The following is a 47,974-nucleotide window of genomic DNA, read 5'->3' on the forward strand; positions in this document are numbered from 1 at the left end:
AGGTCATCCACCGTCGCGGCCCCTGGCGCAGCTTTGAGGCCGTCGAATACGCCATATTGGAATGGGTCGACTGGTTCAACAACCGCCGCCTGCTTGAACCCATCGGGAATATCCCGCCCACAGAAGCGAGGCCAATTTCCATGCAGCTCTGGAAATTGAAGCCATGGCCGCATAACTAACGTCAATCAGCCTCCGGCAAACTCGGCGCGGTTCATTTGGCTTAATTTTGCCATCTCACGTAGGCTTGATCCTGCGAAACGGTCGAATCGGCTAGCGTGCTCATGTCAAAGGGAGAAGCCAACATGCCCCATATCCTGTCTTTCGTGCTGATCGGCCTGTTTGGCCTGCTGTCGATGGCGCTTGATCCGTTGATGGCCGCTGGCACCGAAGAAAGCTCCGAGGCTGACCCGGCCCCCACCTATACAGAGGCGAAAGCCAAGATCGCTGCCGAGGATTACGCGGGCGCGTTGCCTCTGCTCGATCAACTCACCAAAGATCAACCCGAGAACGCCGATGCGTGGAACCTGCGCGGCTATGCCAACCGCAAGCTGGGCAATATGGACGTCGCTGCGGTGTCCTATACCACGGCGCTAAAACTCAACCCCGGCCATCTCGGCGCGCTGGAATATCAGGGTGAGCTGTATCTCGAACTCGGTCAAACAGATGCTGCGATGAGCAATCTCAAGACCTTGCAAGGTCTTTGCGGTGATTGCGAGGAGGCCAATGAGCTGGCCGAAGCGATTGGTGTGAAAAGTTAACCTGTATGCGTCCGCTGGACTGCCGTTAAAAACTCGGCGGACTGATCGCCCATAGCACCACCGCCTCATCCGGGCCCGGATTGCGATAGCGGTGCGGCTCGCTTGAGGAATAGCTACAGGTATCGCCCGCCTGCAACAGAAAATGCCGCGCGCCGATCCAGAACTCCAATTGGCCTTGCAGCACGAACCCCACCTCGTCACCCTCATGCGTGTAAAATTGCTCGCTTTCGGTCCCCGCTGGCATCCGCGTGTAGATCATCTCCACCTGCAAACTCAGCTTTGGCGTCAGCAATTCATCGACGATGCCGCCCGCGTAGCGCAGGCTCAGCCGATTGTTGCGCCTAATCACATAGCCGCGCTCATCATCCGGCACCGGCACTTCGCCAGCAAAAAACCACTGGACAGTCACCCCTAAACCTTTGGCAATATTCACCAATGCCGGAATCGACGGTGACGCCAGATTGCGTTCCAACTGACTAATATAGCCAATCGACAGCCCTGCAGCCTCGGCCAGTTGCGCCAAAGTCAGACCGCGACGCTTACGCAAACCGCGCATCCGCTCACCTAGAAAACCCGCAGGGTCGTTCACTTCTTCCATCGCCAAACCATGCACAACCTGCACAATAATCGCAAGATTATTTGCCCATAGTAAAAATATCTTCCACTTTTTTACTACTATGTTACCAAGGCCAATCAAGCCCGGGGGCCACCATGACCATGTTTCCGCATCTGTTCGCGCCGCTCATGCTGCGCCGCACCCAAATCAAAAACCGCATCATGTCCACCGGCCATGACACCACGATGCCGACAGATGGCACGGTTAATCCGGCGCTGATCGCCTACCATCGCGCCCGCGCTAAAGGCGGCGTTGGCCTGATCATCACGCAGGTTGCCGGAGTGCATGAGACCGCCCGCTACACCTCGCATCTGCTGATGGCGACGACGGACGATTGCATCCCCGGCTACACCGCGCTGGCCGAAGCGGTTCATGCCGAAGGCACGGTGATCCTAAGCCAACTGTTCCATCCGGGGCGTGAGATTATGGAAAGCGCCGATGGCCTGCTCGCCGTCGCCTACGCGCCTTCCGCCGTGCCGAATGAGCGTTTCCATGTGATGCCACGCCCGTTAAGCCTTGCGATGATTGAGGAAATTATCGCAGGCTATGCCTCTGCCGCCAAACGTCTGCACACTGCGGGGTTTGATGGCGTAGAGGTTGTCGCCTCGCATGGCTATCTGCCCGCGCAGTTTCTTAACCCTCGGGTCAACCTGCGGAACGATGATTTCGGCGGCACCGATGCCAAGCGCCAGCACTTCTTAACCCGCGTTCTCGCCGCTGTTCGTGCGGCCACCGATGATGATTTCATCATTGGCCTGCGCATCTCAGCAGGCGAGCGGGACGATGAGGGGCTCACTTTGCCAGAGGCCCTGAACGCTTGCAAAGCACTGGAACCCGCGCTCGATTTCGTCAACGTGACGACGGGCACTTCTGCTTCGGTCGGCGGTGCCGTGCATATCGCGGCACCGATGGCGTTTGCGGCGGGCTATTTCGCCGCTGATGCCAGCGTGTTTCGTAAGGCGCTGAAAATCCCGGTGTTTGTCGCGGGTCGCATCAACCAACCGCAAGAAGCCGAAGCGATTATCGCCTCGGGCAAGGCGGATGTCTGCGGCATGACTCGCGCGCTGATTTGCGACCCGAAAATGCCTGCAAAGGCCGAAATTGGAGCGGTCGAGGATATCCGCGCCTGCATCGCCTGCAATCAGGCGTGCATCGGGCATTTCCATCGCGGCCTGCCGATTTCCTGCATCCAGCATCCCGAAACCGGGCGCGAATTGACCTATGGCAACCTGACACTGGCGCCAAAGCGCAAGAAGGTCATGGTGATCGGCGGCGGTCCGGCCGGGATGAAGGCCGCGATTACGGCTGCCAAACGGGGCCATGATGTGACGGTGTATGAGGCCGCAAGCCAGCTCGGCGGGCAGGCATTGCTGGCGCAACTGCTGCCGAAACGCGCCGAGTTTGGCGGTATTATCACCAACCTGTCGCGCGAGATGGAACTGGCGCAAGTAAAGGTGCGGCGCGGGGTGACGGTCACGGCGGCGTTGGTGCAGGCCGAAGCACCCGACAGCGTGATCCTCGCCACGGGTGCGCGCCCGCATGTGCCAGACCTGCCGACCGATGGCCAAATCCAGATCGTCACCGCATGGCAAGTCCTGCGGCGAGAGGTGAAACTCGGTGCGAAGGTGGTGGTCGCCGATTGGCGCTGCGATTGGATCGCGCCGGGGATCGCCGAGATGGCGGCGCGGGATGGCGCGCAGGTGACGTTGGCGGTGAACGGTCTGCATCCCGGCGAAAGCCTGCCGCTGTATGTGCGCGATACCATGGCCGCCGATCTCCACCGTTTGCAAATTGACGTGCGCCCCTATGCGCGGCTGTTTGGCACCGCCGAGGATACGGTTTACCTGCAACACACCCCAAGCGGCGACGCGATGGAGGTTTCCGGGGTGGATACCTTGGTGCTCAGCCTCGGTCATATCCCGGTGGACGGCTTGGCGTCAGAGCTAGAAGCGTTGGGGATTGCCGTTACGCAGATCGGTGATTGCCTCGCCCCGCGCACGGCAGAGGAAGCGATTTACGATGGCTTGAAAGCAGGCGTGGCGGCTTGAAATCGTTAGGGTCTCGTTAACCAAAACGGCAACCGCTCAGATTTCGTCAATGAAAACAAAGCTCCCAAGTTGGGAGCCCAAAAAAGCCCTGCCAATCGGCAGGGCTTTTTCAATTCCAACTCGGACCAATCAGCCCTTTTTCAGATACTTACTACCGAGCAATTCCGCGATCTGAACCGCATTCAAAGCCGCCCCTTTGCGCAGATTGTCCGAGACGCACCACAGATTGATGCCGTTATCAATCGTGCTGTCCTGCCGGATGCGAGAGATATAGGTCGCGTAATCACCCACACACTCAATCGGAGTGATGTAGCCGCCATCTTCGCGTTTATCGATCACCATGATGCCGGGAGACTCGCGCAGAATATCGCGGGCTTCATGCTCGTCGAGGAAATCCTCAAACTCGATGTTGATCGATTCCGAGTGGCCGACGAAAACCGGAACCCGCACGCAAGTCGCGGTGATTTTGATGTTCTTGTCGAGGATCTTCTTGGTCTCGGCGACCATCTTCCATTCTTCTTTGGTGGAGCCGTCATCCAAGAACACATCAATATGCGGGATCACATTGAAGGCGATTTGCTTGGTGAACTTAGAAGGCCGCACTTCCTTACCGGGAACATAAAGCCCCTTGGTCTGATCCCAAAGCTCGTCAATGCCCTCTTTGCCCGCGCCCGACACCGACTGATAGGTAGAGACAACCACCCGCTTGATCCGCGCGCGATCATGCAGCGGCTTCAAAGCCACCACCATCTGCGCGGTAGAGCAGTTCGGGTTGGCGATGATCATCTTGTTCTTATAGCCAGCAATCGCGTCGGCATTCACTTCCGGCACGATCAAAGGCACCGCAGGATCGTAGCGATAGAGCGACGAATTGTCGATCACGACGCAACCCGCAGCCGCAGCTTTCGGCGCGTATATTTTGGTCGCATCCGACCCCACGGCGAACAAAGCGATGTCCCAGCCGGTGAAGTCGAAGGTGTCGAGATCCTTGGTCTTCAGGGTCTTGTCGCCAAAGCTGATTTCAGTGCCCAGCGACTTACGCGATGCCAAAGCGGCAATCTCGTCAATCGGGAACTCGCGCTCGGCGAGGATGTTCAGCATTTCGCGGCCCACGTTACCCGTGGCACCCGCGACGACGACCTTATAGCCCATCGGGGTCTCCTAGAATTCTGCCTTTGACCGTCAAAGACGAGGCCTGTTAGCGCATGGGGCGACGAGGGGGAAGCGCAAAACGTGAAGCGATCAGTTGGCGCGGTCTTTGGAGAACAGATATACCAGCAAACCGGCGGTGAGCAGGACGGCGTATAGCGCGAATAGCGCGGCGTAGGGTGTGCTGGGTGGGGCACTGTTTAGGCCCGCGCCGGTGGGGGTCAGCGCATGATGCAGCCGACCGGTGATAATTTGCATTATCCCGGCCACGCTGATGCCGAAGAAATTGATCAGCGTCACACCGCGCCCGACAAGATGCGGCGGCAGAAAAGCCCGGCCATGCGCCATTACCATGGGAAAGGATGCGCCGAAGAACCCAACGCCTGCGAGCAGCACAATCGGCGTGATGCCGGGGGCGGCAGGATAAGCGTAAAGCCCGAGCAAGCAGGCCACGGCCAGCACATTGCCACCAAAGATCAGCCATTTGAGGCTGCCGAGCAGGCGATCCAGCGGGCCGTAAGCGAAATTGCCCGCTACCATCGCCAGCCCCATGACCAGCGTCACCAGACCAATCCGCTCGGCATCGGCATGAAATACGTCGGTCATATACGGGCCGACCCAAAGGCCGCGCAAACCGGCAGCGGGGGCATAACACGCGGCCATCATGATCAGGATCGGCCACAGCACCGGCATCCGCAAAAGATCAAGCAGCGAGCCTTTGCTGGTGTGCACCACCTGCTCGGGGTCACGCACCAATGTCCAAATCGCGGCGGCGGTGATGAATGTGAGCCCGCTAAGCCCCCACATCGCGCCACGCCAACCGATTGCTTCAACTGCCAAGGATAGCGGAAGCGAGGCCGCGATATTGCCGAGCGAGCCTATGCCAATCGCGACGCCCGCCAAGGTGCTGAACATGGCTGGAGAAAAGCTGCGGGCGAAGATGTAGTAGGCCGCCATCAGCACGGGCGCGCAGCCGATGCCGATTAGCACCATTGCAACGTTGATCGCAGCTGGGCCGGTTGCCAGCGCAAATATCGCAGCGCCGACTCCGCCGATGCTGAGCAACCCGGCGGCGGTCAGCCTTGGTCCGACCCGATCCAAAGCCACCCCTACCGGAATTTGCATCAGCGCGAAGGCTAAAAACCACAGCCCTGAAGCCGAGGCCAGGTTTTCGGCAGTTGCGCCAATATCTACCGCCAACACCGGCGACAGAACGGCCAGAAAGGCGCGATAGAACTGGCTCAGCACATATGCCACCACGAGCGCGGCTATCCCGGGACGCATGAAATCTCCTTAATATCTGGCAGTGATCGGTTCGAAGCCGTCAAGCGGGCTGCGCCATCAGAGGTTTCTCGCGGATCGGCAAATGTACGATGGCCGAGAACGCGCCGACGCCAACTCCGATCCACCAAACCAAGGTGTAATCACCTGTGATGTCATACATTTTTCCGCCAAGCCAAACGCCCAAGAAGCTGCCGATTTGGTGGCTTAGGAATACCACGCCATACAGCGTGCCCATATAGCGCAGCCCGTAGATATGCGCGACAAGGCCGGAGGTGAGCGGCACGGTAGCCAGCCACAAGCTACCCATCACCAGCGAGAATACCAGCACGCTGGCAGGGGTCATTGGCAGCATGATGAAGAGCGCAGAAGCCACGGTGCGGGCGACGTAGATGCCCGACAGCAGGTATTTTTTGGTATAACGCTTGCCCAGCCAGCCCGACAAAACGCTGCCGACAATGTTCGCCAAGCCGATCACCGAAATCGCAATCGCGCCGAGGATGGACGTTGTGGTGATGCCGATGCCTGCTAGCAGGCCAGAAGGGTCGATTGCGCCGCATTTCTCGGTGATAAAGGCGGGGAAGTGGGCGGTGATGAAGCCGAGTTGATAGCCACACGAGAAGAAGCCGACAAAAATCATGGTGAACGACGGGTCTTTGAAGGCGCGTTTCAGGACTGTGCCGAGCGATTCATCCAGCTCATGTTTGGTGGCGATGGTCGGGGAGCGTAGGAAGGGTAACGCGAACAGGGCGCATAGGATGACCACGGCGAAGATCATGAATACCGTTTGCCAGTGGTAATGTTGCAGTAGGATTTGTGCGGCTGGTGCGCCGAAGACTTGGCCTGCCGAACCTGCGGCGGTGGCGATGCCCAAAGCCAACGAGCGGTTTTCGGGTTTGGCCGCGCGACCGACTATGGCAAGGATCACGCCAAAGCCTGTGCCTGCGATGCCAAAACCCACTAAAACTTCAAGCAGTTGCATCTGGCCGGGTGTGACGGCGTAGCTCGATAGCACCAAACCCAGCGCGTATAGAATTGCACCTGCGATGATCGCGCGGCGGTCGCCAAAGCGTTCGGCCAACGCGCCAAATATCGGCTGACCGAAGCCCCATGCGAGGTTCTGGATGGCGATGGCCATTGAGAATTCAGAGCGCGCCCAGCCAAATTCGGCGGCAATCGGGATTTGGAACACACCGAAGCTGGCCCGAATAGCGAAGCCGAGCATCAAGATTATGCTGCCAGCAATCAAAATTGGGCTGAAGATGGAGGATTTCGAGGTCTGGATCATGGCGCTGCTCCTGCTGCACGCAACCGTTAGCGCAAGGCCAAGCAGCGTCAACGGCAGAATTGTGCGGACACAAGGGCCGGCAGCCTGTCCAACCGATTCAAAGCGGTTTAGGCTTCGCACAAGTGCATCTATTGGAGGCGTGATATGGCGGAATGGTGGCGTGGTTCGGTGACCTATCAGGTCTATCCCCGGTCGTTTCAGGATGACAACGGCGACGGGGTCGGCGATCTAAAAGGTATCACCCGGCGCTTGGATCATATTGCCAATCTGGGCTGCGATGCGGTGTGGCTGTCGCCGTTTTTCACCTCACCCATGCTCGATATGGGATATGACGTGGCCGATTACACCAATGTCGATCCGGTGTTCGGCACGCTTGCGGATTTTGACGCGTTGGTGACGCGGGCGCATGATCTGGGTCTGAAAGTGATCATTGATCAGGTGATGAACCATTGCTCGGATAAGCACGCGTTCTTTGCGGAAAGCCGTAAGAGTCGCGATAATGACAAGTCGGACTGGTATATCTGGGTCGATCCGCGCCCCGATGGCACGCCGCCGTGCAACTGGCTTTCGGTATTCGGAGGTCCTGCGTTTACTTGGGATGCACGGCGCAAACAATATTACATGCACTCGTTTTTGCCGCAGCAGCCCGACTTCAATTATCGCAATCCGGCCGTCGCAGAATATATGGAGAGCGTCCTGCGATTTTGGTTAGACCGGGGCGTTGATGGCTTCCGCTTTGACACGGTGAACTACTTCTACAAAGACGCGCTGTTCCGCAACGATGCTGCGGACTTTCGGATCAAGACCAAGCCCGACGGCAACCCCTATGAAATGCAATATCATTTGTTTTCAAAGGGCCAGCCGGAAAACTTGGCTTGGATGGAGCGGATCAGGCGGGTGATCGACGAATACACCGATCGCTCCACCGTTGGCGAAATGGGTGAGGCGCATCACGCCATCCGCATGATGGGGGATTACACTGCTCCGGGTCGACTGCATCAGTGCTATTCGTTTGAGATGATGGGCTATGATTACTCGGCGGCGTTTTTCCGGGGCAAGATCGAGGAGTTTTTCACTGGCGCGCCGAATGGTTGGCCAATGTGGGCGTTTTCCAACCATGACGTCGTGCGGCAGGCGACGCGTTGGGCCGAGCATGGCGTCTCACAAGATGCCTTGGCGCGACAGGCGGGGGCGTTGTTGCTGTCTTTTCAGGGCTCGATCTGTTTGTGGCAGGGTGAGGAACTTGGTCAAACTGATACCGAACTGATGTTCGATGAATTGACCGATCCGCAGGGGATTAATTTTTGGCCGGAGCCGGTGGGGCGGGATAATACTCGGACGCCAATGGTTTGGGATGCCTCATTGAACGGTGGGTTCTCGGCGGGGACGCCGTGGTTGCCAGTAAAAGCGCCGCAGCTGGCGCGGAATGTGGCGTCGCAGGTTGGGGTGGCCGGGTCGGTGCTGGAAACCTATCGCGCGATGCTGGCCTATCGGCGAGGGTCGGCGGCGCTGATTGAAGGGGCTACGCATTTCTTCCATGTGCCCGAGCCGATTTTAGCGTTTACCCGTGGGGACACGTTGCTGTGTGTGTTCAATCTGTCGCGCGATGCGGTGTCGGTTGTGGTAGAGGGCGCTGCCGGGCTGGAGGGGCCATCTCAGGACGCGGCTTTAGACGGCGTACAGTTGGCTTTGGGCCCTAATGGCTTTGCTTTTTTGACTGTAGAGGGGCGGCTTTCTGTGCGGGCGTGATTGCGAGGCTTCATCATAACCGGCAACGCTGAGAGATTAGCCTATTATGACCTGATGTTCATATTGGCCTCTTGATGCACCCTCGATCACGAAAGTCGCGCCCGAAAGCGGTGCGGCTTGCAGCGCTGCGGCATCCAGATTTTTGCGGGCTGAGGTGACAACAAGTGCCGAAAGTTGCGGGCCCGCGAAGGCAGGACAAGTGGTTTGTGGCGCATCGACGCCAATCGCACGCAGGAAATTTCCTTGAGTATCATAGGCGGCAACACGAGACGCGCCCCATTGGGCAAGCCACATCACGCCATTGGCATCGATCACGGCACCGTCGGGGTAATGTCCTTCAGACGCGAGGTCTAGGAAAACTTCTGGGGTGCCATTGGGCCAGCCTTCTGCATCGAGCCTGACCTTCATCACCTTTTGCGTGACCGTATCAGCGTAATGCGCGAAGCCACCACCGGGAGGAAAGCAGATGGCATTGGGAATAGATATGCCGCTGAAAAGCTTTCGCAATTCGCCGCGATAGTAGCGGTAAATTGCGCCTGCGCCAATCGCCTCATCCTTCGCCATCGTGCCGATCCAGAAACCGCCATTAGGGTCAGCACGACCATCATTGGGACGATTTTTCGGCTTGTCTTGTTCCAGCAAACAGAGGGTTTCCACCTCCTCGGTCTCTAAATCGAACAGGAACAGATCACGTTCGCCCGCGATCAGCAGCACATCATCGCTGACCCAACCTGCCGCCGAGACAATTTCGGGGAAGCGCCATTCGCGTGGGCCGTCACGGTCCTGCGAAAGCAGTTTCTGATTGTTGATATCAAACCAGAACATTTGTTCACGAATGGGATGCCAGAGCGGCCCTTCACCCAGTTCACACAGGCGTGGATCGAAAATCATGCGCTGGCCGCGTCGTAGGCAGCGACAATCACGCGGGCTTTTTCTGCGACTTCTCCAGCCGATAGCCCGGGGGTGTAAAGCGCCGTGCCGATGCCGAAACCTGTAGCGCCTGCTTTGATCCATTCGCCGAAGTTGGATGCCCCGGCCCCGCCAACAGCATAAACCTCGCATGATTTTGGAAGTACAGCCCGCATGGCTTTCAGACCATCGGGGCCGACCAGATTGGCTGGGAATATCTTCAAGCCATCCGCACCGGCGGCTAGGGCGGCAAAGCATTCGGTGGGGGTCATTACGCCCGGCCAGCTCGCCATGCCTGCCGCTTTGGTAGCGCGGATTACATCGGGATTGCAGTTTGGTGAGACGATCAAGCGACCGCCAGCGGCTGCAACAGCAGCTACATCTGCAACGGTCAGCACGGTGCCTGCCCCGATTTCCGCCTGCAATCCCAGTGCTTTAACCATCGCGGCAATCGACTGCATTGGTTTTGGCGAGTTCAACGGCACCTCAATCCGAGTGATGCCTGCGGCAATCAGCGCCTCGGCCACCGGGATGGCTTCGGCCAAAGTGATTCCGCGCAATATCGCGATCAAAGGACGGGTCATGGCTTGGCTTTCTGCAAAACGCCGCGCGCTGCGGCAAGACCCGCAAGCGTGCAGGCAGTGGCGTCTAAAGTTTCGGATGCCGCGCCTTGTTCTGTGAGGGCGAGGCCGTAGCGGGCGGATAGGGCCTCGGCACCAATCAAGGCGATGCGTTGGCCCAACCAGTATGGCTTGGCAGCGGCGAGTTCCAGTCCGATCAACATACCGGATAAACGTGATCGGGCCGCAGCGGGCGGCAATGTCGTAAGTAGCCCCTCGGCTCGCAACGTGAACAGGCGTGCGGAAATACGCTCTGGACGCTCAATTGCGTCACTCACGCCTTGCGCAAAACTTGCTTCGTCGCTGCCTTCGCCGCCCATGCCATGCCGCAGTACTGAATGTTGCGACAGCAGCGCGAACATCTCACCCGTCATAAAGGTCTGGAATGAGATCACTTCCCCCGCGGAGACATGCACCCATTTGGAATGTGTACCGGGCAGGCAAAATACCCCGTCGAAGCCGGGGAGCAGGGCAAGGGCGCCAGCGACCTGAGTTTCTTCGCCGCGCATCACGTCGGCGGGTTTGGCTTGGGATAGGCCCGGTGCGATCATCATGCGAATGCGCTGGTCCGTGGTGGGGACGGGCATCAATTCGCCTGACACAATCGGCGTGCAAGGGGTGCTGCGGTAAGGCGCTTCGTGCCAGCCTTCCCTCGCGCCGACCATGCCGCAGGCGATCACGGGGATGACACCGCTACCCAGCCAGGGTTCAATCAGGCGCAAAAGGGCCGGCTCAAACTCGGCCTTGGCCAACTTACCCATGCCATCATCTGAGCTTCCCGAGGCTATCGCGCCGTCCGGCCCCATCGCCCAAGCCCGCACGTTCGAAGAGCCCCAATCAACGGCGATCCAATCTGGTGTCACTGAGCAGGTTCCATTATTTGAAACTAAGTCTTGCATAATGGGAACTATGCGACCTAGGCTCTGCCCTGTCAATTGCTGAGGCACGGATGAACGATATTCAACAGGATGGTACCGTCGGTAAGGCGCTTGATGTGCTTGAAATGGTGGCGGCGCTGGCCCCGATCCGGTTCAGCGATTTGATGGCGCGGGGCAGCTATCCGAAGGCGACGCTATATCGTCTGCTGCAAACTTTGACACATCAGGGAATGCTGTCATATGACGAGGATCGCGGCAGCTACAGCTTGGGGCTAAGGCTCGTTCGGCTTGCACACGGCGCTTGGTCTCAAAGTTCGCTCGCCCCATTGGCGCGACCTGCTTTGGATGAGTTGGCGCGCGTCACCGGAGAGACCGTACATCTGGCGCAGATGGATCAGGGCCAAGTGCTGTATGTGGATAAGCGCAACGCCGCGCGGCCAGTCGAGATGTTCTCCCAGGCAGGCAAGGTTGGTCCCGCTTACTGCACCGGAGTTGGCAAAGCGATGCTAGCGTTCTTGCCGGAAACGGCGCTGTTCGACGCGCTGGCGCGGCAGTCGTTTCACCGATTCACAGCGCTTACGTTAGACAATCCGAGCAAGCTTACGGCGGAGTTGATTGCGATTCGCGGGCGCGGCCATGCTTATGACCAAGAAGAACATGAAGCTGGCATTATCTGCGTTGCCGTGCCGATTCTTGCCCGCTCGGGTCGGGTGATTGGTGCGATTTCGGTGACTTCGACAACGGCGCGCAATAGTTTGTCGGCGCTTGAGGCTCATTTGGGCGCATTGAAGCAAACTGCCGCTAAAATCGCAGCGCAGGCGGAAAGCTGGCAATTTCCTGAAGCGGCCGCAACGGTAGTTTATTCCGAAACCTGAGCTTTGCTCCGTGCGCCCGCTAAATCCAACTGCCGCTGACGTTCCCGAAAACGGTTGCGATCTGTTTCGGAGTATTCTGCGGCGCAGTGATGGCAGCAAGCACCGCGTTCATACTCTGAACGTTGTTTATCCACTGCAGAGATTGGCCGACCGCAAGCGTGGCAGGTATCGTAATCACCGGGAACAAGCCCATGACCGACCGAGACGCGACCATCGAACACGTAACATTCGCCGTCCCACATAGAGGTTTCGGCGGGCACATCCTCGAGATACTTCAGGATGCCGCCCTTAAGATGATAAACCTCGGTAACTCCCTGTCCTAACAGATAGTTTGTTGACTTTTCGCAGCGGATACCGCCCGTGCAAAACATCGCAATCCGCTTACCAAGATACTCGTCTTTGTGCGCTTCCCACCATTTTGGAAAGTCTCGAAAGGTACGAATGTCGGGATCAACCGCTCCGTGAAACGTGCCAATACCGATCTCATAATCGTTGCGGGTGTCTATCAGCGCAACGTCGGGCGAGGCGATCAGCGCGTTCCAATCTTGCGCGGCGACATACGATCCAACCCGCGCAATCGGATCAATATCCGGCTGCCCCATCGTCACGATCTCACGTTTCAGCTTCACTTTCATGCGGCCAAACGGCATTTTGGTGGCGTAGCTTTCTTTGTGCTCGAGGGCCGCGCAACCCGGAAGGGCGCGCAGATGCGCCAAGACGTTGGCAACTCCCTCGGCTGGCCCCGCAATCGTTCCGTTGATGCCTTCATTCGCTAGAAGCAGCGAACCCTTGACGTCTTGCGCTATGCAAAGCTCCGCCAACGGCCCACGCAATGCAGTCGGGTCCGGGAAACGGGTGAAGTGATAAAGCGCGGCTACTGTCAGCATACCGGCGATTTACGCCTTGCGACTGTCCAGAGCAATATCTTTAGCGGATTCAGTTTTGGTTGACCCGGTGAAAGCCGCCGCTTACCCAATGAACCTGAAGTGGAGATTGTGATGCGCCAAGCCGATGAAGCCCTAATTGTGATCGATGTGCAGAACGATTTCTGCCCCGGCGGTGCTTTGGCCGTAACCGATGGCACCTCGATCCTGCCTCAGGTCAACGCTCTGATGGCTGCGTTCAGATGTGTGGTTCTGACGCAAGACTGGCACCCAGCGGATCATTCATCATTTGCGGCCAATCATCCAAATGCCGAGGTTTTTTCGATCATCGAGATGCAGTACGGACCGCAAGTGCTGTGGCCCGTGCACTGCGTGCAAGGCAGCGAAGGTGCCGCCTTTCATCAGGATCTGCGCACTGATTTCGCGCAACTGGTTGTGCGAAAGGGGTTTGATCCCGCTATTGACAGCTATTCGGCCTTTTTTGAGAACGACCATAAAACTCCGACCGGCTTGGAAGGCTACCTCCGTGCGCGCGGGATCACGACAGTGACCGTGGTGGGGTTGGCTACTGATTTTTGCGTGGCATATTCGGCACTGGATGCGGTGAAGCTTGGATTTACGGTGACCGTGCTGGACAGTGCGTGCCGGGCGATTGACTTGAATGGCAGTCTCGCCGTCGCAAAAGCGAAATGTGTGGCCGCTGGCGTGCAGTGGTTGGCTTGAAAACTACCGAACGTTCCCATTTGCAGGGTTGGGATGCAGTCCTGCTGCGCGATCATTTTGACCTTTGCCCAGTTCATGCCGTAGAGATAACGGCAAAGGGAGGGCCGACATGGTCGATATTGCCGCGCGCGTTTGGAATCACAAATGGAAGATCGACCCGATCGTCCGCTCTCTCATCGACACTGATTTTTATAAGCTGTTGATGTGTCAATCTATTTTTAGGAACAGACCGGATACCACCGTCACTTTCAGCCTGATCAATCGCAGCAAGAACGTGCGCTTGGCTGATTTGATTGATGAAGGCGAACTCCGTGAACAGTTGGATCACGTGCGATCGCTGAGCCTGACAAGGGGCGAAAGCACTTGGCTGCGCGGCAATACGTTTTATGGCAAGCGTCAGATGTTTCGCCCGGATTTCATGGAATGGTTCGAGGGCATGCGGCTGCCTGCCTACCATCTGGAGAAGCGCGACGGCCAGTACGAACTGAACTTCGAGGGCAGCTGGCCGGAAGTGATGCTCTGGGAGATCCCGGCGCTTTCTGTGCTGATGGAGTTGCGCAGCCGCGCCGTGCTGGAAAAGCAGGGTCGGTTCGAATTGCAGGTGCTTTACGCCCGCGCGATGACCAAACTGTGGGAAAAAATCACCAAAATGCGTGAGATCGACGAACTGCGGATCGCGGATTTCGGCACCCGTCGCAGGCATTCCTTTCTGTGGCAGGATTGGGCGGTGCAAGCCATGCAAGACGGGCTGGAAAGCAAATTCATCGGCACTTCAAACTGTTTGATTGCGATGCGGCGTGAAGTCGAGGCGATTGGCACCAATGCGCACGAATTGCCTATGGTCTATGCCGCACTTACCAATTCGGACGCCGAACTGGCGCAATCGCCGTATCAATTTCTTGCAGATTGGCAGGAGGAACATGACGGCAATTTGCGGATCATCCTGCCCGATACCTTTGGCACCGCAGGGTTTCTAAAACATGCGCCGGACTGGCTTGCGTCGTGGACTGGTATTCGCATCGACAGCGGTGATCCGGCGCAGGCTGCCGAAATTGCTGTTCAGTGGTGGAAAGATCGCGGCGAAGATCCGCGCCAGAAACTGGTGATCTTTTCCGACGGGCTCGATGTGGACAAGATTGTCGAATTGCAGAGGCAATTCTTTGGGCGGGTGAAAGTTTCGTTCGGCTGGGGTACGATGCTGACCAACGATTTCCGTGGGTTAGCTCCGGATGACGGGTTGGCTCCGTTTAGCGTAGTTTGTAAAGCGGTTGCGGCAAATGGTCGTCCGACCGTTAAACTCTCTGACAATCCAAACAAAGCGATGGGTCCCCCGAAAGAGATTGAGCGCTATAAACGGGTGTTCGGAGTGGGTGAGCAGGAAGCGCAAGCGGTGGTGGTTTAAGCCATCACCCATTCTGCGCACATGACGGCTCGGGCGATATGAGACACATGGATCGGGTTATCCTGCGCCAGACGCGGCGCCGCCCAACCGACTGAAGCGCAAGTGCGGGCAAGCGTGAAAACCTCGACCATCTGGCGGTTAGCGGGCCGCGTTTGACCGTAACCCGCCATCAAAGCATCGCGGATTTGCGGGTAATCAGGTTCATACAAGTTTTGGCTTAAGGCGGTGCCAAGGTCGTATAGCCGAAACCCAAAGCCGGAGTCATCAAAGTCGATCAGCGAAAGTGCCCCTTTATTCACAAGGATATTTTCGCGCAAGACATCCGCGTGAATTGGCCCGAAATCACCACCGTTCTCCTGATGATCGCTGATCTGGTCGCGCAGAAAATCCCGAGCGCGGCATAGAGTTTCAGCTTGCCTAGGGTCGGCGGCGGGATGTTCCCAGAAACGGCCCCAGAATGGTGTCTCACCAACCAGACCATCTATGTCCCAACGTGGCCTGGTGAAATCTGCGGGCAGCGTCAGACGGTCGGTTGCAGTGTGAACATCGGCAAGCAGTGCGCCTAAAGCATAGTGACGGTTCAGCCGATCTTCAGGCGCGCAGGGCAAAGGTTTGCCAGCCTCACCAAACGCCTCGCCGTCCATCCAACCGAGGATCGAAGCATTGCGCCCACCGGACAATTTCACCAGAAAATCGCCCAAACGGCTGGGCAATGCTGCGGGAACTGCGACACCCGCACGCGCCAATGCCGCACACCACCATAGCTCTGACCGGATCGCGGCATCGTCTTGATAGCCCATGCGGTGCAAACGGAGTGCGGCGCGACCGGATGGCAAAAGCACTTCAAAGACAGCGTTCTCACGATTGCGCAGGATTCGAGTCACTTCGCCATCCCAATGGCTTACGGCCTCAGCAGCCAACGCATCAAGCGTCATTCTTCGTCGCCGGGCTTACCGCGCAGTGCTTTTACCTCACCCCGTTGCACCTTAGCTGCGACGCGGCGCAATTGGCTGCCATAGCTGGGTTTGGTGGCGATACGGCGCTTTGGGGCGATTAAGGCAGCACGAATCAAATCGGCTAGGCGTTCGCGCGCAATGTCGCGATTTCGGGCCTGACTGCGGGTGTCTTCAACTTGCAGCACCAATGCGCCTTCCAGCGTCCAACGCCGACCTGCCAATTTCTTAAGCCGTGCCTTCACGCCAGCGGTCAAATTCGGTGACCTTTCGGCCTCAAACCGCAACTCAACTGCTGTAGAAACTTTGTTGACGTTTTGTCCACCCGGGCCAGAGGCGCGTACAAAGCTTTCGCTCAGCTCCCAGTCGGCGATCGAGATGGTGTCCGTTATCCACAACATACGGCCAAACTAGCGGGCGTTGCAGAAAAGAGAAAGGGCTGCCAGCCTGTACGTGGCAACCCTTTCCGAGATCTTAGGAGATGGGCCAGTTAGGTATCAAAAGCCCAATCTGAAGTTCGTTCGCTAGAGGGCTGCCCCTAGAAAACACCCCCCATGACTGTCCCGACACCGCTCTCCAATATCACTCTAGACACTGGGTCACCTCCTTTCAAAATGTTGCCGATAAGCAAAAGGTGACACAGATTTTGCGTTTGTCAAAAGGTTTCACGCAATCTTGTTTGCGTATTTTGCGATTGCGACTCTGAACGGCATCAGGGCGATCAAATCGACTGCAAATTTAACGCAAAAGTCGGCCAAACCCAATGATACCCAAAGCGGAACTTCGGGGCCAAACCCCAAAAGCGGCACATGAGCTGCGGCCCAGGATACGTCGTTTCCCGGCTCTAACCAAATGAACGCACTTGAGAATGCCAAAGTGAAGAACAACATGGTGTCAATACTGGAGCCCAGCATTGACGACAGAAACGGTGCGCGCCACCACGCTGTGCGTCGCAGCTTATCAAACAGCGCCACGTCAACAAGCTGGCCGGTCAAAAAGGCGAGACCAGAGCCGATGGCGATGCGCAGGGTCACTAGCGGGCCAAATTCGCCGACGATTTGGGTGCCGATTACCGAGCAGACCAGACCTATGGCGAAGCCTGCATACACAACGCGGCGCGCAGCGGAGGCTCCGTGGAACCTGTTGACAAGTTCGGACACCAAGAAAGCGAAGGGATAGCTGAAGGCACCCCATGTCAGCCATTGGCCGATCGGGTATTGCACCAAAATGTTAGAGGCCACGACGATAATGGCCATGGCGATAACGCCAAGCAGTAGTTTATTCATCTATATGATCCGTTTTTTACAAGGTCGCGGAGACTTGGTTCAGCGTTAGGTGGCCCATTGTGGGACGCGGCCGATTAACGCGCGGCGGGGGCGGCTGTCAATCGGGCAGTTGGTACTCAACGATTTGCATGCGCAGGAAAAATTTGAAATTGTCATCGGACACCATCGTGGCGGTCAGATGCCCCGAGCTGTCGCGCCAGACCGAAACGCCTTCCAGATTGTCGTAAAGCCCGACAGGCGTTTGCAGCAGCGTTTCGCCCTTGTCGAAGCCTTTCGCTCCCAAGGTAAAACGGCGCAAGCGGCTTGAAAATCCGGCGAGTCCGCGAAACTCGCGCTCTAACAAGTAAAACTTTCCGTCTGGGCCGAAATCCGCACCGACCGCCAAATATCCGCCCTCGCGCGATATTTGTAGTCGCTTGTCCCATTTACCAGCCCTGAAACGGTAAACCGGAAAGGATTTGGTGGCTCCACCCGAACGTTCTGGCAATGTGTAAAGTGTCCCCGCCGCATCAATCGCCAGAGCTTCAAGCGCGGAGTTTTTTTGCATAGCTTTAAATTCGCGCGGCGAGCGGATGCTCTGCGCAGCACCGCTTAGCTTGGGGTAATGCAGCACCCGCGCCGGTCCCTCAAATGAGACATAGACTGTGCCATCTGGGGCCAAGGCGATACCCTCACTGTCTGACATTCCCGGCGAAAGCGGTTCGCCGTCCACATCTCTTAAAAGCTGGACGGGATTTGTCTTAACTGAGGCGATGCGGCCAGTGTCGTCGCGGACAATGCGGGCTGTCGTAAAAGCGCCACGATCCGACAGCGCAATGATATCTTGGCCGTTCTCAGCCACTTCTATTCCCGAAAAGCCACCGAAATTGGCATCGTTCATCGTCCAACGAAACGCGCTTAAAAATCCCAGCGGTGAAGTTGGGCTGGCACTGCCTTCCAAGCCGGCAATCAGCACCAGACCTGCCACTACGGCGACGAAAGCACGTCTACGCATTGGCTTGGCAAATCGGCCATCGTGAACTCACGCGGGCGTTTCTTGTATGGTTGTGGCTTGACGGGTTTGGTTGGCTTGACCGTTTTTGGATGCAGGTAAGCATCGGACACCCACCAGTCCAAGGTCTCATCACAACCGGCGCCGCCATTAGAAAGCTCGGACACTGTCGGCTTTTGGGTGTCACAAAGCCGCGCGCCTTTTGGACATTTCAACCGAATGTGAAAATGATCCTCATGGCCAGCTTCAGGCCGAATATGTTGCAGCCATTTCTTGTCAGCTCTAGTCGCGGTTTTGCAAAGCTCCAGCTTGATCGCGGCGGCCACAAAAATGCGATCCACCCGAGGATCAGAGGCGGCGAGCTTGAGGAAAGTCGCGTAAGAACGGTCCCAGTTGTCATTAACCCGCAACTGGTCGTTGGTGCGAATTGAAATCGAACTGATACTCTCGCGCTGTTTGACGGTCAGGCCCAGACTCTTTGGCTTCAATGTCCAAACATCAACGTCCAGCCCGATCTGGTGGCTGGCGTGACCACTGGTCATCGGCCCACCGCGCGGCTGGCCCATGTCACCGATGTAAATGCCCCGCCAACCGGCCTGATTGGCATAGCCCGCCAAATCTTGCAGGTAAGACACCAACACCGGATGGCCAAAGTTGCGGTGCCGAGAAAGCCGCATCACTTGCCAGTTCGGTCCATTTTCAGGCATTGCGACCAACCCAGCCGCACAGCCACGCGAATAGCTACCAATCGGCATTGGCGCTTGCTGGCTTGGTGCATCAGCGGCCCCAAACAGTTTGTTCGCGAGCTTCTCGGCATGGGCGGGAAGCGGCAACAACAGTGCCAAACAAATAATAAGTTTACGGATCATGCCTGTTCGCCTTTGGGATTGACCCAGACTAACAGAATAAGCCCGATCAGGAAGACTAGGATTACGGGCGAAATTCCGATGCGCGCAGATCCGCTGTAGAACGAAACCAACGCAATTAGAAATGGAGTGATGAAACTAGCGACCTTGCCGGAAAGAGCAAACAAACCAAATGCCTCCGTTGCCCGATCTGGCGTGGTGTGGCGCAGAAGCATCGTACGCGAAGCGGCCTGCAATGGCCCACCAGCCGCGCCAATCAATCCTCCGCAGATGTAGAAAATGATGTCGGGAGTGGTCGAGGCAGGGTCCATCGCTATACCCCACAGGCTTTCTCGGGTCATCCCAACGATCACTATGCAGACCAGCATCAAAATCACGATAGACCAGCCGATCACGAATCGCGGGCCAAACTGACGGTCCAACCGCCCGCCAACCCACGAAGCGACCATTGCGGTTACACCGCCGAGAATGCCGAAAACCCCAATCTGTGTGATTGACCAGTCCAGCACGTTTGAAGCATAAACTCCGCCGAAGCCATAAAGTGCATTTAACGCATCACGGTAGGCCAAAGATGAGCCCAGATACGCGCTTAGACTTTTCCGGAAGCGAAGGCCCTTGAGCAGTTCGACAAGACTGCGAAGTGCTGCACCTATATGCAGTCGCCCGGCAGGCATTTTCGGCTCTTTCACCCAGAGAAAAAACGGAATCATAAACACAAGATACCAGACGGCCGTCACTGGCCCAACCATCCTAGTGCCCTCGCGTGCCTCTGAGTCTAGCCCGAAGATCGGGTCAATTCCGATTAGGGTTTTGCCAGTGGTGGCGTTTTCGGCGAACAACACGAGCATAAGGATCAGTGCTACCAAGCCGCCAAGATAGCCAAATGCAAAACCCGAGCCCGATATTTCGCCAATATCATCGTGGTCGGTTAGGGTTGGCATCAGCGCATTGGTGAAAATGGTGGTAAACTCCATCCCGATGAAGCCTAGGCCAAAGAACGCGACAGCCCAAGCGAGGGTGCTTGCCTCGCCTCCTGGCACCACCCACCACAACGCATAGGCTCCGACGACATAGAACATCGAGAATACCCAGACCCACACCAATCGCCGCCCGGTTCCGTCGGCAACAGCGCCCAGGACGGGAGCCAAAATCGCAACGATAACCGACGCAATTGTAAGGCCAAACCCCCAATAGGCTTGGGCCGCAGCCTTTGCGGCTTCCTCTTCCATACCGGCACCCATATAGTAACCACGCGCAACTTCCGCGAAATACGGGCCAAATATGAAGGTGAGCAACAAGGTGTTGTATGGCTGGCTGGCCCAATCGTAGAACCACCAGCCCCATATGCGCTGTCGTGCCGTTGCCATGCCCTGCCCTTTATTTTGGTTTTCCGCATTGAAGCCTGAAAAAACGTCGCCGTGCAAGCGCGGTGCTTTAGGCTCGCTGTGGCGGCCACGGCCGCATCGCATCGGCTGTGATCCAAGCCGTGATCCAACTCGGCATGGCCGGGCTTTGCACTGGATGGCCTAGCGCCGCGATCACCTCGGCAGGCATGACCATTCCTGCCTTCGAGATGAAAGCATACCGCAACAGCATATGGCTGGTGCATTCGTCGCCGCGCCAGAAACTTTGCTCGATATAGCCAAAGCGATCATCCCAACCGACCACACGGCTAACCTGTGTCAGCTTTTCAAAGACCGTCACCCGCTTGCGATACCGCGTGGTGTTGCCCGCAACTGTGATGCCCCAGCCGTTTGCTCTAGCGACCTTCTCAAACCCCATCCGCACTGACATTGGAACCCGCCCCAGATCGAACAGAGTAAGTGTGCGGCCGTTGTTCAACTCGCGCCATGGGTCGAGATCCCACGGCCAGATGCGATGGCTGCTGATATGTGGATCAAACAGGCCCAAAGCTGGAGCACGGCGAAATTTCCACAACTCTTTCGCCAGTCGAATATAGGGATACATCAGGCACCCCTGCAGCCTGATTTGCCCGTTGTCTGGCATATCGTCAACCAAAACGCTGCGGAAAGCATTGCCCTTTTGGGGGTAGGGCGTTACCTCTGCCACAATCTCTTGTGGTTGGAGCCGCCGATGACCTCTGTGTTGCAGATAATGCTAATGATCCTCGACATCGCAAAATGGATCGTTCTGGCCCATATCATAATGAGTTGGTTGATAAATTTCCAGGTGCTGAACCTGCGCCAACCGATCGTGGCGCAGATCTGGCTGGGGCTGAACCGCTTGCTGGAGCCCGTTTATAGCCGCGTCCGGTCGGTGCTGCCGAACACGCCGGGGCTAGATCTGGCACCGCTGATCGTGCTGCTGCTGATCTATGGCCTGCGCATCGTAGTCTATAACAATATGTACAGCTTCTCCTGATCGAAAAGCCTGCCAGCGCCAGTTTGGCGCGTAGAAAGCCCATGTCCGCACCGCAAGATCTTTTGCATTCGATTTTCGGCTTCCCCGGTTTTCGCCCCGGGCAGGAGGAAATTGTCGATGCGGTGATGGCGGGTCGCAATACGCTTGCAATTATGCCGACGGGTGGCGGAAAATCCTTGTGCTTTCAGTTGCCAGCGCTGTGTCGCGACGGCGTGACGGTGGTGATCTCACCTCTGATAGCGCTGATGCGCGATCAGGTCCGGAGTCTGAAAGAGGCCGGAGTCGAGGCTGGTGCGTTAACCTCCGGCAACACAGAGGAGCAGACCGAAGAAGTTTTTGCGGCGCTGGATGCGGGACGTCTGAAACTGCTCTACATGGCCCCCGAACGGCTGGCGTCTTCGGCGACTCTGCCCCTTTTGCGGCGCATAAACTGCACTATGATCGCAGTGGATGAAGCGCACTGCGTGAGCCAATGGGGTCACGATTTCCGGCCAGATTACCTGCGGATCGGCGAACTGCGCAAAGCTTTGAACGTGCCTTTAGCAGCGTTTACGGCGACGGCGGATGAAGAAACCCGCGCCGAAATCGTCACTCGGCTGTTTGACGGCAAAGCCCCCGACAGCTTTCTGCGCGGCTTCGATCGCCCCAACATTCATCTCGCGTTTGCCATAAAAGACAGCCCGCGCGATCAGATTTTGCGGTTCGCGGGCGCGCGGCGCGGGCAGTCCGGCATTGTGTATTGCGCGACGCGGGCGAAAACCGAAACACTTGCGCAGGCTTTGAAAGCCGAGGCCCATTCCACCTGTTTTTATCACGGTGGAATGGATGCCGAAGAGCGCCGTCGTGTCGAGATTCGGTTTCAACAGGAAGACGGGCTGATCGTCGTTGCCACGGTTGCCTTTGGGATGGGTATCGACAAGCCGGATATTCGTTGGGTCGCGCATGCCGATTTGCCGAAAACCATTGAGGGGTATTATCAAGAAATCGGTCGTGCGGGTCGCGATAGCGCGCCTGCCGAAACCATGACGCTTTACGGTCCCGAGGATATTCGGCTGCGCCGCACCCAGATTGACGAAGGAGCGGCCCCGCCTGATCGTAAAGCTGCAGACCACGGGCGGCTGAACGCGTTGTTGGGTCTGGCCGAGGCGATGGCCTGTAGACGTCAGGTTCTGCTGGGCTATTTCGGCGAAGCGTCCGAGCCATGCGGCAACTGTGATTTGTGCCAACGCCCAGCTCAGTTGTTCGATGCGACCGACGCAGTGCGCAAAGCATTGTCCGCAATGCTGCGCACCGGTGAATGGTTCGGGGCCGGCCATCTGATTGATATCCTTACCGGAAACTCTACGCCGAAAGTGCGTGAAAAAGGCCATGACCAACTGCCGACCTTTGCCGTGGGGCGCGATTTGTCAAAACCTGCTTGGGGTGCGGTATTCCGTCAGATGATGGGCCGAGATCTGGTGCGTCCCGACCCGGATCGTTTCGGAGCGTTGCGGATGACAGATGCCGCACGGCCTATTCTGCGAGGCGAGGCGTCGATTACTCTGCGCAAAGACACAATCGACAAAGCCGTGCCGCGTGTCGCTATCAAAACTCAGGTCTCCGAAGAAGATGCCAGCCTGCTTTCCGCTCTGAAAGCCAAGCGTCGGGCCTTAGCCGAAGCTGCGGGCGTCCCCGCCTATGTGATTTTTGCCGATAAGACCTTGATTGAAATGGCCGAAATCCGCCCTGACACGCTTGACGCCATGATGGGCATCACTGGGGTTGGCGCGAAAAAGCTGGAAAGCTACGGGGCGGCATTTTTGCAGATTATCACTGGGGTTAAGGCGACGACGATTCATCCGGCGCGTCGGGCCTTGGTGGGTCGCGATGCAGGCGCTGTTTATGATCGGTTGAACCAAGTGCAAGTGACGCTTGCGCGCGGCGATGACGGCATCGGCAAGCACCTGTCTTGCACGCAATCGACGCTGCGCCATATTGCCGAACGGCGACCCTCTAGCTTGGCTGAATTAGCCAAAATACAAGGCATGGGTGATCAGAAGACTGACCGTTTCGGAGCGGCGTTCCTCGAGGTCTTGCGTGAAGGCTAAAGCCGCTATGTCTCGCTGTGAAGGAGCCCGCTATGCTGACCGTAATTTCCCCGGCAAAACGCCTGAACGAAACAGCGCACCACGCTGAAGGATTCACCCCAACGGTGCCAGAATTCACCGCCGATGCGCTGCGTCTCGCACAGACCGCGCGCGAGCTTAGTGCGCATGATCTCTGTGCGCTGATGGATATCTCCCCCGCTTTGGGACAGCTGAACTTTGAGCGATTCAAGGCATATCGAGCCGGTGCTAGTGGACAGCCTGCTGCTTTCACCTTTGACGGTGACACTTACGTCGGTCTTGAAGCACGGCAGATGGACGCCGATACGCTGTATTGGGCGCAGGGACATTTGCGGATATTGTCAGGATTATACGGGCTTCTGCGTCCGCTGGATGCGATACAGCCGTATCGGTTGGAAATGGGCAGCAAGCTCGTAAATAAGAAGGGCCCGGATTTATACAGCTATTGGGGCAGCAAAATTGCCCGCTCGCTGAACGCTTTGGCCGCCGAACAAGAGGCAAAGATTTTGGTCAACTGCGCCTCGGCGGAGTATTTCCGCGCAGTTGATCTGAAGACGCTAAAGCTGCGTGTGGTCACGCCGGTGTTTTTGGAAGAACGCGACGGTGACGCAAAGGTTGTCAGCTTTTGGTCAAAGAAAGCCCGCGGCGCGATGGCACGATTCATTTGCCAGCATCACTTGACTGACCCCGCGGATTTGCGAGGCTTTGATATGTACGGCTATCAATTCAATGCCGCACAGTCTGATTTGGCACAGTCTCATTTGGCACAATCCGCACCTGAGCGGCTGGTCTTCTCGCGCCAAGTCGCAGCCGCAGCTTAAGCCGCCTGTTCAGCAGCACAGATTGGCCGCACGAAACTCGGGCAATAAATTAGCAGCGTTTCCGTGATCGCACCCTTACGCAGCGATTTCGTCATATAGCGGTCGATGCCGGAAGCGAGGATGCCCTCGGCATCGCCATCCACCGCATGTGCCGTCAAGGCCACCATCGGCACATGAGTTTTCCCACCTTCCAAGGCGCGAATGGCCCTTGCCGCGTCACGTCCATCCATTTCGGGCATCGAGATATCCATAAAGATCAAATCTGGTTTAAAGCTTTCGAACAGCGCCACGGCCTCAACCCCATTTGCGGCAAAGACTAGTTCTATATCCAGATCACGAACCATTTTCTGGAATACCAATTGATTGGTGCGATTGTCCTCAGCGGTCAAAACGCGCATTTGCCGTCTGTGCCCATCCGAAGCAGTGTCAACAATCGGTGCCGGTTCAAGCACCGGGACAGCCAGCGACTGCAGCCGTCGGTAAAGATCAGCACGCAGCAGCGGTTTTTGCAAAGTAGCTGCCAAATGCTCGGCCCCGTGATGTTCCCTAGCTTGGGCAGGATTTGAAGACAGTAGCAAAATCGGGGTGTCCACGCCCTTGGCGCGAATACGGGCCGCCAAGGTCAGGCCATTCATCTCAGGCATTTCATGATCGGTTATGATGGCGTCAAAGGTGGTTGTCTCTAGCGCAAGAAGCGCCTCTGCCCCCGACCGACATAGCGTAACGGTGATGCCACATGGCACCAACTGCCGTTCGAGAATGGTGCGGTTGATGAACTGATCATCGACGACGAGAACATGCTTTACCGCATTGGGCAGACGCGGTTCTTCAGAATCTTCGGCATCTGGCAATGCAATGCGGAAACCGAAAGAGGCGCCCTTACCCAGTTCGCTATCGACCCAAATCTCTCCCCGCATACGCTCAACCAGTCTTTTGGTGATCGCGAGCCCAAGACCGGTGCCCTCGAACTTGCGATTTGACTGACTTTCCACCTGATTAAACTCGCCAAAAATATGCGCTAGGTTTCCTGGCGCGATGCCAATGCCGGTGTCTTCCACGGTGATATGCAGATCGTGGCTGCCAGCGTTGCCTTCAAGCCCAACAACGCGGACAAGCACATGGCCGCTGTCGGTGAACTTTACCGCATTGCCGATCAGATTGGTCAGAACTTGCCGCAAACGACCCGGATCGCCGATGAACCGCGTCGGCAGGAACATGTCGAAATCAATCATCAAATCCAGCCCTTTCTGCCGCGCCGAAGGCTGCAGCAGCATGGCAATCTCGTGGATCGTACGTTCGAGATCGAAAGGTTCGGGATGCAACGTCAGCCGTTCCGCCTCAATCTTAGAGAAATCGAGGATATCATTTATGATCACCAGCAACGCCTCGCCAGATGAGCGGATGGTTTCCGCAAACAGCCGCTGTTCTTCGGACAGTGAGGTGTCACATAGCAGTTCCGCCATGCCGACCACCCCGTTCATCGGCGTGCGAATTTCATGGCTCATGTTGGCGAGGAAGGCTGATTTCGCACGACTTGCGGCTTCAGCTGCGATGCGCGCAGCCTCCAGCGCAACCTGCTGTTCTTTCAAATGCGTAATATCCATGCGCAATCCGACGCGACCGCCATCCGGTGTGACGTGATCTTGCGCCCTGATCCAGCGACCGTCAGACAGCTGCTGCTCAACCGGACCGCCCGGGTTGCGATGCTGAAACAATCGCTCGGACAGCCACTGAGCTTCTCTGCCTTTGGCGTCGATTTGCTGGCCATGCGCCAAGCCGTAACGCAGAATCTCCTCAAATTTTGCTCCCGCGACAATCGCAGGCGCCGAAGTCGCATAAATGTCGCGGTAGCGTTGATTGCAGGCCAAAAGTCGTTCCTCTCTGTCAAAAAGCACGAATCCATCGGGAATAGCCTCTATGGCGGCCCAAATTCGCATTTGTTCGGTGATATCAAGCGCAAGACTGACCATGTCGCCATCGCGCGCGCGCTGATCAACCAAGCGCACCCAAGTGCCATTCTTGAATTGAACGGTGACGGGGTCGATTATATCTTCGTCCCAACGCGCCAGCATGTCGGCAACCCAAACGTCAGCGGTGCGATCGCCGCGTTCGATGTTTTCACCCTCGGCGGCGATGCACAACAGATCAACATAGGCCAGCCCGGGCGCGATTTCGGGGTCGCTGAAGGTTGAAAGATAAGCGGCATTTGCGGTGATAAGCTGTTGGTTACCATCAAACACCGCAAAGCCGTCTTTGATGGTGTTGATGCTGTCCCAAAGCCTCCGCTCTGCCATAACGGCGACGGTATGCGCGCGATCCAGTTCTTGCACAAATCGCGATTGCTCGCCCTTTAATTGCTCAGCCTCGGTCAACGCGGTTTTCACCACTTGGCGCTGAGCGACTATCTCGTCAGACAGCGCACGCGCGTGCAGACCAAGCTTCGCATTTGCCGCAAAAAGCTCTCGGCTTTTGTGTTCAAGCAGACGTTCGGCTGCAAGCCGTGCCCGCCGTTCTTTTGCAAGCCTTTCCGCAAAATCCATACCAGTCCCGTTCACATCCTGCGCGGTAGCGCCGAGTCGTTACTCAATCTGGCGCAACAAAGTGAATCGCAGATTAATATGACGCGTCTCGTTGTCGGGATCAGAAACCTTGCCAACCCGGCGGTGCGCATGCGACAGTTGACGTTCTGATTTCAGGAGGATTTTCCCGCGATGCATTTTGATTTGGGTCGTGCCTTTACGGGTGCGTTTGCAGCTTTATTTATTTTCTCGGCGATGCCGGTGACGGCGCAGGATCTGATCCCTGTCAAACGCCTGGTTCTTAGCGAAAACACCGACATGCCGGGTGGCGATATAGCGTCGATTTTCGATACCACCTTGGACGCCTGCCAACGCGCTTGCGTAACCAACACGCTGTGCAAAGCTTTTACGTTCAACACCCGAAATGGCTCTTGCTTTCCGAAATCGAAAATTGGTGAGGCGGCGGCATTTGACGGTGCTTATTCCGGCTATGTGATTGACGCTGACAAAGCGGCAGAGGATCGCGCCAAGGCTCGCCGTGTCGAACTTAACTTCGTGCAAGACTGGGAGCTTAGCGGGATAACCGAGCAAGCCGCTCAGTTGGCCAATACCCACACCACAAATGGCTACTCGGCAGAAGATCACCTAAAGGCCGCGGCTGATGCAGAGGCAAAAGGCGATGTGGCGTTGGCGAGCAATTACGCCGGTGCCGCGCTTAATCTGACCGATTCTGCGGATGGTTGGGCCGAATATGCACGGCTGCTGTTTGCCGCTGGCGAAGCTTCCTCCGATAATCAGCGCGGCTTTTTTGACCGTTCTTATTACGCGTCAGTCAACGCTTACCTGCGCGCAGACAACAAGCCACAACAGCATACAATTCTGCTGACGATGGGCAACACGCTCGAGAAAATCGACCGCGGTCGTGACAAGGTGCAAGCCTTGCGTTTGGCGCAGGCGCTACAGCCGCGCGACGATACTGCTTTGGCCTTGGATGATGCGATCGGCAAATACGGCTTCCGCATTGTTGACAACGTGGTGCAGACCGATACCGCTCGTCCGCGTATCTGCGTGAATTTTTCCGAGAATTTGGCGAAATCTGGCGTTGATTATGCCAGCTATGTGCAACTTGCCGATGCCGGTCTGACCGTCACCACTGACGGCTGGCAGCAGCTCTGCGTCGAGGGCGTGACCTTCGGATCGCGCAATTCCATCACCTTCCGTGAGGGGCTTCAAGCCGCGGATGGCCAGAGCTTGGCGAAATCCATCGACATCACGGCTTATGTGCGTGACCGCAATCCCGGCGTGCGATTCCCCGGTCGCGGCTACGTGCTGCCCCGCACCGGTGCTGCCTCCATCCCGGTTGAGACCGTCAATACCGCGAAGCTGGATCTTTCGCTGTATCACGTCACTGACCGTAACCTTCTGCGCTCGTTGCAAAGTGGCTATTTCGGCACGCCGATGGCTGACTATCAAGAGTATGATTTTTCCAGTCAAATCGGCTCGGAAATCTGGACGGGCACAGGGTCTGTTAAGCAAGACATCAACGTCGATGTCACCACGCGCCTGCCGTTGGATGAGGCGCTGAAAGACCAGCCTCCAGGCGTCTATGCTCTGCGTGCGGCAGTTCCCGGCGTTGATCCATATGTGGTTCCGGCGGGGTGGCAATGGTTTGTCGTGTCCGACCTAGGTCTGACCACGATGTCGGGCGTTGATGGCTTGCACGTATTTGTCCGCAGCCTTGGTACGGCAGCGGCTGAAAATGGTGTGACCGTTGATTTGCTGTCGACCACAAACGAAGTTTTGGCATCGGTGAAAACTGACGCGCAGGGCTATGCAAAGTTCGACGCCGCACTGGCTTTGGGCACCGGCGGGCAAGCGCCTGCAATGATTGTGGCACATGATGCTGCAGACTTGGCTTTCCTGTCGCTGACCGATCCTGAATTTGACCTGTCTGATCGCGGCGTGGCCGGGCGTGAAGCGTCGCCTCCGGTTGATGTGTTCCTGACCACCGATCGCGGTGCCTATCGCGCCGGTGAGACGATCTACGCCACCGCCCTTAGCCGCGATGCCGAAACGACGGCGATTGAGGGCTTGCCGCTGACGGCAATTTTGAAGCGCCCGGATGGCGTTGAATACTCCCGTGCGCAAATGAATGACGCGGGTGCGGGTGGTCACGTATTCGCTATGCCAATCGGTGGCAACGCTCCGCGCGGCGTCTGGACGCTGGAGGTTTACGCTGATCTGGAAGCCGCAGCTTTGACCACGCAAACCGTTCTGGTGGAAGACTTCTTACCAGAACGTATCGACTTCACCTTGGCGTTGGCAGATCAACCGATCCGTCTCGGCGACGTGCCGCAAGTAACGGTCGATGCGAAATACCTGTTCGGCGCGCCCGGTGCTGACTTGGCGATTGAGGGCGAAGTTCTGCTGCGCGCAGCCAAGGAACTTGAGGCTTGGCCGGGTTATGTCTTCGGACGCTACGACGCGCCGTTTGACGCGCAACTTTCGTCTTTCGGCGATATCCGCACCGATGCGGATGGCAAAGCCATCGTGGATTTGTCGCTTCCCGAGGTCGAAGACCCCGGTCGCCCGCTGGAAATGCGCGCCACTGTCCGCGTCGCGGAAGGTTCGGGCCGTCCGGTTGAACGTCGGATCGACAAACTGCTGGCACCGTCGTGTGACTTGATAGGTATCAAGCCGCTGTTTGACGACGTGGTGCCTGAAGGCGCTGAGGCAGCTTTCAGCCTGGTCGGCATCAACGCCGAGTCCAAAGCCGCGCCGATGAAGGTCAAATGGACCATCACGCGGATTGAGATAAATTACCAATGGTATCAGAACAATAGCTCGTGGAATTGGGAGCCCGTAACCAGCCGTACCAAGGTTGCCGAAGGTACCGCTGATTTGGGTGCAGAGCCACAGAAAATCTCTGCCGCCGTGCAATGGGGTGAGTATGAAGTGCTGGTAGAACGCACCGATGGCGCGCCAGCGGCAAGTTCAACCAGCTTTTATGCAGGCTGGTATGCGCCTGCTGACGCCACAGATTCCCCCGATACGCTAGAACTTTCGCTAGACAAACCGGCTTACAAATCTGGTGATACCGCCACGTTGCGCATCGTTCCGCGTGCGGCAGGCACAGCTTTGATCACCGTGCTATCGAACCGCTTGGTGTCGATGCAGGCGGTTGAGGTGACGGAAGGTGAAAACATCATTCCGCTGACCGTCACTGATGAGTGGGGCGCGGGTGTGTATGTCACCGCTTCGGTGCTGCGTCCGATGGATGTGGCGGCGGGCCGCAACCCGGCTCGGGCGTTGGGGCTGACCCATGCCAGCATTGACCCCGGTAAGCGTGCGCTGAAAGCAACGGTGGAGACAGCGGCCGAAGCGAACCCTCGTGGACCCCTTGAAGTGGCAGTAAAAGTTGAAGGCGTTGAGGCTGGCGATACCGCTTATGTTACCATCGCCGCCGTGGATCAGGGCATTCTGAACCTGACCGGCTTTCAACCGCCAAACCCACAAGACCACTACTTCGGCCAGCGCAAGCTCGGCGTCGCCATTCGTGACATTTATGGTCGTCTGATTGACGGCATGAATGGCGCTGAAGGTACGGTCCGCTCGGGTGGCGATGCGGGGGCGCAAGCACGCCTGCAAGCGCCGCCTCCGACAGAGGAACTGGTCGCCTATTTCACCGGTCCGGTTCAAGTTGACAAAGACGGTTACGCGCGCACCTCGTTCACGCTGCCTTCGTTCAACGGCACCGTCAAAGTGATGGCGGTGGCGTGGTCGAAGAAAGGTGTCGGCCAAGCCAACGCTGACGTTCTGGTACGTGATCCAGTGGTGGTCACGGCCTCGCTGCCGCGTTTCCTGCAACCGGGTGACACATCGCGTGTGCTGCTGGAAATTGTCCACGCCACTGGGCCGTCGGGCCGTATGTCGTTGGACGTGTCCACGTCGGGGCTGAAACTTGGTGACGTGCCTTCTGGTTTTGATCTTGGTGACAAAGCCAAAGCCACCTTCGCCGTCCCGGTGACCGCAGGCGCTGTAGGCAATCAAACGATTGAAGTTGCTTTAACCACGCCAGACGGCAAGGTTTTGAAAAAAACCTTGACCGTACCCGTGCAAATCAACGATCCGGCTGTGGTGCGGGTGTCGCGTCTTGACCTGAAGAAGGGCCAAGAATTCACCTTCGACTCGAACGCCTTCACTGGGCTGATCCCCGGCTCGGGCAAAGCGACTATGGCCGTCGGCCCGATCGCTCGCTTGAACGCTCCGGGCGTGCTGGCTGCCTTGGATGCTTACCCCTACGGCTGCACCGAGCAAATTACTTCAAAGGCGCTACCGCTGCTGTATTTCGACCAAGTTGCCGCTGCGATGGATCTTCCCGGAGCAGACAATATCAAACTGCGCGTCGAGCAGGCAGTTGAGGAAGTGTTGACCAACCAATCCTCCAACGGCTCTTTCGGCCTGTGGGGACCGATCGAGAATGGCGGCGATTTCTGGCTGGATGCCTTCGTGACCGACTTCCTCAGCCGAGCGAAAGCCCGCGGTTATGCGGTGCCAGATCAGGCTTTCCGCAACGCTTTGGATAACCTGCGCAACCAAGTGAACTACCAAGCCGACTTCGATAGCGGCGGTGAAGCGTTGGCTTACGCGCTGATGGTTCTGGCCCGTGAAGGTGCTGCGGCCATTGGCGACCTGCGCTATTACGCAGATGTGAAGGGCGATGCGTTCAGCACTCCGGCAGCAATGGCGCAACTTGGCGCGGCTTTGGCCAGTTATGGCGATCAACCCCGCGCTGATGCAATGTTCCGTCGGGCTGGTGTTGCGCTGGCAGCTTTGAAAGGTCCAGAGAAAGAGCAGATTTTCCGCGCCGATTACGGCACCAACTACCGCGATGCAGCGGTGGTTTTGGCCTTGGCCGCAGAATCAGGTTCAAAAGCAGTCGATCAAGAAGTGCTGATTTCGCGCATCTCGACCACCTCGACTCTCTCGACGCAGGAAGCCTCTTGGGCGCTATTGGCCGCGAACGCGCTGATTGATCGTAAGGGAGCCGATGGCATTCTGATCGACGGCGCGCCCGCTTCCGGCCCGCTGGTGAAGGTGCTGGATGCAGTAAATACCGCGCCGGTGGTGGTCAAAAATACCAGTGACAGTGATACAACCCTTACCGTCACCACTTATGGTGTGCCATCCGAGCCTGAACCTGCGGGCGGCAGCGGCTACGCCATCGTGCGGAACTATTACACCATGGATGGCACCGCGACGACTTTAGAAGGGTTGAAAGTCGGGACGCGCCTGATCACCGTGCTGGAAGTGACTCCGTTCGGGCGGGGTGAGGCTCGGCTGATGGTCAATGACCCGTTGCCTGCTGGGTTTGAAATCGACAATCCCAACCTGATGTCGTCCGGGGCAGAAGCCTTGTCCGAACTTAATCTTGAAACCGAAGTTGCGCATAGCGAGTTCCGGCAGGACCGTTTCTTGACGGCGATTGACCGTTATAGCAATGAAACCTTCCGGCTGGCCTACATCGTTCGCGCTATCTCGCCCGGTACGTTCCATCAGCCTGCCGCGTCGGTTGAGGATATGTATCGGCCCGACCTAACTGGCCGGACCGACGCAGGCACGGTCACAATTTCTGAGTGATGGGCGCGAAGTTTCTCTTTGTATTGGCGGCGAGCCTTGGGCTCGCCGCCTTATCTAATGACAAGATTAGTCAATGGGTTGATGCTACTGTCTTGCCGCCTTTGCAGGTGGAAACCTCTGTCGAGGTGCTTGACCGCAATGGCGCATTGCTGCGCGCCTATACGGTGGCAGACGGCCGCTGGCGGATGGATCTGGCGCTTTCGGATGTGGATCCGGGTTATATCGCCGCATTGTTAGCCTATGAAGACAAACGGTTTTTTCGACATGACGGCGTTGATATACAAGCCTTGCTGCGGGCGGTTTTGCAAGCGGCTTGGAATGGCCACATCGTTTCCGGCGGCTCAACCCTGACGATGCAGGTAGCGCGGTTGTTGGAGGAAGGTACGACCGGGCAAATTGACGGCAAACTTCGGCAGATGCGGGTGGCGCTCGCGCTAGAGCGGCGGCTGTCGAAACAAGAAATTCTTTTGCTTTATCTGCACCTTGCGCCTTACGGCGGCAATCTGGAAGGTATTCGGGCGGCGGCGCTTTCATATTTCGGCAAAGAACCTTTGCGACTTACTCCGGCTGAAGCGGCGTTGTTGGTGGCCATTCCGCAAAGCCCCGAGACGCGCAGGCCGGATCGTTCGGTCGAACGCGCGACGGACGCTAGGGATAGGGTTTTGGCTCGAGCTTTGCGCGATGGGTTGATTGACGATGAACAAATGAAAGCGGCGCGGACAGAGGTGGTTCCTTCGGTCAGACGCCCGTTTCCCGCGCTGGCTCCGCATATATCGGATCGGATTGTTGCGGAAGAACAGGGACTTAAGCGGCATCAACTGACGCTGGACAAGACCTTGCAGACCAAATTGGAGCGGTTGGCTTCCGATGTGGTGGCGAGTCGAGGTGATCGGCTGCAAGTGGCGATTGTGGTGGCGGATCATGCCTCGGGCGAGGTGCTGGCATCGGTCGGGTCTGCGGCGTTCAAGGCGGATCGCAGGGCCGGATTTGTTGATATGACGCGGGCAATCAGAAGCCCCGGATCGACGCTTAAGCCATTGATATATGGGCTCGCATTCGACGAAGGATTGGCCCATCCCGAGACTTTGATAGACGATAAACCGACGGATTTTAACGGTTACAAGCCGCAGAATTTTGACCGGCAGTTTCGCGGCACCATTCGCATCCGAGAAGCTTTGCAAGAGTCTTTGAACATTCCGGTGGTGGCGCTGACGGATGCGCTTGGGCCCGCTAAGCTGTTGGCAGCACTCGATAAAGCAGGTGTGAAATATGACCTTCCCGGGGGTCAGCCGGGGTTGGCGATTTCCTTGGGCGGTATAGGGGTCAGCCTAGAGGATATGGTGCAACTTTACGCCGCTATTGCAAGGGGTGGCGTCGGACTGCCTCTAACGCACCATATGCAGGGGCAGCGCGACGAAGGGCAACGTGTGTTGTCGGCCTCGGCGGCGTGGCAGGTTGGCGATATTCTGGCGGGGTTGGCACCGCCACCGGGAGCGCCTGAAAATCGGCTGGCTTACAAGACTGGCACCAGCTACGGCCACCGCGATGCTTGGGCGATTGGCTTTGATGGTCGTAACGTCATTGGCGTTTGGATGGGCCGCCCGGATGGTACGCCAGTGCCCGGGGCGTTTGGGGCGGACTTGGCGGCGCCGGTTTTGTTTCAGGCGTTTGCGCGGTTGAAGCCTGATCTGGACCCTCAGCCAGAGGCTCCGCCTGCTACCCTATTGGTTTCAAACGCAGAACTGCCGCAACCCTTGCGCAAATTCCGTAACAGAAACGCGGCTTTCATGCCCGAAAAGGATGCGCCAGCGGTGGCATTTCCCCCGGATGGTGCGGAAGTAGAGATGCTGCCGGAGGGGCTTCTGGTGCGGGTTTCCGGGGGTAAAGCACCCTATACTTGGTTGGCCAATGGCGTGCCTGTAGCAATTTCATTAGGGTCGCGGGAGACGATGTTAAGCAGTTTAGGCCGTGGATTTATCACGCTTTCAGTGATCGACGCGATGGGTAGATCGGCGAGAGCTAAGGTGCGATTGCGGTAAGTGTTAATCAAAGCTTACTGACCCATAAAGCGGCCATATTCCGTATGGAAAGCGGCCATATAAATTTCCGCATCAAGTCATCGTCAAACTGAGTCCAACCGTCGCCAATATGCGCCGTTTCGCAACCGCCTGCGGTTGACAGTGACGTGCGGGCAGTGGACACCGAGCGCGGCAATCCGGAGAGTATTTTGCGTGACATGATCAAGACCAACGCGGCGCTACTCGTGATCAGCATTGCGACGTTTATTCTTATGGGGGCAGGCACCGCGCTGTATGGTCCGGCGCTGCCGGTGTTTGCGCGCGGCTTTGGGATCAGCATCGGTACGGCGGGGCTGTTGATTTCGGCACATTGGATCGGCTGCGCGCTTGGCGTGGCGGCGATGTTTTTTGTCGGTCCGCGCGCCACTCCGCGCTTGGTGGTCGGCGCGATGAGCCTCGGCGTGGGGTTGATGGCGCTGGCGTTCAGCTGGTGGATGACCGTGCTCGGCGCTGTGCTGTTTGGTGCGGGTTACGGCTGTGCGACCGCGTTGTTCAACCCGCGCATGTTGCGCGCGTTTGGGCTGCGCGGTCCGGCAATGCTTAGCCTGCTGAACGCGACGTTTGGCCTTGGTGCGATTGGAGCGCCGCTGGTGTTCGTGCTGCTCGGCAATAGTCCGGTGCTGTCCTACACAGTTTGCGCAGTGATTGGCGTGGTGATTACGATTTGCGCCGGGCCTGCTGGGCGCGCTGAAACAGCAGCGATTCACACCGCAACCGCACCGTTTCGCCTGCATCTTCCGATCCTGATCTTTGGCGCTGTGGCTATCAGTGTTGAGGCTTGTTTGACTGGGCTTGGCCCCACCGCCTTGATCAACGCGGGCTTGTCCGAGACCGCCGCCGCCCAACTGTTATCGGCATTCTTCTTGGCGTTCCTCGCGGCGCGGGTTTGCTTGATGTTCGCAGCGCAATTGCTGCCAGCATTTACGTTTTTCACGCTATCTCTGTTCGGCGCATGCGCATCAGCCTTGATCGCGGCGATGTGGTTGCCCGGCATCGGATTTATCGGCTTGGGATTCTTTGCCGGCATGTTTTTCCCCACCGAATATGTTACCGCCACCCGCAAAATGGGCGATCATTCTTATGTCGCACCAAGCATCATCGCTGCGGGTTTGGTTGGCGGCGTGTCGGCTCCGCTGCTAATGTCGCCGTTTCTTGAGGCTATGGGTCAGCGCGGTTTTTTCTGGGTGATCGTTTGCGTCACTGGCCTGCTCAGCTTGGGTGCGTTGGTTAATCTGCGGGCAATGAACCGCTAAGAGGGACTGTAAGCTGTGAAACTGATGAAATCTTGGGTCGAAAGCGCCAACACTGCTGCCACTGATTTTCCGCTCAACAATTTGCCTTGCGGGGTGTTTTCGGTGGGGGATGAGCCGGGGCGCTGTGGCGTGGCGATTGGTGATTTCATACTCGATATCAGCGCGCTAGAGGCCGAAGGCTTGCTGAAACTGGCGGATCAACCGCTGTTCGAGGGGCCGTTCTGGAATGAATTGATGGAGGCTGGTCCTATGGTTTGGGCCGAGTTTCGCAAGCAGGTCACCGCGATGCTGGTCGAAGGTGCCAGCAAGCGTTGGGTGGTTGAGGATCATTTGGTGCCGATGGCCGATGTGGTGTTGCACCTACCGTTCATTGTCGCCGAATACACCGATTTCTACTCGGGTCGTCACCATGCCAGCAACGTCGGCACGATATCGCAGGGCGTAGATGATGCGCTGCCGCGGAACTGGCTGCATATGCCGATTGGGTATAACGGCCGCGCCTCGACTGTGGTGATTTCCGGCACGGAGGTGCGTCGCCCGTGGGGTCAGATTAAGGGCTCGAAGTTTGACACGCCGGTTTTCGCGCCATCGCGGCGGTTCGATATGGAGTTGGAGATTGGCGCGATTGTCGGGCAGGCATCGACGCATGGCCAGCCGGTCACGGTTGCCGAAGCCGATGCGATGATCTTTGGTTTCGTGTTGCTAAACGATTGGTCTGCAAGAGATATTCAGGGCTGGGAACAACAACCGCTCGGGCCATTTCAGGGCAAGGCAACGGCGACCAGCTTAAGCGCATGGATCGTGATGAAGGCGGCGTTGGAGCCGTTCCGGGTTGCGACGCCCCCTCGCGAGGTTGCGCTCTTGCCTTATTTGGTCGAGCCGGGGCCAATGCTTTACAACATCGGGCTTGAGGTTGGTTTGACGCCTGAAGGCGGCGCGGAAACTGTGGTCAGCCGGACGAATTATGCTGAGATGTATTATTCGGCAGCGCAGTTGTTGGCGCATCACACCAGCAGCGGCTGCGCGATGAATGTCGGCGATCTGCTGGGGTCTGGGACGATTTCCGGGGCGGCGCAGGACAGTCGCGGCAGTCTGTTAGAACTGTCTTGGGGCGGCAAAGAGCCGTTTGCGATTGCGGGCGGAGTGCGTAGTTTCATTGAGGATAACGATACGCTAACTTTGCGCGGTGCGGCTTTGGGAGATGGCTGTCGGATTGGTTTTGGTGCGTGCTCAGGCAAGGTTATCGCGGCTTTGGTGGACCCTTACGCGCGCTAACACGTTGAAGCCTAGTGACCCAAGGCGGCTTGCCAATCGCGCACGCTGTCCAGCGGATACAACAGCATCAGGATATTCAGCGCCAGACCGTCACGGATCAGGATAATGGTCAGCGTCTCAAACCCGACGATCAGCGCGAGGCTGGCCCAGATTGGCAACCGCCGCGCCAACCAGAAGCCGACCGCCATTGCCAGCATATCGCTGACCGAGTTGATCACGGAGTCGCCAAAGTAATCGAGCGAGATTGTCACTGCCCGGTAGCGTTCGATGATGAAGCTGGAGTTTTCCAGCAGCTCCCACCCGGCTTCGATCAGCATGGCAATCAGCAGACGCCAACCGACGCCCAGACGCCGCAGGATCAACCACGTCGCTGCATAAAACAGGATGCCGTGCAGAAGGTGAGAGGGGGTATACCAGTCGGTGAGGTGTTGCGAGTTCTCGGATGAAAACACCACACCGTGCCAAAGTTTCACATAACCGCATTTGCAGATCAGGATGCGACCGTTCATCCATTCGAGCCAAGCGGCGACCGCAACGACAAGGAAGGTCAGGATGTAGGGTAAACGGCTGTTCATGCGTGCTATCAAGCACGCGCCATGAAATCCGTCTAGTATGGAAATCCGCCGGATTTTAAGGACGCGCACTTGGCAAAATAGGTTCACGCCTTGAACCGAGCAGGTTGAACACCTCGCGCCCCTCCAGAACCACCGCCGTCAACGGGCCGCCATAGGCCGCGCTGGAGTCGATATTGACGCGGTTGCCGTAATTCGTCGGCGCGTCCAAGGCGGTGTGGCCATGCACGATCAGGTCGCCGAAATCGCGGGTATCCTCAAGAAAGCCTTTGCGGATCCAAACCAGATCATCCTCAGTTTGCTGTTCAATCCGGATGCCGGGGCGGATGCCTGCGTGGACGAACGTCACTTCGCCGCGTTGGTAATAAATCGGACGGGCTTCGAGGAATGTGAGATGGGCTTCGGGAACGGCCGCCACAGCCTCTGCATGGACCGGGGCAAGCGGGCGGTCGGCTGCGTTTTTCACACCGTAAGACGCCAATGTTGCTACGCCACCTATTTTGGGATGCAGATAGCCATAATCCCGGCGCAGACAGGGGTCGTGGTAATTAATGTCGCGGATGTAGTTTGAGAACATCCGGTCGTGATTGCCTTTCAGCACCACCCAATCTTGCCCAGCCTCGATGCCCGCGCGCAGATATTCGATCACCCCACGGCTGTCGGGGCCGCGATCAACCAGATCACCCACATGCACGATCGGGGCGGCACCATGCTTGGCCTGATCGGCGGCGATCCACGCGTGAACCTCTCGCAGCAGCTCAATGTGGCCGTGGATATCGCCGATGGCATAGGTTCTCATACGCACCTCTTAAAGCAAAGGCCGGGGGCTTTACGCCCCCGACCTCTGCTGGATATTTGTGGCAAAGCCAAAGCGCAAGTCAGCTTTATGCCACTTCGAATTGCAGAGCTTTCACCTGCTGGAACATGCCGGTCGATTCCAGCGTGTCGATCACCTTCGGGTCAATCGCTTGATCCAGATAGAGAATGGCGATGGCTTCTTGCCCGACGCCCGCGCGACCAAGCGTAAAGTTGGCGATGTTGACACCGTTTTTGCCCATCGTCATGCCAAGCAAACCGATAATCCCCGGCACGTCGTCGTTGGTGGTGTACAGCATATGCGCGCCGATTTCGGCGTCAATGTTGATGCCTTTGATTTGAATGAAGCGCGGTTTGCCATCGCTGAAGCAGGTGCCAGCCACCGAACGCTCACGCGTGTCCGTCACCATCGTCACCTTGATATAGGCGTCAAACACACCGGTCTTATCTTGGCGCGTGGTGGAGATTTGGATGCCCTTATCTTTAGCGACAACCGGCGCCGAGACGAGGTTTACATCAGGGTTTTGGGTTTTCAGAACACCCGCGATCACTGCAGAGTTCAGCGCCGCGAGGTTCATCCCCGCAACCGTGCCATCATAAAGGATATTGATCGCCTTGATCGGCTCCTCGGTCATCTGGCCGATGAAGGCACCCAAATGCGACGCGAGTTTGATCCATGGCCCCATCACGGCGGCTTCTTCAGCTGTCACGTTCGGCATGTTCAAAGCGTTCTGCACAGCGCCGGTCAGCAGATAATCCGACATTTGTTCAGCCACTTGCAAGGCGACGTTCTCTTGCGCCTCGGTTGTGGCTGCGCCCAGATGCGGGGTGCAAACCACGTTCGGCATGTTGAACAGCGGATTCTCGGAGGCCGGTTCAGTCTCAAACACATCCAGCGCGGCACCAGCGACTTGGCCGGATTTCAGCGCCTCAACCAAGGCCGCTTCGTCAATCAGACCGCCGCGCGCGCAGTTGATGATACGGACGCCCTTTTTGGTTTTGGCGAGGTTTTCCGCCGAGAGGATGTTGCGGGTTTTATCGGTCAACGGCACATGCAGGGTGATGAAATCGGCGCGGTGCAGCAGTTCATCGAGTTCAACTTTCGTCACACCAAGCGTCTTGGCGCGCTCATCCGACAGGAAGGGATCGTAGGCGACAACCTTCATATGCAGGCCGACAGCGCGGTTGCAGACGATGCCGCCGATGTTGCCCGCACCGATCACGCCGAGGGTTTTGTTGAACAACTCCACCCCCATGAAGCGGGATTTCTCCCATTTACCGGCATGTGTGCTGGCGTTGGCTTCGGGCAGTTGACGAGCGACGGCGAACATCATTGCGATGGCATGTTCGGCGGTGGTGATAGAGTTGCCAAACGGCGTGTTCATCACGATCACGCCTTTTTTCGACGCGGCAGGAATATCGACGTTATCGACACCAATGCCCGCGCGACCGACCACTTTCAGGTTGGTGGCTAGGCTAAGCAGCTTGTCGGTGACCTTGGTGGCCGAGCGAATGGCAAGGCCATCATATTGATGGATAATCGCCGCGAGGGCGTCTTTATCTTTGCCCAGCTTGGGCATGTAATCAACTTCGATCCCGCGGTCGCGGAAGATTTGCACAGCGGTTTCGGAGAGTTCGTCAGATACGAGTACGCGGGGGGCCATGTGAATGTCCTATGATTATAAGGGATCGCAGGGCGGAGCCTGCGGATTGGGAAAGGCGGGGCTAACCCGCCGTCCCGTTCAAACTTGTGCGGCGATTTCCGCGTGGAAGGCATGAGCGAGCCACGGCATCAGGGCTGCCACATCGGCAGTTTCCACCGTAGAGCCGCACCAGATGCGCAGACCCGCCGGGGCATCGCGGTAAGCGCCAATGTCATAGGCGACCTTGGCCTGCTCCAGCCGCTTGGCGACGGCTTTGGCGAAAGCCTCACCATCTTTGATGCGAGGGTCGTTGAACTTCAGGCAAACGCTGGTCGTCGAGGCAATCGCCGGGGTTTCGGCAAGGTTTTGTAGCCACGGATTTGCGGCGCAGAAATCCCAGACCACTTTCGCGTTGGCAGTGGCGCGGTTGACGAGGCCGTTCAATCCGCCCACCGACTGCGCCCATTTCAGCGACACGAGGTAATCTTCAACCGCCAGCATCGACGGGGTGTTGATCGTCTCACCGACAAAGATGCCTTCGATGACTTTGCCTTTGCTGGTCATGCGGAAAATCTTCGGCAAAGGCCATGCGGGGGTGTTGCTTTCCAACCGCTCGACCGCGCGGGGGCTCAGAATAATCATCCCGTGCGCGCCTTCGCCGCCGAGCACTTTCTGCCAGGAGAAGGTGGTCACATCTAACTTCGCCCAATCCAGATCCATCGCAAAGGCGGCAGAGGTGGCGTCGCAGATCGTCAGACCTTGGCGGTCTGCGGGGATTGCGTCGGCGTTGGGCAGACGGCAACCCGAGGTGGTGCCGTTCCATGTGAACACCACGTCGCTGTTGAAATCGACGGTGGCGAAATCAACGATCTGGCCGTAGGGGGCGATTTTGACCTTCGCATCCAGTTTCAGTTGTTTGACCACATCGGTGATCCAGCCCTCGCCGAACGACTCCCAAGCCAGCATCTCGACGGGACGCGCACCGAGCAGCGACCACATCGCCATTTCAACCGCGCCGGTATCCGAACCGGGCACGATGCCGATGCGGTAGTCGGCGGGAACGCCAAGAATTTCACGGGTAAGGTCAATCGCCTGTTTCAGCTTGGCCTTGCCAACAGAGGCACGGTGCGAGCGGCCCAAGGGCGCATCACCAAGCATATCAAGGGTATAACCGGGGATTTTGGCACAAGGGCCAGAAGAAAAGCGCGGGTTTGCCGGACGCGTTGCCGGGGCGGGTAGATCAGCCATGGTATCCTCACAGATAAATGCCCTTCGTTGGGGAAGGGTGTCCCACTGCCGTGCATATTGGCCAAACCGGGGTGGTGCAAGCCAGATAATCGCGCTATTCCGGCGCATCATCTGCGAAAACCGACACGCATCTCCACTATCGGAAACCTCATGTTTGTAGCCACCCTGCTGACCAATCCCAATCGACCCGTGCTTGACCGCGTGACGGTAGAGTCGTTGCGCAACGCTTGGGGCGGCGGCGATGCGGTGTGGCTCGACCCCGGCGTGGCGGCGGAATTTGCGTTGGAGGCGATGCCTGCGAACCGGTGGGATGTGTGGCAGGGCTTGCAGGGCATGGGCGTTGATCTGGTGGTGCAGGTGGCGGAAGGGCGGCGGAAAAAGCTGCTGATCGCCGATATGGACAGCACGATGATCGAGCAGGAATGTATTGACGAACTTGCCGATGAGGCGGGCTTTGGCACGCTGGTCGCCGGGATTACCGCGCGGGCGATGAATGGCGAGTTGGATTTTGACGCGGCTTTGCGCGAACGGGTGGGCTTGCTGAAAGGTCTGCCTGCCACGGTGATCGCGGCAGTGGTGCGCGACCGGATTACGTTGACGCCCGGTGGGCCGCAGTTGTTGGCGACGATGAAGGCGAATGGAGCCTATGCGGCTCTGGTGTCGGGGGGGTTTACCGCCTTTACCTCTGCGATTGCAGGGGTTCTGGGGTTTGACGAAAACCGCGCCAATATCCTGCTTATTGAGGATAGCAAGCTGACGGGCCAAGTGGCGGAACCGATCTTGGGGCGCGCCGCGAAGGTGACGGCGCTGGAGGAGATCACGGCAAAGCTGGGTATCAGCGTGGCCGATGCGATTGCGGTGGGCGATGGGGCGAACGATCTGGGGATGCTCGGGCTGGCGGGGGCTGGCGTGGCGCTGCACGCGAAGCCTGCGGTTGCGGCGCAATGCGATATCCGGGTGAACCACGGCGATCTGACGGCGCTGCTCTATATACAGGGCTATGCCCGTGAGGAGTTCGTTCTGTGATCATCCGACCAGCGACCCCGCAAGACGCCGCCGCGATGACTGCCTTGCAGAATGAGATTATCAAGATCGGCGGCACCACCGCCTATGAGCAGCCGCGCAGTATTGGGCAGATTTTGGAAAGCTATATCACCGGGGCTTCGGTAATTTCGTGTCAGTTGGCTGACGACGCAGGACAGGTGTTGGGTTTTCAGGTGGTTGGGCAACGGCCGGGTCTGGCCGAGGGTTGGGCTGATATCGGCACCTTCGTGCAACCGGGTCTGCAAGCGCGTGGCATTGGGGCGGCGTTGTTTGAGGCGAGCCTGACTGCTGCCCGCGCCGCTGGCCTGAAGGTTTTGAACGCCACCATTCGCGCCGACAATGTCGCAGGGCTGGCCTATTACGCCCGGCGCGGCTTTGTCGATTATGCAGCGCAGCCGGAATGGGCGTTGGCCGATGGCCGCAAGGTCGGCAAGATCAGCCGCCGGTTTGAGCTGTAAGCGGAGCATTCGATGTTCGAAATCGCCACTCATCTGGTGCTGCTGCTGGCCTGCGCTGCCTTCATTGCGGGGTTTGTCGATGCGATTGCGGGCGGGGGCGGCTTGATCTCGGTGCCTGCGCTGCTGCTTGCGGGGGCGTCGCCTATTGAGGCTTTGGCGACCAATAAACTGCAAGGCAGTTTCGGAGCTGGCACGGCTGTGCTGGCCTACGCCCGGGCGGGGCATGTAAAGCCGCTCGATCAGTTGGGGATGGCGGCGGTCGCGGCTGTTGCTGGCGCGCTGGGCGCGCTGGTGGCACATTTTATGCCTGCCGAGGTGCTGCGGATTATCATGCCTGTGATCTTGGTCGCGGTGGCGTTGTTCTTTGCCTTCAAACCCGGGCTGACCGATCTGGATCGGGTGGAGCGGATTAAGCCTGCGGTGTTCACGTTTACTGCGGTGCCTATGATCGCCGCCTATGACGGTTTCTTCGGGCCGGGAACTGGCAGCTTCTTAATGCTGGCGTTTGTGATGCTGGCGGGGTTTGGGGTTTTGAAGGCGACCGCCCACACCAAGATGCTGAACTTCGCCTCGAATATCGGTTCGCTCGCGGTGTTCGCGTGGAGTGGGGCGACGTGGTGGGGCGTGGGCTTTGCGATGGCGGCGGGTCAGATTGCCGGGGCAGCTTTGGGGGCAAAGCTTGCGATGCGAATTGGGGCGCGGCTGATCAAGCCGTTGCTGGTGGTGACATCGACGGCGATGGCGTTGCGGTTGTTGTGGCAGGCGTTTGGGTAGGCTCCCAACTTGGGAGCAAATTTTGCTCTTATGTCAGTATGTTGACCCGGTGCTTTTAAGAGAAACTTAACGTTTTCGCCCTTTCGTTCGGTTGAACCGGGGGTTTCACACCCCCGGACCCCTGCGGGATATTTGAGCCAATGCGAAAGCAAATTTTAGTTAAATTGTCTTCATCTTGGTGGAAATTCTCCACGGGGGTCAGGCCAGTTTGGCCCGGGGCCAATCTGGCTTGGGGGTGTAAGACCCCCGGCTTCGCTGGCCCAGCGCGCAGCGACTGAGTTATTGCCCCCAGTCGGCGGCTTGCATTTCGCGCAGACGGCTGGCGGTGCGTTCAAACTCGAAGCTGCCGGAGCCTTCGATATAAAGGCGCTCGGGTTCGTCCGCCGCCGAGCAGATCAGTTTGGTTTTTGCCTCATAAAGCGCGTCGATCAGGATGACGAAGCGTTTGGCCTCGTTGTAGTTGCTGGCGGAAAGTTGGGGGATATCTTCGAGGATCAGCACTCGGACTGCACTCGCGATGGCGAGGAAATCAGCGGGGCCAAGGGGTTTGGCGCAAAGCTCCCAGAACGTCGCGCGACCAATGCCGTTGGCGAAGCGCGGCAAGATGGTTTCGCGGCCGTTGACGGGGAGGCGGAGGGGTTCACCAGCGGCTCCGCCAGTTAGATCGCGCCAGATCGCGTTGATTTCGGTTTTAGCCTTGCCTGCGGGGTGAAAATATACCTGCGCCCCGGTCAGGCGGTGTTGGCGGTAGTCGTTGGGTGAGGCGATTTCTTCGACCTCTAAACGCTCGCGCAGCATGGCGATGAAGGGCAGGAACAGAGCGCGGCTAAGGCCGTCTTTATACAAATCTTCCGGCGGACGGTTGGAGGTAGTGATAATCACCACCCCTGCGGCCAGCAATTTCTCAAACAACCGCCCCACGATCATCGCATCGGTGATGTCGGTGATCTGCATTTCATCAAATGCCAACAGGCGCACGTCGCGGATAATCGCATCGGCCACCGGAGCGATCGCGTCATCGACGCCGCCCTTGCGGGCCTCGTGCATGGCGTGGTGGATTTCCTGCATGAAGGCGTGGAAATGCACGCGGCGTTTTTGGGTGATGCCGAGATTTGCGTAGAACAAATCCATCAGCATGGATTTGCCGCGACCCACACCGCCCCACAGGTAAAGCCCCTTCGGCGGCGTCACCGGCTTGGCGAAAAGCCCCGCGAACAGGCCGACTTTGCGGGTGGCATTGGCTTCCAACCACAGCCGCAAGTCTTCCATCTGCGGCAGCAGTGCCAGTTGAGCCGGATCAGCGCGCAGGCGGTCTGCTGTGACTTCGGCTTGGTAAATCTCGGTCAGGGTCATTCGCATACCGTTGCATACCAGCGTCGCCCGCTGAGGGAAAGTCTGGGTCAGCTTAGGGTGGAAAACCGATATGGCAATCTCGGGCTTGCTCCGGCGCGGCTGCCGCTGCAAACTGCGCTCAAGTTTTTTCCATTATGCCGCCGTCGTTTTTTCTAGGTGGCAGATTTAGAAGCGGTATTGTGGGCCTAATTGCCCGCCGGCCTGATGTTTGATGAATTGAGGTTTGCATGTCTTGGTATAGCAAGGTTGCGTGGAAGGAAGGGCTGTTTTTACAGCCGCACCACTTGCAGCAGAGTGATCGCTATGTGGAAAAGCTGATCGAGGCGCGGGTGCGGCATGTCTCGCCTTATCCTTGGGGCATCGAGGAAATGCGGGTCAATCGCGACCGTTTGCAGCAGGGACGGCTTGAATTGGCGAGCGTGGCGGGGATTTTCCCCGATGGCACCCCGTTTGAAGCGCCGGGGATTTCGCCTTTGCCGAGGGCGGTGGAGGTGCCTGCCGGGTCGGATGGCATGGGCGTTTGGCTGACTCTGCCGGATCAGGTGATGAACGGGCGCGAAGTGGCGATGGAGGCTGAGGCAGGCTCTCGCTACGTTCTGGGGGCAGAGACCGTGGCGGATAGCGCCTCTGCGTTGCGGTTGGAGCAGCAGATAGAGGTGGCCTCGCCTCGGTTGGAGTTGGACATTCGGGCGACGGCGAAGCCCGGCTATCAGTGCATCAAGATCGCGCGGATTGTCGAAGTGCGCGACAATGTGGTGATTTTGGATGATGCGTTTCCGCCGCCTTTGCTGACGATCTCGGCGCATGGCGTGGCTTTGGGTTGGCTGGACCGGGTGATCGGCTGGGTGGAGACCAAGCTGGATAGTCTGGCGCGCTATGCGGCGGACCCGTCGGCGGCGGGCGGGTTGCAGGCGACGGATTACTTCATGTTGCTGTGTTTGAACCGGCAGATCAACGTGCTCAGGCATTTGCGGCAGTCTCGGTATGTCCACCCGGAGCGGCTGTATGAGGAGTTGCTGCGGTTCTCGGGCGAGTTGTGGACGTTTGATCAGGATAAGCGCTTGGCGCCGCCCTATGACGCCTATGACCATGCCGATCTGAAGGGCTCGGTGGAGCCTGTGGTGCGGGATATTCAGCGGTTGCTGTCGCGCGATGTTGGGCGGGCGACTCGGTTGGATTTGGTGCAGGTGCGGCAGAATTCGTATCTGGCGCAAGTGCCGGATCGCAACCTGTTCCGCGATGCGACCTTCGTGGTCGAGGTGGAGAGTTCGCGGGCTTTGACCTTGGTGCAGCAGCAGTTTCCGTTGTTGTGCAAGGTGGGGCCGAACACCCGGATGTCAGAGATTGTGAACAACAACCTTCCGGGGATCGAGTTGATCCATATTCCGACGCCACCAAGGCAAATCCGGGCGGTGTCGCGGAATGTGTATTTCATTTTGGAGAAGAATTCACCTTTGTGGCGGGAGTTCTCGACAGCGCCCGCAATCGGGATGCATTTCGCAGGGGATTGGCCTGATCTGAAGATGGAACTTTGGGCCATCGTGGAGACCAAGGCATGAGCGGCAGCGGCGACGGTAAGGACAAGACCGTTATTGGCGGGATGGGGATGCCTTCGCCGCTGCCGGGTGGGGTGTCGCCGATGCCGGGGGGCAAGCGACAGGTCAGCCCGAATGAGCGCACCGTGATCGGTGGGGCGTTGCCGGGGGGTGGCGGGGCGTTTGGTCCGGGCGGGTTTGGGCCGCAGGGTGGGATGCCTCCGGCTTCATCCCCGGGGTTTTCGGGGGAAGCAGATGCGTGGGGCGTGCCTGCACCTGCTCCGGCTGGCGGGGGTCAGGGCGGGTTTGCACCGATCCCGCCTGCATCTTCAACGCATCCGGGGGGGAATTCTCCGGGGTTTGGCGGGCAGCCATTTGGACAACAGCCTGCGCCTCGGCCAGTCGCAGGGGCATTTGCGCAACCGGATCAGTTTTTCCCGGATGCCTCAACCGCTCAGCCGACCAATTACGCCAATACCGGGCCGAAGATTGATCTGCGCAAGGCGCTGGTCGCCACGGGTTTGGGGGCTGGTGGGCCGAAAAGCCCGATGCTGGCGGCGGCAGCTAATCTGTTGATTTTGTTCGGTCGGCTCAGGACTCAGATGGTCGAAATGGAGGCGGTTCCGTTGATGGAATACGTCACCCGCGAGATTGAAGGGTTTGAGGAGAACTGTCTGAAAGGCGGCGTGGACGCGCATCAAACGCAGGTGGCGAAGTATCTGCTGTGCGGCACGGCGGATGATATTGTGCAGAATATCCCCGGCACAGATCGGCATTTGTGGATTCAATATTCGATGGTGGCGCGGTTTTTCAACCGGCGCACCTCGGGCGTTGGGTTCTTTCAAGAGGTTGAGAAGGCGCTGCAAGCCCCGGCGCAGAATTTCCAGCTTTTGGAATTGGCGATGACCTGTCTGAGCCTCGGGTTTGAAGGGCAGTATCGCTCTGCCCCGAATGGCGCTGTGGAATTGGCGCGGGTGCGGGGAATGATTTACGACTCGCTGCGCCGCGTGCAGAACCGGCCGGACGATGATATTTCGCCGCGCTGGCAGCCGGTTATGGTCGGCGGGCGGCGGCGGTTTGGCGGCACTCCGCTGTGGGTGATCGGCTCGGTGCTGGGGGTGGTGCTGATGGGCGCTTACTTTGGGCTTTCGACTCTGATCGCGCAGGAGGGGTCTGTGGTGT

The 47,974-nt window shown here is 57.9% G+C and carries 39 protein-coding genes and 1 pseudogene; 19 read left to right on the plus strand and 21 right to left on the minus strand.

Annotated elements, in window-relative coordinates; genetic code table 11:
• Positions 1–175, plus strand: a pseudogene (locus tag JWS10_RS02345) (IS3 family transposase); the annotation flags it as partial.
• Between the two features lie 127 nt (positions 176–302).
• Positions 303–758 carry a tetratricopeptide repeat protein gene (locus tag JWS10_RS02350; protein WP_299504369.1) on the plus strand — a complete coding sequence of 152 codons (456 nt, stop codon included), beginning with the start codon at positions 303–305 and terminating at the stop codon, positions 756–758.
• Between the two features lie 25 nt (positions 759–783).
• On the opposite strand, the gene JWS10_RS02355 is transcribed toward JWS10_RS02350, so the two are convergent.
• Positions 784–1,380 (minus strand): cupin domain-containing protein, encoded by a 597-nt coding sequence (locus JWS10_RS02355; RefSeq protein ID WP_299504371.1) that lies wholly within the window; start codon positions 1,378–1,380, stop codon positions 784–786.
• Between the two features lie 89 nt (positions 1,381–1,469).
• Here JWS10_RS02355 and JWS10_RS02360 point away from each other — a divergent pair, with 89 nt between their 5' ends.
• Entirely contained in the window at positions 1,470–3,422 is a 1,953-nt protein-coding gene (locus JWS10_RS02360) for an FAD-dependent oxidoreductase (protein WP_299504373.1), read from the plus strand.
• A gap of 129 nt (positions 3,423–3,551) precedes the next feature.
• Here JWS10_RS02360 and JWS10_RS02365 read toward each other — a convergent pair whose 3' ends face one another.
• The 3 genes from JWS10_RS02365 to JWS10_RS02375 form a co-directional block, all read right to left on the minus strand.
• Positions 3,552–4,574: an aspartate-semialdehyde dehydrogenase gene (locus tag JWS10_RS02365; protein WP_299476770.1), complete on the minus strand. Its 1,023-nt coding sequence runs from the start codon at positions 4,572–4,574 to the stop codon at positions 3,552–3,554.
• 90 nt (positions 4,575–4,664) lie between these two features.
• Positions 4,665–5,855, minus strand: a complete 1,191-nt coding sequence (locus tag JWS10_RS02370) for an MFS transporter (RefSeq protein ID WP_299504375.1) — start codon at positions 5,853–5,855, stop codon at positions 4,665–4,667.
• A gap of 40 nt (positions 5,856–5,895) precedes the next feature.
• Positions 5,896–7,140, minus strand: a complete 1,245-nt coding sequence (locus tag JWS10_RS02375; RefSeq protein ID WP_299504377.1) for an MFS transporter — start codon at positions 7,138–7,140, stop codon at positions 5,896–5,898.
• Between the two features lie 144 nt (positions 7,141–7,284).
• Between JWS10_RS02375 and JWS10_RS02380 the strand changes: the two genes are divergently transcribed.
• Positions 7,285–8,889 carry an alpha-amylase family glycosyl hydrolase gene (locus JWS10_RS02380; protein ID WP_299504380.1) on the plus strand — a complete coding sequence of 535 codons (1,605 nt, stop codon included), beginning with the start codon at positions 7,285–7,287 and terminating at the stop codon, positions 8,887–8,889.
• 36 nt (positions 8,890–8,925) lie between these two features.
• On the opposite strand, the gene JWS10_RS02385 is transcribed toward JWS10_RS02380, so the two are convergent.
• From JWS10_RS02385 to JWS10_RS02395, 3 genes are read right to left on the minus strand one after another with little or no spacing between them, the layout of a single operon-like run.
• Positions 8,926–9,780: an SMP-30/gluconolactonase/LRE family protein gene (locus tag JWS10_RS02385; protein ID WP_299504383.1), complete on the minus strand. Its 855-nt coding sequence runs from the start codon at positions 9,778–9,780 to the stop codon at positions 8,926–8,928.
• Positions 9,777–10,382, minus strand: a complete 606-nt coding sequence (locus JWS10_RS02390) for a 2-dehydro-3-deoxy-6-phosphogalactonate aldolase (protein ID WP_299504385.1) — start codon at positions 10,380–10,382, stop codon at positions 9,777–9,779. Before JWS10_RS02390 ends, JWS10_RS02385 begins: the two co-directional genes overlap by 4 nt.
• The gene (locus JWS10_RS02395; RefSeq protein ID WP_299504388.1) at positions 10,379–11,281 is read right to left on the minus strand and encodes a 2-dehydro-3-deoxygalactonokinase; all 903 of its coding nucleotides are present in this window, start codon (positions 11,279–11,281) and stop codon (positions 10,379–10,381) included. The genes JWS10_RS02390 and JWS10_RS02395 overlap by 4 nt, the downstream gene beginning before the upstream one ends.
• An 86-nt stretch (positions 11,282–11,367) precedes the next feature.
• Between JWS10_RS02395 and JWS10_RS02400 the strand changes: the two genes are divergently transcribed.
• Positions 11,368–12,171: an IclR family transcriptional regulator gene (locus JWS10_RS02400; RefSeq protein WP_299504391.1), complete on the plus strand. Its 804-nt coding sequence runs from the start codon at positions 11,368–11,370 to the stop codon at positions 12,169–12,171.
• Here JWS10_RS02400 and JWS10_RS02405 read toward each other — a convergent pair.
• The gene (locus tag JWS10_RS02405; RefSeq protein ID WP_299504394.1) at positions 12,156–13,058 is read right to left on the minus strand and encodes a rhodanese-related sulfurtransferase; all 903 of its coding nucleotides are present in this window, start codon (positions 13,056–13,058) and stop codon (positions 12,156–12,158) included. The genes JWS10_RS02400 and JWS10_RS02405 overlap by 16 nt on opposite strands.
• Positions 13,059–13,169: 111 nt before the next feature.
• Here JWS10_RS02405 and pncA point away from each other — a divergent pair, with 111 nt between their 5' ends.
• Both pncA and pncB read left to right on the plus strand, forming a co-directional pair.
• Positions 13,170–13,778 carry a bifunctional nicotinamidase/pyrazinamidase gene (gene pncA / locus JWS10_RS02410; protein ID WP_299504397.1) on the plus strand — a complete coding sequence of 203 codons (609 nt, stop codon included), beginning with the start codon at positions 13,170–13,172 and terminating at the stop codon, positions 13,776–13,778.
• A 109-nt stretch (positions 13,779–13,887) separates the two neighbouring features.
• Positions 13,888–15,180: a nicotinate phosphoribosyltransferase gene (gene pncB / locus JWS10_RS02415; protein ID WP_299504400.1), complete on the plus strand. Its 1,293-nt coding sequence runs from the start codon at positions 13,888–13,890 to the stop codon at positions 15,178–15,180.
• Here the strand turns inward: pncB and JWS10_RS02420 are convergent.
• The 7 genes from JWS10_RS02420 to JWS10_RS02450 all read right to left on the minus strand — a co-directional run bounded on the left by JWS10_RS02420 (position 15,177) and on the right by JWS10_RS02450 (position 21,244).
• Entirely contained in the window at positions 15,177–16,115 is a 939-nt protein-coding gene (locus JWS10_RS02420) for a phosphotransferase (RefSeq protein ID WP_299504403.1), read from the minus strand. The two genes, pncB and JWS10_RS02420, sit on opposite strands and share 4 nt — an antisense overlap.
• Positions 16,112–16,534: an alternative ribosome rescue aminoacyl-tRNA hydrolase ArfB gene (arfB, locus tag JWS10_RS02425; protein WP_299476738.1), complete on the minus strand. Its 423-nt coding sequence runs from the start codon at positions 16,532–16,534 to the stop codon at positions 16,112–16,114. The genes JWS10_RS02420 and arfB overlap by 4 nt, the downstream gene beginning before the upstream one ends.
• A gap of 264 nt (positions 16,535–16,798) precedes the next feature.
• A complete protein-coding gene (locus JWS10_RS02430) occupies positions 16,799–17,419 on the minus strand; it encodes a queuosine precursor transporter (protein WP_299504406.1) in 621 nt (206 codons plus the stop codon).
• Positions 17,420–17,516: 97 nt separating this feature from the next.
• Positions 17,517–18,413, minus strand: a complete 897-nt coding sequence (locus tag JWS10_RS02435) for an esterase-like activity of phytase family protein (RefSeq protein ID WP_299504408.1) — start codon at positions 18,411–18,413, stop codon at positions 17,517–17,519.
• Positions 18,386–19,279 carry a penicillin-insensitive murein endopeptidase gene (mepA, locus tag JWS10_RS02440; protein ID WP_299504411.1) on the minus strand — a complete coding sequence of 298 codons (894 nt, stop codon included), beginning with the start codon at positions 19,277–19,279 and terminating at the stop codon, positions 18,386–18,388. The genes JWS10_RS02435 and mepA overlap by 28 nt, the downstream gene beginning before the upstream one ends.
• Positions 19,276–20,643, minus strand: coding sequence for an MFS transporter (locus JWS10_RS02445; protein ID WP_299476728.1), 1,368 nt, complete (start codon positions 20,641–20,643; stop codon positions 19,276–19,278). Before JWS10_RS02445 ends, mepA begins: the two co-directional genes overlap by 4 nt.
• Before the next feature lie 67 nt (positions 20,644–20,710).
• Entirely contained in the window at positions 20,711–21,244 is a 534-nt protein-coding gene (locus tag JWS10_RS02450; protein WP_299504414.1) for a thioesterase family protein, read from the minus strand.
• Positions 21,245–21,370: 126 nt separating this feature from the next.
• Here JWS10_RS02450 and JWS10_RS02455 point away from each other — a divergent pair, with 126 nt between their 5' ends.
• The 3 genes from JWS10_RS02455 to yaaA are packed head-to-tail and all read left to right on the plus strand — an operon-like array spanning position 21,371 to position 24,584.
• Positions 21,371–21,658, plus strand: a complete 288-nt coding sequence (locus JWS10_RS02455) for a YggT family protein (protein ID WP_299504416.1) — start codon at positions 21,371–21,373, stop codon at positions 21,656–21,658.
• A 41-nt stretch (positions 21,659–21,699) separates the two neighbouring features.
• Complete coding sequence (gene recQ, locus JWS10_RS02460) at positions 21,700–23,745, plus strand: DNA helicase RecQ (RefSeq protein ID WP_299504418.1); 2,046 nt, start codon at positions 21,700–21,702, stop codon at positions 23,743–23,745.
• Positions 23,746–23,777: 32 nt separating this feature from the next.
• Positions 23,778–24,584 (plus strand): peroxide stress protein YaaA, encoded by an 807-nt coding sequence (yaaA, locus tag JWS10_RS02465; RefSeq protein ID WP_299504419.1) that lies wholly within the window; start codon positions 23,778–23,780, stop codon positions 24,582–24,584.
• On the opposite strand, the gene JWS10_RS02470 is transcribed toward yaaA, so the two are convergent.
• Entirely contained in the window at positions 24,581–27,124 is a 2,544-nt protein-coding gene (locus JWS10_RS02470) for a response regulator (protein WP_299504421.1), read from the minus strand. The genes yaaA and JWS10_RS02470 overlap by 4 nt on opposite strands.
• Before the next feature lie 234 nt (positions 27,125–27,358).
• On the opposite strand from JWS10_RS02470, the gene JWS10_RS02475 reads away from it, so the two are divergent.
• The 4 genes from JWS10_RS02475 to fahA all read left to right on the plus strand — a co-directional run bounded on the left by JWS10_RS02475 (position 27,359) and on the right by fahA (position 37,349).
• Positions 27,359–32,743: an alpha-2-macroglobulin family protein gene (locus JWS10_RS02475; RefSeq protein ID WP_299504456.1), complete on the plus strand. Its 5,385-nt coding sequence runs from the start codon at positions 27,359–27,361 to the stop codon at positions 32,741–32,743.
• The gene (gene pbpC, locus JWS10_RS02480; protein ID WP_299504424.1) at positions 32,740–34,782 is read left to right on the plus strand and encodes a penicillin-binding protein 1C; all 2,043 of its coding nucleotides are present in this window, start codon (positions 32,740–32,742) and stop codon (positions 34,780–34,782) included. Before JWS10_RS02475 ends, pbpC begins: the two co-directional genes overlap by 4 nt.
• Before the next feature lie 188 nt (positions 34,783–34,970).
• The gene (locus tag JWS10_RS02485; protein ID WP_299504426.1) at positions 34,971–36,074 is read left to right on the plus strand and encodes a hypothetical protein; all 1,104 of its coding nucleotides are present in this window, start codon (positions 34,971–34,973) and stop codon (positions 36,072–36,074) included.
• A gap of 15 nt (positions 36,075–36,089) precedes the next feature.
• Positions 36,090–37,349, plus strand: coding sequence for a fumarylacetoacetase (gene fahA, locus JWS10_RS02490; RefSeq protein ID WP_299504429.1), 1,260 nt, complete (start codon positions 36,090–36,092; stop codon positions 37,347–37,349).
• A gap of 11 nt (positions 37,350–37,360) precedes the next feature.
• Here fahA and JWS10_RS02495 read toward each other — a convergent pair whose 3' ends face one another.
• From JWS10_RS02495 to JWS10_RS02510, 4 genes are all read right to left on the minus strand, one after another.
• Complete coding sequence (locus JWS10_RS02495) at positions 37,361–37,924, minus strand: DUF2585 domain-containing protein (RefSeq protein WP_299476704.1); 564 nt, start codon at positions 37,922–37,924, stop codon at positions 37,361–37,363.
• Positions 37,925–37,979: 55 nt separating this feature from the next.
• Positions 37,980–38,720: a metallophosphoesterase gene (locus JWS10_RS02500; RefSeq protein ID WP_299504432.1), complete on the minus strand. Its 741-nt coding sequence runs from the start codon at positions 38,718–38,720 to the stop codon at positions 37,980–37,982.
• A gap of 85 nt (positions 38,721–38,805) precedes the next feature.
• Positions 38,806–40,401, minus strand: coding sequence for a phosphoglycerate dehydrogenase (serA, locus tag JWS10_RS02505; RefSeq protein WP_299504435.1), 1,596 nt, complete (start codon positions 40,399–40,401; stop codon positions 38,806–38,808).
• A gap of 78 nt (positions 40,402–40,479) precedes the next feature.
• Positions 40,480–41,628 (minus strand): phosphoserine transaminase, encoded by a 1,149-nt coding sequence (locus JWS10_RS02510; protein WP_299504438.1) that lies wholly within the window; start codon positions 41,626–41,628, stop codon positions 40,480–40,482.
• Positions 41,629–41,778: 150 nt separating this feature from the next.
• Between JWS10_RS02510 and serB the strand changes: the two genes are divergently transcribed.
• From serB to JWS10_RS02525, 3 genes are read left to right on the plus strand one after another with little or no spacing between them, the layout of a single operon-like run.
• Positions 41,779–42,654: a phosphoserine phosphatase SerB gene (serB, locus tag JWS10_RS02515; protein ID WP_299476693.1), complete on the plus strand. Its 876-nt coding sequence runs from the start codon at positions 41,779–41,781 to the stop codon at positions 42,652–42,654.
• Positions 42,651–43,130 carry a GNAT family N-acetyltransferase gene (locus JWS10_RS02520; protein WP_299504441.1) on the plus strand — a complete coding sequence of 160 codons (480 nt, stop codon included), beginning with the start codon at positions 42,651–42,653 and terminating at the stop codon, positions 43,128–43,130. The genes serB and JWS10_RS02520 overlap by 4 nt, the downstream gene beginning before the upstream one ends.
• A 12-nt stretch (positions 43,131–43,142) precedes the next feature.
• On the plus strand, positions 43,143–43,904 hold the full coding sequence (locus JWS10_RS02525; protein WP_299504444.1) for a TSUP family transporter: 762 nt from the start codon (positions 43,143–43,145) through the stop codon (positions 43,902–43,904).
• A gap of 279 nt (positions 43,905–44,183) precedes the next feature.
• On the opposite strand, the gene zapE is transcribed toward JWS10_RS02525, so the two are convergent.
• On the minus strand, positions 44,184–45,263 hold the full coding sequence (gene zapE / locus JWS10_RS02530) for a cell division protein ZapE (RefSeq protein ID WP_299504447.1): 1,080 nt from the start codon (positions 45,261–45,263) through the stop codon (positions 44,184–44,186).
• A 221-nt stretch (positions 45,264–45,484) separates the two neighbouring features.
• Between zapE and tssK the strand changes: the two genes are divergently transcribed.
• Entirely contained in the window at positions 45,485–46,816 is a 1,332-nt protein-coding gene (tssK, locus tag JWS10_RS02535) for a type VI secretion system baseplate subunit TssK (protein WP_299504450.1), read from the plus strand.
• The coding region (gene icmH / locus JWS10_RS02540; protein WP_299504453.1) for a type IVB secretion system protein IcmH/DotU at positions 46,813–47,974 on the plus strand (1,162 nt) is incomplete at its 3' end. The genes tssK and icmH, both read left to right, overlap by 4 nt.

The sequence above is a fragment of the Cypionkella sp. genome (genome assembly GCF_028290025.1).
GTDB lineage: Bacteria > Pseudomonadota > Alphaproteobacteria > Rhodobacterales > Rhodobacteraceae > Cypionkella.

Bases quoted from the DNA above. Each gene is read 5' to 3' on its own strand.
- JWS10_RS02350 (WP_299504369.1), top strand. From the start codon at position 303: ATGCCCCATATCCTGTCTTTCGTGCTGATCGGCCTGTTTGGCCTGCTG.
- JWS10_RS02360 (WP_299504373.1), top strand. From the start codon at position 1,470: ATGACCATGTTTCCGCATCTGTTCGCGCCGCTCATGCTGCGCCGCACC.
- JWS10_RS02365 (WP_299476770.1), bottom strand. From the start codon at position 4,574: ATGGGCTATAAGGTCGTCGTCGCGGGTGCCACGGGTAACGTGGGCCGC.
- JWS10_RS02370 (WP_299504375.1), bottom strand. From the start codon at position 5,855: ATGCGTCCCGGGATAGCCGCGCTCGTGGTGGCATATGTGCTGAGCCAG.
- JWS10_RS02375 (WP_299504377.1), bottom strand. From the start codon at position 7,140: ATGATCCAGACCTCGAAATCCTCCATCTTCAGCCCAATTTTGATTGCT.
- JWS10_RS02380 (WP_299504380.1), top strand. From the start codon at position 7,285: ATGGCGGAATGGTGGCGTGGTTCGGTGACCTATCAGGTCTATCCCCGG.
- JWS10_RS02385 (WP_299504383.1), bottom strand. From the start codon at position 9,780: ATGATTTTCGATCCACGCCTGTGTGAACTGGGTGAAGGGCCGCTCTGG.
- JWS10_RS02390 (WP_299504385.1), bottom strand. From the start codon at position 10,382: ATGACCCGTCCTTTGATCGCGATATTGCGCGGAATCACTTTGGCCGAA.
- JWS10_RS02400 (WP_299504391.1), top strand. From the start codon at position 11,368: ATGAACGATATTCAACAGGATGGTACCGTCGGTAAGGCGCTTGATGTG.
- JWS10_RS02405 (WP_299504394.1), bottom strand. From the start codon at position 13,058: ATGCTGACAGTAGCCGCGCTTTATCACTTCACCCGTTTCCCGGACCCG.
- pncA (WP_299504397.1), top strand. From the start codon at position 13,170: ATGCGCCAAGCCGATGAAGCCCTAATTGTGATCGATGTGCAGAACGAT.
- pncB (WP_299504400.1), top strand. From the start codon at position 13,888: ATGGTCGATATTGCCGCGCGCGTTTGGAATCACAAATGGAAGATCGAC.
- JWS10_RS02420 (WP_299504403.1), bottom strand. From the start codon at position 16,115: ATGACGCTTGATGCGTTGGCTGCTGAGGCCGTAAGCCATTGGGATGGC.
- arfB (WP_299476738.1), bottom strand. From the start codon at position 16,534: ATGTTGTGGATAACGGACACCATCTCGATCGCCGACTGGGAGCTGAGC.
- JWS10_RS02430 (WP_299504406.1), bottom strand. From the start codon at position 17,419: ATGAATAAACTACTGCTTGGCGTTATCGCCATGGCCATTATCGTCGTG.
- JWS10_RS02435 (WP_299504408.1), bottom strand. From the start codon at position 18,413: ATGCGTAGACGTGCTTTCGTCGCCGTAGTGGCAGGTCTGGTGCTGATT.
- mepA (WP_299504411.1), bottom strand. From the start codon at position 19,279: ATGATCCGTAAACTTATTATTTGTTTGGCACTGTTGTTGCCGCTTCCC.
- JWS10_RS02445 (WP_299476728.1), bottom strand. From the start codon at position 20,643: ATGGCAACGGCACGACAGCGCATATGGGGCTGGTGGTTCTACGATTGG.
- JWS10_RS02450 (WP_299504414.1), bottom strand. From the start codon at position 21,244: ATGTATCCCTATATTCGACTGGCGAAAGAGTTGTGGAAATTTCGCCGT.
- JWS10_RS02455 (WP_299504416.1), top strand. From the start codon at position 21,371: ATGACCTCTGTGTTGCAGATAATGCTAATGATCCTCGACATCGCAAAA.
- recQ (WP_299504418.1), top strand. From the start codon at position 21,700: ATGTCCGCACCGCAAGATCTTTTGCATTCGATTTTCGGCTTCCCCGGT.
- yaaA (WP_299504419.1), top strand. From the start codon at position 23,778: ATGCTGACCGTAATTTCCCCGGCAAAACGCCTGAACGAAACAGCGCAC.
- JWS10_RS02470 (WP_299504421.1), bottom strand. From the start codon at position 27,124: ATGGATTTTGCGGAAAGGCTTGCAAAAGAACGGCGGGCACGGCTTGCA.
- JWS10_RS02475 (WP_299504456.1), top strand. From the start codon at position 27,359: ATGCCGGTGACGGCGCAGGATCTGATCCCTGTCAAACGCCTGGTTCTT.
- JWS10_RS02495 (WP_299476704.1), bottom strand. From the start codon at position 37,924: ATGAACAGCCGTTTACCCTACATCCTGACCTTCCTTGTCGTTGCGGTC.
- JWS10_RS02500 (WP_299504432.1), bottom strand. From the start codon at position 38,720: ATGAGAACCTATGCCATCGGCGATATCCACGGCCACATTGAGCTGCTG.
- serA (WP_299504435.1), bottom strand. From the start codon at position 40,401: ATGGCCCCCCGCGTACTCGTATCTGACGAACTCTCCGAAACCGCTGTG.
- JWS10_RS02510 (WP_299504438.1), bottom strand. From the start codon at position 41,628: ATGGCTGATCTACCCGCCCCGGCAACGCGTCCGGCAAACCCGCGCTTT.
- serB (WP_299476693.1), top strand. From the start codon at position 41,779: ATGTTTGTAGCCACCCTGCTGACCAATCCCAATCGACCCGTGCTTGAC.
- JWS10_RS02525 (WP_299504444.1), top strand. From the start codon at position 43,143: ATGTTCGAAATCGCCACTCATCTGGTGCTGCTGCTGGCCTGCGCTGCC.
- zapE (WP_299504447.1), bottom strand. From the start codon at position 45,263: ATGCGAATGACCCTGACCGAGATTTACCAAGCCGAAGTCACAGCAGAC.
- tssK (WP_299504450.1), top strand. From the start codon at position 45,485: ATGTCTTGGTATAGCAAGGTTGCGTGGAAGGAAGGGCTGTTTTTACAG.